A 55,360-nucleotide genomic window follows, 5' to 3' on the forward strand; every position below is an offset into this window, starting at 1 on the left:
AGCAGAAAGGAGCCATGGCGAAATGGGAAAAGATCGACAGGAAAAAAAGCTGAAGCAATCGCGGCGCGTCGAGTCAGATCGAGATCAGTCCCTCTCCTATAAAGGAGCGGCTCGGCTCGACACGCCGGAGGAAGCGCGGGAACGGAACGAGCACTAAAAATGGCGAAAGGCCTTTCTCTACAACCACTCTGTTCGTTTGATTCCAAAAAAACAGCGTTTCCATTGCCAATGATGAAAAGCTAGCCGCGCCAATAAGGACGGCTAGCTTTCGTTTACGGCGAAAAAACGATTTCGAACGAAAAAATGGTCTATTCTCCTCATGTGTCAAGGATCTTCTTTAAAGATTGAACATTCGTTTTCGGTGTAGTCTACCGCAACCTCCTCCCGATGCAAAACAAACAACTTCTGTTGATGGCAGGTTCAACTAGATAGAACGGGGCATCAACTTTTGGCCAAACAAAAAACCCCACCTTGATGGCGGCTGCCACCAAAATGGGGTTGCTTCACAGTTCGTCATTTCAATTTTTTCAGCTGCTCGCCAATCACTTCGCCGAGCTGGAAGCCGCGCGTTTCCGACGTTCTTGTGTATTGGCTGTAATCCTCGGCCGGCGCGGCCGCCTCTTCCTCAAGCAGCGCGCGGATGCTGAGGGAAAGGCGGTGATCCGCTTCGTTGACGTCGAGCACTTTCGCCTTCACCACGTCGCCTTCTTTCAGCACTTCATGCGGCGAGCCGATGCGGCGGTTGGCGATTTGCGACACATGCACCAATCCTTCGACGCCTGGGAAGACTTCCACAAACGCGCCGAACGAAGCGAGCCGTTTCACCGTCCCGGTGACGACATCACCCGGTTTCACTTTTTCACTGAGGCCTTCCCATGGGCCCGGCAGCGCTTCTTTGATCGACAGCGACAGGCGACCGTTCTCCGGATCGACGGCCAACACTTTCACTTTCACCGCATCTCCTTCTTTCACCACTTCCGACGGATGAGCGACGCGCGTATGGGAAAGCTGGGAAATATGTACGAGCCCATCAAACCCGCCGACATCGACAAAGACGCCGAAATCGGCAATGCGGCGGACGACGCCATCCAACACTTGCCCCGGCTCAAGGCGGGAGAGCAGTTCTTTTTGCTGCCGCGCTTGTTCTTCCTCAACGACCGCCCGATGCGACAAAATGACGCGGTTTTTCTCGCGGTCAAGCTCGACGACTTTCACGGAGAGCGTTTTTCCTTTATAATCGGAAAAATCTTCGACGTAATGCGGCTCGACAAGCGACGCCGGGATGAAGCCGCGCACTCCGACATCGGCGACAAGACCGCCTTTGACGATGTCTTTAATGACTGTTTCAAATGTTTCGCCGTTTGCAAATTTGCGCTCTAGATCTTCCCACGCCCGCTCGGCGTCCACCGCTCTTTTCGATAAAATGAGCAACCCTTCTTCCCCGTCTTTTCCTTCTTCCACTTTTTTGACTTTGGCCGTCACTTCATCGCCGACAGCGACGGCATCGCTCGGTTTTTCAATATGCAAGTTCGACAGCTCGCTGATCGGAATGATGCCGCTTTGCTTGCTGTTTTCCACCTCGACCAGCACTTGCTTGTCCTCAAGCTTCACCACTTTGCCGCGGACGATATCGCCCACTTCATACACATTGACTTGCACATTCATCTCTTCTGTCATCGCAAAAACCCTCCTTCATCGACTGACAACTGTCAAAAGCGCGCCTCGCGCCGAGGCCCCGGCCGGCTGTCGGCAAAATAAGGACGCTTTTCTAGTTAGTATACCATATTTTCTCAATCAACATGTACTATAATGCTCATTGAGGCGGCGGAAGGGATGCCTCGAACAGCCTGTTCCTTTCATGCCCGCTGATGCTCTTCCAGCAGCCGGCGGATATGATCCATAATGTAATCGGCCGCTTCTTCTGGGCTCGCTTTCCGCGCGCGCAGCGGCGCCATATCGATCGGCGCTCCGTACACAACCTTAAGCGGCGCAAACGGACGGTACGGGCCGACAATGGCGCACGGAACGACGGCGGCATCGGTGCGCAAAGCGAAAAAGCCAACGCCGGGCAGCGCCTTTTTCAGCCGGCCGTCTTTGCTGCGCGTCCCTTCCGGAAAAATGCCGAGCACTTCGCCTTGCTTCAGCACCTCAAGCCCCGTGCGCAGCGCTTGGCGGTCGTTCATGCCGCGCTTGACCGGAAAGGCATGCAAGCTTTTGACGAGCGTTTTCACGACCGGTGCGCGAAACAGCTCTTCTTTCGCCATAAACCGAATCGGCCGCGGCGCCGTAATGCCAACGACCGGCGGATCTAGGTTGCTGATATGGTTGGCGCAAAGAAGCACGCCGCCTTCCTTCGGAAATTGTTCAACCCCGATCGTTTGAATGCGGTACAAAGGAGTGAGCACTCCCTTGACGATCCCCTTGGCGAATGAATAAAAGTCCACCGTCATCCAATCCTTTCGTTGACAATCTCCATAATCCGCTCCACCACTTCCTCAATCGACAGCGATGTCGTATCGATTTCCACCGCATCCGGCGCCTTGCGAAGCGGCGCTGTCTCCCGTTCCGAATCGAGCCGGTCGCGGCGGGCGATCTCTTCTTTCAGCTTTTCAAGATCGGATGGAAAGCCGCGCGCAAGATTTTCCTCATGCCGGCGCCGCGCCCGCTCCTCGACCGACGCTTTCAGGAAAATTTTCACTTCGGCGTTCGGCAGCACATGCGTTCCGATATCGCGCCCGTCCATGACGACGCCGCCCCCTTCCGCCAAGGAGCGTTGGCGGGCGACCATCTCCTCGCGCACAAGCGGATGCTTCGCGACAAGCGACACCGCATTCGTCACCGCCTCACCGCGGATGATGTCGGTCACATCGTCGCCATTGACTAGGACGATCTGTCCATGCGGCGACGGTTTCAACTCAATCGATGTATCGCGAAGCAGCGACAGGAGCGCCTGCTCATCATGGATGTCGACGCCGCATGCAAGCGCCCGGTACGTCAGCGCGCGATACATGGCGCCGGTATCGATGTATACGTAGGAAAGCCGCCTAGCGATCCGTTTGGCGACCGTGCTTTTCCCCGCCGCGGCGGGTCCGTCGATCGCGATGCTGATTCGTCGTTTCATCATTTCCTCCTGCTTTACCGAAAATCGCTTGATGAGTGCACAAAGAAAAATGCAGGAAAACCCTGCATGTCTCCATGTTCATTGTACCATATCCGCCGTCAACGGTCGACGGCCGTTTCAACTGTTTTCGTTTTTTCCGGCTTGGCTACCCCTTCGTATTCGTACACCTTGCCGATATACAACGCCGCTGGCGTGTACAACACAAGCCATTGGGCGATCAACAGGCAAATCGTCTGGATGACGACAAGCTTCCACAACAGCTGTTCGATCCGTTTCATGGCGCAAGCCTCCTGCTTCCCATTTTTTCTAGCAGTATTCCACGCGCCCAGCTCATTTATTCTGTTCGTTCTCCCATTTTCTCTCCTCAAGCTGCCGTTCAAAGCTGTAGCGAATGAGCCGGACGCGGTCTTGGGGGGCAAGGTCTGTGAACTCCACCGACATTTTCGCCATGCCGCGCTCGTCATCAGCCATGCGCACAATCGACGCCTTCGTTTGCACGTAATGGTATTCGCCGGAGCGCATCGCCAACACGAGCCAAAGCTCGACCGCCATGCCGGGGCGAAGAAGCGGAGCGTGCGCCGGCGGCACAAGGAGGGCGGCGCCGCCGGCGCTGATATCCACCGTCATCGTCACAAACGGAGCGAACTCGCTGTCAGACGGATGGACGGCCGCATCGACATTCGCTTTCACCCGCACATAACGGCGGCGCTGGATGCGCACGACGTATTCCTCGCCCGGGTAAGCCAAGACGACCATCGGCAACGGATCGCGGATTTTCCCCTTCACTTCGGTATCAAACATGTATAAACCGCCGTCTTGCCCGACAAAAGTCGCTTTAAACTGCATCCCGTTCAACAAATAAACGGTTTTTCCACTCTGTTCATCGATCGGATAGCTGATATGAACCGCCCCGTCAGCAACGGCGAGCGCTTTGCTTCGGTATTGCCGCGCTGAGCCGTCCGACGGCTCAAGCCGGATCGAATCTCCGATTTTGATCATCATGTTTCCTTTTCCCCTTTTCAGTCAGCTGCCGAACCGGCGATCGTTTCGCTGACCCGCATGATGTCCCATGACGATTATACCATACCGCCCGACTGACTTTGACCAAAAAAAGAGGAAAAGCCGACAGCCCCAGCTTTTCCTCCCTTGTTTTCATCTGTAATTCGGCTCCACGCTTTCAAGCTTCTCGACTTTTTCTTCAAGGCCGGTTGCGGCGTTAATGAACAGTTGATACGTTTCATCGCCAAGCGTTCCTAAAAACTCATAGCAAAGCACCGGTTTTTGCAAATCGTTCATAATGACCGCCTGGCGCTCTTCCATCACTTTCAAATGTGGGTTTAACTTTTTCTTCGCCGCCTCGACGGTGAGCGTCGGTTTGGGCAACGGACGCGGAATGGACGATGACAAATAGTCGCGCGCCGTAAAGCCGACGACATGGCCGTTGTCAAGCGCCACTTTCATTTGGATCGCTTCCGGGTAAATGCGGACGCCGTTTTCGCTTTTGACAAACGTCAGCACGGCGACATTATCGTATTGCGTGCTGTCGTACAACTCAAAGCCGGTGAATTGATGCCGTCGCAAAAACGCCATCCCACGGTTGGCCGCCTCATGCAAGCTGATCTCCGGCTTGCCGATTGGCCGGCTGTTTAACGCCCAAATCGGATATCCGCCGTTTTTCGTCACATCCATATAAATGTCGCCCTTTGTTTTCGGAGCGTGAATCGTTAAACTGTAAAAACGCTCATCCGCCCCATTGCCGCTTTCCGTCACCTTGATTTTCTCTGTTCCTTTTAAGCCGAGAAACTCGCGGGCGATCCGTTTCGCCTCGTCTTTGGAAATCGGGCGCCCTTTCGCGCGGACAAAGCCTTTTTCCTCGTTGGCGAGGCCGATGAACGACGGGCCGAACTCGGACGAACTTGAGAATGTATCAACATTTTTCTCCACCGCTTTTAAGCCGTCAATAATGATGTTGTCGCCTTTCTCGTCGTTCGTCGCCAGCGCCAGTTCGACGTCCATCCAGCGCAAATTGTTTTCCAGCACTAAATGCTGCACGTTGCGCAATTCTTGGCGGATCGCGCCGGCGCTTTTGTACAGCGCCTCGAGCGTCTTGTGCTCTTCTTCGGTCAACGGCTCTTTTTCCAAATCGCGCACGGCCGTCCGGTAGCTGAACTCGCCGATTTTCGACAAAAACTCTTGCGTCTTGTTAAACGGCAAAAGCGACAGCGGCAGCTGGCCGACATCGGTATGGGCTTCGGATGCGATTTTCCACACTTCGGCGAGCGCCGGCGACAATGAGGCGTGCGAATTCATCGCCAGCGTCGCACCTAGCTTGTCATGCAGCAAATCGATCTGGTAGGCCAAATCGTGGAACGCACGCTGGTAATTGTTTTCCGCATGAATTAAGATCGCGTTTTTTTCCTGATGCTCGCGGTAGCCCCAGTAACCAGTGCCGACGACAGCGACGACAAGCGCCGCAATCAGTAAGTTTCGCACCATCTCGTCTCCCTCCTTTTATTTGCAAAAAATATGGTTTCCAATCCGTTTGATTTGCGGACGGCTCCAAATCCATGAGCTCGTCGCCGTGGCTGGGTTGAAGTAGTAAATCGCCCCGCCGGTCGGGTCCCAGCCGTTGATCGCATCAAGCACCGCTTTTTTCGCCGTTTCATTCGGCGTCAGCCAAATTTGCCCATCGGCGACCGCGGTAAATGCGCCTGGCTGAAAGATCACCCCGGCGACCGTATCCGGAAACGACGGATGCTCCAGCCGATTTAAAATAACGGCGGCAACCGCCACTTGTCCGATGTACGGCTCCCCGCGCGCTTCCCCGTAAACGGCGTTTGCCATCAGCCGAATATCGTTTTGCGAAAACCCTTTCGGCACGTTCGACGCCGTCGTTTTCGCCGCCCGCACTGAACCTGCTGAACCGCCGCCGCGTTTTTTCACCTGCTGGCTGAGCGGAATGCCGCCGTAATGGGTGAAATCGTTTCCTTGGCGGATTTGCTCTTTCACAAACTGCTCGTAATATTTTGAAGCGTTCACAAGCTTCCGTTTCGTCTCCGATCCGGCTAGTCCATCGACCGGCAAGCCGTATTCGTATTGGAAATTGCGCAGCGCCCAATACGTTCGCCAGCCAAACACGCCGTCAATTTTGCCGTTGTAAAACCCAAGGTATTGCAGCCGCGCCTGCAGTTCAATGACATCATCGCCAACTGCTCCACGCTGAATCACTTGCGGGGAAAACGCGAAAGCATGGCCTGATGGGTACATGCATGTCCAAACAGCCAATGCGATGAATAGAACCCATTTTCTTGCCATATGTGAACCTCCCGTCAACACTCACCGTTTTTACCCCTATTTTCCTTCCGTTTCCCTTTTTTATGCGAAAAAAAGAAAAAAGCCAAAGCTTTTACGCTTGGCTTTTCACAGGCGGCACCGCTTGAGGGCGGGCGTATCCTTTCGCTTGTTTTACTTTGCGCAACGCCGCCCACCATAAGGCGAGCATAAACAAACCCATGTAATAGCCCCATCGCTCTTTGGCGAGCAACAGCCAGTCATAGACGCCATGAAGGAAAAACGGCAACAAAAACGACGCCCATAAATAATAGCGGCGCTTTTTTACGGCAAACTTCGCCTTGCCGAAATAAAACCCCATGATGACGGAAAAGAGCGCATGACTGGACACCGGCAAAAGCGCCCGGGCAATGGCCGTCTCCACTCCGTTGGCCAACAAGTACAAAATGTTTTCCAGCGTCGCGAACCCAAGCGAGACGCTGGCGCTGTACACAATGCCGTCATACGGCTCGTCAAATTCGTCGTGGTCATACACAAAAAAATAAACGACAAACCATTTGACAAACTCCTCAAGGAGCGCAGCGGAAAGAAACGCCTCGGCGGCCGGCGACGCGACGATCCCTTCTGCCGCCAACACGTATTGGATGAACATGATCGGAAACACAAGCAAGACGCCGAATAAAAACATGCGCAACACAAACGAAAGCGGCTCAGCCTCATACTCGTCCTTTAAATAAAAATAACTAAGCAGCGCCACCCCGGGGGCGACGCCGGCGGAAATCAACGAAAACATCCTCGATCCCCGTTTCTTTGGCATTTTTAACTTCATCGTACCACGAAACAGGGGAGAAAAAAAGAGGAATTGCTGGGCCGCTTGTTGCCTAATAAGCGAACAAGCCATCAACGGCGGCGTCGGCCGCAAGAGCGACAGCGAGCTTGATGCGCGCCTTTTTCGCATCGTAGTCGCTGCCAAGAATAACCCCTTTCTTATGCAAATCGTAGGCGCTGCCGGGGTAATCGTACGTTGTATACACCGCCCCTTCCTCGGCGCTCGTCGTCACAACGACTTTGATCCCCGCTTCGATGGCTTTGACGATTTCATCGACCATTTTTGGCGCCACTTGCCCGCGGCCGACCCCTTCGAGCACAATGCCAGCGACGCCGCTTTCTCGAGCCGCTTTAATGAACTTGCCGTCCGCCTCCAAGTAGCATTTCACAATGTCCACCGGCGGAAGCGGGCGCACAAGCTTGTAATATTCGCGTCGGATCGGCTTTTGGTACACGTACACCTCATCGTTGTCAATGATGCCTAAATAGCCGAAGCCGAAAGCGTTGAATCCTTGAATGTTCGAGGCGTGTTCTTTTTTCACGTATTTCGCGGCAAAAATGCGTTCATTGAACACAACGACCGTCCCCGCCCCACGCAACGGCTCGGCGCACGCGGCGTAAATGGCATGGCGGATGTTGATGTACACATCGCTGCCCAAATCAGACGGCGCCCGCTGCGAACCGGTGACGACGATCGTCCGCGGGTCATCGATCGTCAAATCAAGGAAATAGGCCGTTTCTTCGAGCGCATCGGTTCCGTGAGTGACGACGATGCCATCAACGGATGGATCGGTGAAATGCGCCTCAATCCGTTTTTTCAGCTCAAGCCAATGCGAAAACGTCAAATGCATGCTTGGCAATTGAAATACGCTTTCCACGATGATTTCAATTTCTTTCGGCAAATGGCACATCGCCGCGAGTTCTTCACCGCTTAGCGCCCCAGCCCGCAGGCGGCCGGAACGTTCGTTTCGCTTGCTCGCAATCGTGCCGCCGGTTGTCAGGAGCACCACTTTCCGTTTCGTCACGCAAGCCACCCTCGCTTTCTCGCTTCAGCATCATTACACGAGTGTTGATTATCCATTATTTTACTAAAAAACAAAGAATGATATGGCTGAACACAAGCTTTTCTGCCTCTTCCCTCGAACAAGAACGCCGGCGGGCAAATGTCATTTGCCCGCAAAGCGTTCATTGTTCGAGGAGGGCATGCCGTCATATGCCCAGTCGATGTATTGGCCAAGAAGCGCTACTGCAGCTGCTTGGCTGCCCCCTCCCGTTCGCGCTTGGCGATGCAGGCGGCAATAGCGTCTCCATGGAAGCGGCCGTTTTCGATAAAAATTTCATTCGCATCGTTGCCAGCGGCGATCACCCCGGCGATAAACACCCCCGGCACGTTTGTTTCCATCGTCTCCGGATCATAATGCGGCCGGCCGCTTTCCGGGTCGATCTGCACCCCGATGTTCATCAAGAAGCGATGATCCGGACGGTAGCCGGTCATGGCAAACACAAAGTCGTTTTTGATTGTTTTCGTTTCCCCGTCCACTTCATACACGACCGCATCTTCGGTAATTGCTTTCACATGTGCGCGAAACTCCATGCGGATGACGCCTTTCTTCACAAGAGAGTCAAACTCCGGCAAAATCCACGGCTTAATGCTTTTCGAATACTCGTTGCCGCGATACAGCACTGTCACGCGCGCCCCAGCTTTCACAAGCTCCATCGCCGCGTCGACGCTCGAGTTTTTCCCGCCGATGACAACGCAGTCGGTGTTGAAGTACGGATGCGCTTCTTTAAAGTAATGCATCACTTTCGGCAGCTCTTCCCCCGGCACGTTCATATAGTTCGGATGGTCGTAATAGCCGGTGGCGATGACGACGTACTGCGCGCGGTACGTCCCTTTTGTCGTTTCAATAAGAAATGCTCCATCTTCCTGCGGCTTGACGGCTTTCACTTCTTCAAACGTATTGACGCGCACTTGCTTGCGAACCACGACTTCCCGGTAATAAGCGAGCGCTTGATTTCGCGTCGGCTTCTGGTTTTCCGTGATAAACGGCACGCCGCCGATCTCGAGCCGGTCGCTCGTGCTGAAAAACGTCTGATGCGTCGGAAAACGGTAAATCGAATGGACGATGTTTCCTTTCTCGATCACCAGCGGCGAAAATCCGGCGTCTTGCAAAGCAATCGCCGCCGCCAGCCCGCACGGACCGCCGCCGACAATAATGATTTTCTCCTCTTTCATCGTTTTTGCCACCTCGCATGAAGCAAAAAATCCCCTATCTTATGATAGGGGATTTCACCAAAGCTTGCAAACATCGGCGCTTGCTCGCCTCACACCCAGCCGCGGAACCGGCACGCTTCCGCCATTTTGCGGACGCCGACCATGTAGGCGGCAAGGCGCATGTCGACGCGGCGCGTCTGCGCCATTTCATACACGTTGTTGAACGCTTTGACCATCACTTTTTCAAGCCGCTGTTCCACTTCTTCTTCCGTCCAATAGTAACCTTGGTTGTTTTGCACCCATTCGAAGTACGACACAGTCACGCCCCCAGCGCTTGCAAGCACGTCCGGAACGAGCAAAATGCCGCGCTGCGTCAAAATTTCCGTCGCCTCAAGCGTCGTCGGCCCGTTCGCCGCCTCGACGACGATGCTCGCCTTAATGCGCGGAGCGTTTTCGGCCGTAATTTGGTTTTCGATGGCCGCCGGCACCAAAATATCGCAATCGAGCTCAAGCAGCTCTTGATTCGAAATCGTATTTTTAAACAGCTTCGTCACCGTGCCAAAGCTGTCGCGCCGTTCAAGCAAATAGTCGATGTCGAGCCCGTTCGGGTCGTACAGCGCGCCGTACACATCGGAAATGCCGACGACTTTCGCCCCGGCGTCGTGCATAAATTTGGCCAAATAGCTGCCGGCGTTGCCGAACCCTTGAACGACGACGCGCGCCCCCTTGAGCGACAAGCCGCGTTTTTTCGCCGCCTCGCGGATGCAAATGGTCACTCCTTTGGCCGTCGCCGTTTCCCGGCCGTGCGAACCGCCGAGGACAAGCGGCTTCCCGGTGATAAATCCTGGCGAATCGAACTCGCGGATTCGGCTGTACTCATCCATCATCCACGCCATAATTTGCGAGTTCGTAAACACATCCGGCGCCGGAATGTCTTTTGTCGGTCCGACGATTTGGCTGATGGCGCGCACATAACCGCGGCTTAGCCGCTCGAGCTCGCGGAACGACATCGTGCGCGGGTCGCAGACGATGCCGCCTTTGCCGCCGCCGTATGGCAAGTCAACGATGCCGCACTTTAAGCTCATCCAAATCGACAGCGCTTTCACTTCTCGTTCTGTCACATCAGGATGGAAACGCACGCCGCCTTTCGTCGGACCGACCGCATCGTTATGCTGCGCGCGGTAGCCGGTAAAAATTTTCACCGACCCGTCGTCCATGCGCACCGGAATGCGGACTGTCAACACGCGGATCGGCTCTTTTAACAGCTCATACACTTCTTCCGGGTAGCCGAGCTTTTCCAACGCTCTATGTATAACAATTTGTGTCGACGCCAGCACGTCGTATTGTTGTTCTTTCTCTTCCGTATGCTTATCGGCTGCCATACGTAAACCTCCTATAAGCTCGCTATAATAATTTGTCGCCTTTCATGTCATAGTATACACCTTCTGTGGCCGGATGCAAAGGAAAAATGGCGAAGCGGCGTCGAACAGTTGGCGCAAAAAAATAGACTCCTTGTCCATTTCAAGGAGTCTTTCTATGCCTTAGTTGGCGCGGAAATAACGAACGAGCTGTTCGATCGCGCGGCGCTCAATCAGCCGCTTCCCATATTCTTGCACACGATGTATCGTTATCGTAGCCGGGTTGCCAAACTCGGCCAGCAAGGCGACAAAGTTGTCGAGCGGAATTGGGGGCTCTTCGGGAACATGCAAGTAAAAGCGGCCTTGATAGGAATAAAGCGTGCCGTCGAGGCAGCCGACCGCATGCAGGCGATGAGCGAGCTGGATGACATCTTCAAACGTTTGGAATTCGTAAAATATGTCATCGCTCTCATCGAGCGTTACTTGCATTTCGATATAATCGTCGGCGAATTCTTCTTCCATGTCGTCGTAGTCGCCTTCGTTCGTAACGATAACGACCATGCCCTGCGCCGGTAAAGAGTACACTTCGACCGCGATCGATCCGTTCACTTCAAAACCGAGCTCTTCGCTTGCTTCCTCGATCATATCGCGGAACAGCTGATGGACTTTAAACGTATCTTTCCATAAATCGTCTTTCGTCAACCCGCGGTCCAGCAAATCGTCAAACGTCAGGAAAATTTTGATTTTGTTGTGGGTCAAGCGCTCAAGACGCATCGGCACCCCTCCTTACCTACAGAGCCATCTCTTACCGTTATTGTATGACGCAAGCGGCAATTGGTTCGTTTGTTGTTATTAATGAGTTTACATCGTTTTCCCCGTTTTAGACAAGCATTTTTTCTCGGTTGCTCCCCGATCAGCATACTTCCTCCTGTCATGGCCAGCGATGCGGCATCGTCTGGCGGCCTCTCAACGTCATCATACCATAAAAAAAGGAAAAAACGAAAAAAAGCGCCGCCAGCCGCCAATGGAACTGAAACGCCCAATAAAAATGGCCGAGCGCCGCCAAGCTGAGCAACCATTGGCCTAAGCGGAGCCGCCGGCCGGACAACAAACGCACCGTCCCGGTTACAGCGATGCTAAGAAGCGCCCCGTTGGCAGCGACGCCGAGCAAAAAACAGGCAAAAGCAAGCCATGTTCGAAACGGGGAAAACAACAGCTGCGTCAAAAACAAGGTTGGGGAAAATGGCTCAAGGGGCGGCAGCCAGCGAAAAAACAAGTAAGTGTACAAAACAGCAGCCATGGCTGTCATCGATAGGCGGCCCATTTTTTCCTCCTTAGTTTTATTCCTATAATTCGTCATGGCAAACAGGCATGAACGATACCGCTCTATCATACATATAGACTGAACTTTGCCAAAAAGGAGGGGTTTTATGTTTACGACGCGCAAACAATATGAACCATACATCAGCCCGTTTGACCCGTGCCCGCCGATCCGCGTCAAAACGTACGTCACGGCGCCGAACTTATACGTCGGCTTCCAGCCGCCAAACTTGCCGCAATTTCCGCTTCGCGAAGCGCTAATGAAAGGAACGCTTTGGCAAGTGTTTTACGATCCATATTACAGCCCTTACGAAACGAAGACAAAAGGTGATGGCTCATGAAACAAATGCCGAAAGAGTATTACGAGCAGCTTGAGGAGCTGCAAGCGGTCGACTTTGCCCTCGTTGAACTGACGCTCTATTTGGACACCCATCCAACCGACTACCAGGCAATTCAACAATTTAACCAACTCGCGCAAAAGCGAAAGCAGCTGAAAAAACAGTTTGAAGCCGCCTATGGTCCGCTTGAGCAGTTTGGCCATAGCTATTCCAATTACCCATGGAACTGGGACGACACGCCGTGGCCTTGGCAAGTATAGCCGATTCATCACGAACGCAAGGGGGGGGACGGATCATGTGGATTTATGAGAAAAAATTGCAATACCCAGTCCGCGTCAGCACGTGCAACCCGCGGCTGGCGAAATATTTAATTGAACAGTACGGCGGGGCAGACGGAGAACTGGCTGCTGCGCTCCGTTACTTAAACCAGCGTTATACGCTGCCGCCGAAAGTGATCGGGCTGCTGAACGACATCGGCACCGAAGAGCTCGCCCATCTCGAAATGATCGCGACGATGGTGTATAAACTGACGAAAGACGCAACGCCGGAGCAGCTGAAAGAAGCTGGGCTGGAGCCCCATTACGTCGACCATGAGCGCGCCCTCTTTTACCATAACGCTGCCGGCAACCCGTTTACGGCGACGTATATTCAAGCAAAAGGCGACCCGATCACCGACTTGTATGAAGACATCGCCGCCGAAGAAAAAGCGCGCGCCACTTACCAATGGATCATCAACATGAGCGATGACCCGGATTTAAACGACGGGCTCCGCTTTTTGCGCGAGCGGGAAATCATCCATGCCCAACGATTCCGGGAAGCGGTGGAAATTTTAAAAGAGGAACGCAGCCATAAAAAAGTGTTCTAGTCCGATGAGCCGGGCACTGTCTCCCGCTCAGCTTTGTTCATAATAAAGATTGATGTCGTATTCCCGTTTCATCCATTCAAAGAGCCGATGGCGCCGACTCCATTGTTCCTCATCCTTCCATAAATCGATGCTTTTTTGGATGATTTCGCAGCGAAGGGCTTGAAAGTCGTCTTCCGCCTTTTCGCTTTTTCCTTTGTAATAGACGGCTGCCCAATAAACGGTGCTTAAAAGAAGCAGAATCAACACATGGGCCGGCGCGGCGAAAAACCAGGCGACCCGCTCGCTCCATGTTTCAAAAGCCGCCGCCTTGGCCAAAAGATAAAGAAGGAAAACGGCCAAACCGGAAAACGCGGCCGCCTGCAAGAGCAGCACCCGCTTTTCAAGCCGCTCCCATTTTTTCTTTTTTTCAATAACCGCAAGCAGCATTTCTTTCGCCACTTCATCGATGGGAAACTCATCCGGGAAATGGACCATCTCCTCTCCCCCTTGTCCCGTTTCTATTGTCCATCATATGCCGCAGACGGTGGCGTTAGAACAAAAAGCTGAGGGCAACGGACAATATTGGTTCAAAAAAGCGTCCCGCTTACTGTTCGCCACGAAGCGGGATGCGCAGCGTTTGCCCCGGCTGAAGGCGGCCGGTCGATAGGCCGTTTTCCTTTTTAATGAGATCGATCGCATCAGGCGTGCCGTAATATTTCATGGCGATGCTGTAGAGCGTCTCATTGGCTGCGACGACATGGGTGATGATTTTTCCTTGTTCATCATCAGTCTTTCCCCATTGTTCAGTCTTTTCCCAACCGCCGACGCTTCCTCGGTCGGCGGCGCCCTTCTGCTTCGGTTTGGCCGCCTGTTCTGTCCCCTTGACTTCGTCGTCTCGAATAATGCGCACCGTCTCGCCCCCTCTTTCTTCATGACGGACGACCGTCACAGAGCCCGACTTCGATTGGACATGATGGATCGCCAACACAGCCGCCGGCAAGATCAAAAACAAGAACAGAAGCAGACGAGACGGAACGTATTTCCGTTTTTGCTCTTCTTTTTTTCGCCGCCGTTTGATGCGCGATGACGGTGCGCTCTCGTCCAACCTCAGGCTCCGCCGCGTCCGGCTCTCCTCTGTCCTTCCCATGGCTTCACTCCTCTCCCGACCGAATATGCAACGCAAGCACGAAATCGATCAAAAAGTGCGCGGTGATGGTCACCCATAAGCTTCCGGTTTGCTCATACAACATGCCGAGAAACAAACTGACAAGCATCACCATGAGAAACAAAAACCATTTTTCCAAATATCGAACATGCAACAAGGCAAACACGACGCTTGCCGCCCCAAGCCCCCAATGCGTCTGCACAACGCCGCGAAACAGCCATTCTTCCGTCACAGCGATGAGCGCACATAAAAAAAAGAGATGCGGAATCGAGCGGCCGCGGAATATTTTTTCGTTCACCCCGCCGTCGTCATGCCAATCATCCGGCAAATAGCGCATGGCCAAAAAATCGACCGCCAGCACGAGCGCCGCCCCGCCCGCTCCGTATAGCAGCACATCGGTGAGATCGAACCGCCAAAGCCGGCGCCACTCCGCCCAATCGAACAAAAAGAGCGAACAGCCGCCGGCGGCAAGAAGCAGCAACCCTTGCGTTACATAAAGATGAAAAAGCACTTCGCGGTCCGTCATATGTTGAATTTGTTCACTTTGCCGCCTCATCTTGCCGCCCCTCCGCTGAAAAACATCCGCCATAGCTCTTCGCGCCAGTGGCCGATCGGCGCCGCAGCCGGATGGCGGGCAGCGCGCATATAGACATCAAGCCGCAGCCCGCAGCGATCGCAGCAGACATTCCGCTGATCCGTCAGCTCCTCGCCAAACGCGCGGACAAGCGCTTGACGCCGGCACGAAGACAAGTGCACCCATTCATCCATTTCCTGCAGTTTTTTCCGCTTCCAGCGCCGCCGCGCCTCGATGGCGGCTGCCATCCTGCCGTACAGCCGCTCTTTCGCCTCCGCTGTCAGCCAACCAGGCATCGCCCGTTGTTCCCGTTCTAAAAAATACGCCAACAGCCGCTTTTGTACGTCGGTGAATCCGGCAGCCTCGAGCGTCGCCATCGCCGCTTCCCATCCGGCTCCTTCCGGCAGCCGCCGACACCACTCACGCAGCTCGCGCGGACTTAACAGCTCGGCCTCCGCCACCGCCTGGGCCATGGTCCGATCGCCGTCCGCATAAAATAACACAGCAAGGCTTGGGGCTCCGTCACGCCCCGCGCGCCCGATTTCCTGCACATACGCCTCAAGCTGGGCCGGCATATGAAAATGAAGCACAAATCGGACGTTTTCTTTGTTCACGCCCATGCCGAATGCGCTTGTACAACATACGATGTCAAGCTGACCGTAGACAAATTGCTGCTGCACGAGCAACCGTTGCTCCCCGTCCATGCCGGCATGGTAATAGGCGACCCGCCCCGCGCCGCACTGTTCGAGCCGGCGCGCCATCTCTTCCGCCCATTGACGGCTCGAAAAATAAATGATTCCCGGGCCTTCGAGACGCTTGGCATAATCGGCCAAGCGCGCCGCTTTGTCCTCCGTTGATGAACAATGCTCCACGCACAAGGCGATGTTCGGACGATCGACGGAATGAATATGGCGGCGGGCGCCATCCATCCCGAGCGTGCGAATAATATCCTCCTGCACCTCGGGCGGCGCCGTCGCCGTCAACGCCAAACACGGCGGGGCCCCGAGCGCGCGCCGGATCTCCCCAAGCTTTAAAAAGTCCGGGCGAAAGTCATATCCCCATTGAGAAATGCAGTGCGCTTCATCGACGACAAAAAGCGAAATGCATACGCGCCGAAGCGCCGTTAAAAATTTTGCCGACTGCAGCATCTCCGGCGACGCGTAAATAAAGCGAAACTCCGCAAGCGAAGCGAGCGCCTGCCATTTTTCTTCGGCATCAAGCAGGCTGTGAAAAGCAATCACTCGCTTTTCCCCGCGCCGGCGCAACTGCTCGACTTGGTCCTCCATGAGCGACACAAGCGGCGAAACGATCAGCACACTGCCTTGAAGCAAATACGCTGGCAGCTGATAGCAAAGCGACTTGCCGCTTCCGGTCGGCAGCATCGCCAGCACGTCGCGCCCTGCAAGCACATCTTCCGCCACTTCCCGCTGACCCGGGCGGAATGAAGCATGTCCGAACTTCATGCGCAGCGTTTTCGTCAACTCGTCCAACGTCCCACTTCCTTTGCCAACACGAGCCGAATTTCAAAATAGCTGACTTTGCCGTCAAGCGCCTCGCGAATCTCTTTCAATTTCCTCGTCCTAAGCGCCTGCGCCGCCGCTCGAATGGCCGCCTCCTTTTCATCGTCGACAAACGGAGCGATCGAAAAACCGGACACATTGGCAGCGATTTCGACAACGTGATCCTCAATCGTGCTTCGCTTCAAGCGGCGAAGCTTGGAAATATCTTCTATCGTTTTTCCTTTCCGCAGCCATTCGTACGTTTTTTGCGCCGATTGTGTCAGCACCGCCGGCGCCAGTCCGCTCATCAATTCGGCCATCATCGGAGCGCGTCCAGCCTCAGCTTCCGCCATGATGTAATGAAGCACATTGCGGAATTGAAACTGCACGTAGAGCGCGTCCTTTTGCAAATGGGCCGCGATTTGCTCCATCGTCCAGCCGATGCGGACCGCGCTCGTCAAACGCAGCGTAAAGATCACCGCCGCCTCTTCCGAAACCGCTTCAAGCAGCCGGATGAGCTCTTGATACAGCGTCTCGGCCAACATCTGGCGCGATCCTTTTGCAAGCAAATATTGCTTCACCCATTGAAGCGTCCGCTCGTCGCGGCAAATCGGTGCAAAACGCCGCCCATAGACGAGGTTTGACAATGTCTGCCCGATCAAGGAAAGACGCTGCCAAAACAGCGGTTCCGCCTCATGATAGCGCCAGCCGTTCAGATGGCGGGGGAAAAGCGCCGCTTGCTCGGCAAGCCATTCTTCCCCTGCCGCGGTCAACGTGTATGTCCGCTGTTTCGCGGATAAAGCGAGTCGCTGTTCGACAAGCGCCATTGCCGCCTCCTCGAGCGCCGCCATCGTCACATTCTTCCATGTGCCAAACAGCGGCTCAAGCTGAAACCATTTGCTGTCTTGGAGCGTCTGCGCCGATTTTTTTCCCGAAAATAAATGATACACCGCCGCCAGCGTCCGTTCGCCGTTGAAGCGGCGCAAGCAATGGGCGAGCAAAAATGAGGCATAGCCATGCCGCATCCTGCGTTCCTCCCTCGCCTCTATTGTAGCAAAAATCGCCCAACCGGTCGGCAGAAAAAATCGATCGGTTGACCGTTCCGCCATATGATAACAAAACTAAATAAGATGCATATGTGTAAAAATACAAGAGAGCGATTTTTTTGTTGAAAAGCCGGCCGTACGGTCTTATTATTAAAAGTGAAAAGTTCATTTCCGAGCAGGCAACACGGAGATGGCCCGTCCGTTTCCAATAAACTTGGGGAGGTTCGATTTTTATGCCAAAGTATACGATTGTTGATAAAGAGACTTGCATCGCCTGCGGAGCTTGCGGCGCCGCCGCTCCCGACATTTACGACTACGACGAGGACGGCATTGCCTACGTCACCCTTGATGACAACCAAGGCATCGTCGAAGTGCCGGAGATTTTGATTGACGATATGATGGACGCCTTCGAAGGCTGTCCGACTGAATCGATCAAAGTTGCTGACGAGCCGTTTGACGGCGATCCGAATAAATTCGACTGACATTCCCCCTCTTGCCTTGTCGGCAAGAGGGTTTTTTGATGCAAGCGTGAAATCACAAGTGGCGCATCTTGAACGAACGTGCTACAATAAAATTGGCTTGTCCGCCGCGCCTGCTGGGTGGACAAGTTTTCATGTATACATAACCAACAAAGGAGGAACGGGTTATGGCATTCGAAAATAAAATTGTCGAAGCGTTTATCGAAATTCCAACCGGAAGCCAAAACAAATACGAATTCGACAAAGAACGGGGCATTTTCAAGCTCGACCGCGTCTTATATTCACCGATGTTTTATCCGGCTGAATACGGCTACTTGCAAAATACGTTGGCGCTGGATGGCGACCCGCTCGACATTTTGGTCATCACGACAAACCCGACGTTCCCGGGCTGCGTCATCGACACGCGCGTCATCGGCTATTTGAACATGGTCGACAGCGGCGAAGAAGATGCGAAATTGATCGGCGTTCCGGTCGAAGATCCGCGCTTTGACGAAGTGAGATCGATTGAAGACCTCCCGCAGCACAAACTGAAAGAAATCGCCCACTTCTTTGAACGCTACAAAGACTTGCAAGGGAAACGGACGGAAATCGGCACATGGGAGGGGCCGGAAGCAGCCGCCAAATTGATCGACGAATGCATCGCCCGCTACAACGAACAGAAAAACAAGTAATCCGTCCAACATCTCATTTCACTAGACGCCGTTTTTCTATTTCCGAACAATTTTGCCCATGTCGTTTGATATGGGCGCTTTTCTTTTTCAAACCCCGAACATTCCTGCTCAAAAAAACGTTTTCATTGGTATGACTTCTTTTTCCCCCATTGACAGAAACCGCTTTCGCATGTTAAATTATCAGAAATTTAACATCCTTGAAACAGAAAGGGGCACCCACTGTGTTTCGCGTACTCGTTTCCGACGCCATCAGTGAAGAAGGTTTGGCGCCGCTCTGCGCATCGGCGCAGATCGACATCGTGCAAAAGAAAACAACCGAAGCGGAAGAGGAATTGCACACCTTTGACGCTTTGCTCGTGCGCAGCGCCACCAAAGTGACGGAAGAACTATTGGAAAAAATGCCGAACTTAAAAATTATCGGCCGCGCCGGGGTGGGCGTCGACAACATTGATGTCGATGCAGCGACGAAACGCGGCATCGTCGTCATTAACGCGCCAAACGGCAATACGATTTCGGCCGCTGAGCATACCTTTGCCATGATGGCCGCCCTCGTCCGACGCATCCCGCAGGCGCACATTTCCGTCAAATCGAGGGAGTGGAACCGCTCGGCGTTTGTCGGCAACGAGCTGTTTGGCAAAAAATTGGGCATCATCGGCTTCGGCCGCATCGGTTCGGAAGTCGCCAAACGGGCGCGCGCCTTTGGCATGAGCGTGCACGTGTACGACCCATTTTTAACGAAAGAACGCGCCGAAAAACTCGGCGTCTCGATTCACTCGCTTGACGAAGTGCTGGCCGTGGCTGACATCATCACCGTTCATACGCCGCTCACGAAAGAAACGCGCGGGTTGCTTGGCACGGAAAACTTGGCGAAAACGAAAAAGGGCGTCTATTTGATCAACTGCGCCCGCGGCGGCATCATCGACGAACAGGCGCTCATCCCGTTCTTGGAAAGCGGGCATGTCGCCGGCGTCGCCCTCGACGTCTTTGAACAAGAGCCGCCAGGGGATCATCCGCTTTTAGCGTTTGACAATGTGATCGTCACGCCGCATTTAGGGGCGTCGACCGTCGAAGCGCAGCTGAACGTCGCCACCCAAGTCGCGGAAGAGCTGCTCCACTTTTTTGAAGGGCGGCCAGTCACCTCATCGATCAACTTGCCGGCGTTGTCGAAAGACGTCTATGAAAAAATTCAAGCATTCTATCATTTAGGCCGGAAGCTCGGCTTGATTGCATCGCAGTTTATGAACATCCCGGTGCAAGAGCTGTCGGTCACCTACGCCGGCACGGTCGCTGATCTGGAGACGACGTACATCACCCGCAGCCTGCTCGCCGGCTTCCTGCGGCCGCGCGTCGCCTCAACCGTCAACGAGGTGAACGCCGCCATGGTCGCCAAAGAGCGCGGCATCACATACGGTGAAAAATTTTCCGATGAAACGCACGGCTATGCGAACTGCATTTCGCTCACCGTCCATGGCGAAAACAAAACGTTCACGATCAAAGGAACGCACGTGCCGAACTACGGCGACCGCATCGTCCATTTTGACGGCGTCGCCATCGACTTTGCCCCGGAAGGCCATCTCCTGTATATCCAGCACCAAGACCGGCCGGGGATGATCGGCAAAGTCGGGAACGTGCTTGGGGCGCACGATGTCAACATCGCCACCATGCAAGTCGGCCGCCAAGAAGCGGGGGGCAAGGCGATGATGATCTTATCGCTTGACAAACCGGTCGATGATGAGGTATTGCAGGCGTTGGCGCAAATTGATGACATCGAAACGGTGAAGCGGCTCGAAGCGTAACCACCCGCTTCTGCGGGCAGATCATACAAAAAACGCAGGCCTTCCCAGAAAGGAGCCTGCGTTTTTCGTTCGAGCAAGCCCCACAGCAGCCATTCGCATCGTATAGTTCCCTCTTGCGAAAAGGCGATGATCATGACCCAAAAGGTTGTTTTTCCTTAAACCAAACACAATGCATCGTTTCTTAATGATTGTTTTACGCCTACATACTAAGAAAGGGTGTCCCGATCCTTTTGGGACACCCTCGTGTTTTGTCAGTTCCGTTCAGCCGAGCGGCACCGCCTTCCGCTCGCCTTTCGAGAACGTCATCAGCTCGGTGTAGCCGACACTGCGGGCGAGTTCCACCGCCTTGTCAAAGTCGGCGCCGACATGCTCAGGCACGTGCGCGTCGGACGACAACACAATCGGAATGCCTTTGTCATAGCACATTTTCAATAGGCGCGGATCCGGATACAGTTCGCCGACCGGCTTGCGCAGCCCGGCGGTGCTGATTTCGACGCACGTTTTCGAATTGGCGAGCGCTGTTGTCGCCCGGTCGTATTGTTCAAGCAAAAATTCCTCATCTTCCGGGACGTATTGAAAAATTTTCACCAAATCGAGGTGGCCGATAATGTCAAACAAATTCGACTCGGCGAGCGTCACGACTTGATCGAAATATTTGCGGTATGTATCGTACAAATCGCGCCGTTCCCACTCGTGGCGATATTCGGCTAAGTCGATGCCGAAATCGTCGACCCAATGGATCGAACCGATGACATAGTCAAACTCGTATGAGCGGATAAAGGCGGCCATTTCCTCGTGTTTGCCCGGCGTATAATCCATTTCGATCGACATTTTCACATCGAGGCCCGCATCCCACGCTTCGTGGAACAGCCGGACATAATCGTCCATATCGTAGCAGCGGCGCGCGTCGACCCACGGATTGGACAAAATGTTTCTCGTTTGGTAAAAATGGTACGCGTGCTCGGAAATGCCGAAATGCTGGATGCCTTTTTTGACCGCTGCATCCGTGAACTGGCGCAAATAATCAAGCGTCAACGTCCCTCGTTCCAAATGGTTATGATAATCGGTCAACATCGGCGTTTCTCCTCTCCTGCTGTTTTTCTCATTATAACGCATTACCGCAAGAAAGGACAACCGTTTTGCGAATATTCATCCAATCATCCGTTGGCGCCGACAAGAAACAACAGTCCGACGCATACCGCCACGCCAGCCACCGCCAAGAGGCGTCTCATCACATCGCCCATTTCCATCCCTCCTTGCCTATGTCGCACCATATATGTCTTATGCCAAAACGAACGCCGATAGAACGGCCTCGCGTCGACATTAACAAAAAAAACCGCTAAGAGCTCACGCTGGCGGCTACGGGCCGGTTGCCAGCAACGCGGCGTTCGGTCCGACCGGCACGTTGATCGGCTTCCCAAGCGGATACGGGCCAAGAGTCGATAACCCGCTCGACTCGAATGTGACGTCAAGCAGCCCAAACTCTTTCGCCGTCAGCAGCACGGCCTCCGCCATGCTCGCCGCTTCTTCCGCGCTTGGCCGAGCGGACAAATGAAGCCGGACCGTAGCATGGCGCGCATCGACATCGACCGAATCAACTTCCACCCCTGGTGGAATGGCCGGCTCAAGCCCGTGGATCGTCGATTTTTTCATCTGCTTGAGCGCCTCAGGAAACGAGCGGGCGCTGCCTGGCGCCGGGATGAGCACCGTATAGCCGAAGGAGGAGGAGCGGTTTTGATAATACATTCGCTTCTGCTGGTTGATTTTTGTCGTTTTTAGACGACCCAACACTGGCAAATCGAGCCCTTCTTCCTCCCCAGTGAAAAAACGGATGCTTCGCCCGCCCATCTGCCGCACTGTTTCCATGACCGCGTCGAAAAAGAGGCGTTGTTCCTCATGGCTGGCGGCAAACACGCGATGGCTCGCTGGAACGCGAACAACCCATACGCGCCCATCGCCTGCCGCCGGGGCCATCTTCACACCGTCGAGCCACGCGGACGCCTCACGCAACGGGGAACGGGCAAGCTCACCGAGCGCCGCGGACAGCCGTTCTGCCGAGGCAAAACGGCCAGGAAGGGGAACAACCACTGGCACCACTTGGCCGATTCGCTCATCGGGCAAGGCAATCACCACTGCATTCGCCGGTTCGCTGGCGGCCATCATCGCTTTTGGGTGAGAGGAAGCGCCATCCGCCTCTAGCGTCTGAACAGGGGATGAGGAAGCCTCGTTTTTGTCCGAACGTGTTGGAACGATGAAATGCGGACCGGCATAAACCGCCGATGCAAGCACGGCCGCCGATGCAACCGCTGGGAGCCAACGCCGCTTCCAGCGCGCCATCCGCTGAGCGCGCACCAGCCGGACATACACTTCTTCTTTCGTGCGCCGGTCTTTGATAACGGGCAACTGTTCAAGCCCATGTTCAATGCATCGCTCATTCCAATTGAGCTTTTTCACACCGCCACCCCTCCTGTTTTGCCTCTTCCTCCATATATTGCTTGAGCGCCTTTAGTGCGCGGTGCTGCGTCGTTTTCACTTTGCTTTCCGTCCAGCCGAGCGCTTCCGCCGTTTCCGCGATCGACAGCGACTGGATGAATCGAAGGACGAGCACAAGCCGTTGATCAACCGTGCAGCGCGCCAAACCACGGTACATAAGCTGAATCTCCTCGTTTTGAATCGCCATTTCCTCAGGAATCGGCTCGTCGGCGCCGATTTGTTCCTCGCTCCATTCCGCCGAACCAGCCCATTGGCGCCGGCGTTTTTGCTTGCGGAAAAAATCAATGGCCACATGGCGCGCAATGGACAGCAGCCACGTTTTTTCGCTGCACTGCCCTTTAAACCGTTTGTATGAGCGCAGCACTCTGACGTACACTTCCTGAACCAAATCTTCGGCCTGCTCTCGATTCCGCACCATGTAAAACAAAAAATTAAACAAGTCATCGTGATATTTTTCATACAACTGCTCAAAGACGGGGTCCATCGCCTCTCTCCCCCTCTTCCATGGACCGCAGCCAACTCAAAAAAATCCCATTATCTTCATGATAACGGGTCCGAGCGAAAAAGGAAATGATTTTTTGCCAAAAGCAGCCGGCTTTTACCACTCGACGTGCAGTGGAAAAAAGAGAGAGCCGGCTTGCTTTTTGATTTCACGTTCGCCATCCGGATCATAACTGACAAGCACCGACGTCGCCGGGCCGCCGGAGGAAAAGAGCGGAAGCGGGCATGCGCAGGCCCGCCCTTGGCGGCCGTTAGCGGCTAACAGCTGTGTCCATTCGTAATAAATACCTTTCGAGCCGATGGGAATCAATTCGTAAATGTATGGTGTGCGAAGAAGCGCGGCAAACAGCGGAAGCGGCGCAACCCATTCCGGATGCGAAAGCACGGCCGAGCCGACGAGAGGACGGCCGATGACGGCAAACTTCGCCTCTTCGGGCGTGATGCCGATTCGTTTCCGTTCGTTGGCCACCGTCCCGATGGCCGTCACGCCAAGCGCCGACTGCACGGTGGGAAAATTCGATTCCGTGCTGCCGGTGATCGGGAGATCGATCCCCAGCTCGCGGCACGTTCTCCTGACGCCGCGGCAAAGAGCTTCCCACCGGTCATCGGCGATGAAGTTTTGCAGCACGACGGCTTTCGCTTCCGCTCCGACGCTTACTAATTCCATTAAAGCGACGCGAGCGGCAAAATAAGCGACCACATCAGCCGGAGCAGATACCACGTCGCCCGGCTTGTCCCCGACCGCCGCCGAACCGTCGGCCGCAACGGCGAGCTCCATGCCGTCGGCAAACGGAAGGAAAAGCACATCACGCATGCGGCGCCTCCACCCCCGCTTTCGCCGCCAACCGGACGACGACCGGCATGATGGCCACCGCGATCAACACGTTGACCGCCGCGGCTGCCGAAAGCGGCGGAATGACGGCAAAAACAAACGGCCAGCTGAACGAAACGGCAAGCGGCAGCGGCGCCAAAAACGCATTGCCGATGAAAAAGACGACAGCGCTGCCGATCTTCCATCCCCGCTGATACAAAACGGAAAACAGCGCGCCAAGCCCAGCCATCTCCAACCCGACAAGCCAATGGAACGGGCCGAGCGGCCAACCGCCGACCAACGCCGAAACCAAGTGCCCCAACCCAGCGACCGCCGCTCCGGCGCGCGGACCAAGAACCCCGGCGGCGACAAGCGCCGGTGCGCTGTCCAAAGCGATGCTGCCGACAAACGTCGGCAGCTTGATGAACGATCCGATCGCCGAAAGCGCCAAACAAACGGCCGTCCAAGCCAAGCGGCGAGTCATTGTTTCTCCTCCTTGTCGCGGAACACAATCGCGCTCCGTTCATACTCGATGTCCTTCACCCCTAAACGCGCATTCACGACCCGGGCAGCGGCGAACAAATAATCGGACAGGCGGTTCATATATTTGAGCACAACATCGTTGATCGGCTCCGCTTTTTGCAAGGAAACGATGCACCGCTCCGCCCGTCTTGCCACCGTACGCGCCATATGGAGCGCCGCAGCCGCCTTGGAGCCGCCCGGCAAAATGAATTTTTGCAATGGCGGCGCTTCTTGCACGTGCGCATCAATGCGCTCTTCTAAAAATGTGACCATCGCCTCAGTCACCTTATACGGAAGCTTGCCGTTGACGATGGCCAGGTCGCCGCCGCAGTCAAACAGCTCGTGCTGGATTTTTTGCAGCTCAGCGCAAAGGTCGCGAAACCGTTCATCGCCGGCCAATAACGCAAGCGCCCATCCGATGAACGAATTCGCCTCGTCAATCGTTCCGTACGCCTCGACGCGCAAATGGTCTTTGTCCACGCGCCCGCCGACTAAACTCGTTTTTCCTTGGTCTCCTGTTCGCGTATACAATTTCACTTTTCCTCTCCCCCTTATTTCAATCGTTCCGCCAGTCCGCACCAAATGCGGTCGACGCGGCAGCACAAGGAAGCTAGTCGCTGGTAGCACATTCCCACGGCGTCGCGCCAGCGCCGCTCTTGTGGATCAACCGGAACAACGCCTTGCGTCACATCGGTGCCGATCCAGACGACTGTGCGGCCAGACACTGCCGCTTCCCACCGCTGCCAAGCGCGGAAATAGGATTCCCACTCGTCTGGGTCCGGACAAGGGCGGATGGCGGCTTCCAATCCGTCAAAGACGACCGTTTTTGCCGTTTCGATGCCATCCGGCGGCCTATACGGCTCCAAATAACCGTTATGCCATACAATATGAACCCCATCATTTATTCCATACCGTTCCCTCACCCATTTTCGTTTTCCTTGAAACGCACCGCCGATAACGAAATGCACCGCTCTCCCCCTTTCCAACGCTCGATCGTCGATTCCAACGTATATCCGCCGGCAAATGGCACCTCCCATTCCCAGAACGAACGGGCATCGGGCGCATACTGCTCGAGCAGGAGGCGAATCGGGCCGCCATGGGTGATGACAGCCACATGACGGGCGCCCGCCCGCTCAGCGAAAGCAATCGTCTCCGCAAGCGCCTGTTTGATGCGCGCTTGAAAGTCGGCATAACGCTCCCCGCCGGGCGGCGCCGCAGAAAAGGGCGACGCAAGCCATTGGCGGTAGGCGGGCTCCGCTTCCAGCTCAGCAAACGTTTTTCCTTCCCAAGCGCCAAAGTGAAGCTCGCGCCAGCGGCTGGTGCACCAATCTGCCCCGCGTCCGCCAAACAGCAAGGCGGCCGTTTCTCGACAGCGGTGAAGGTCGCTTGTGACCATGCAGTCGACCGGATACGGCCGTTCAAGCTGCAAACGGCACAACCGATTGCGCTCCGCGGCCGCAAGCGGCGCGTCCGTCCAGCCGATATACGCCCGACGTCGGTTTTGTTCCGTCATCCCATGACGGATGAGTGTAAGAGCCAAATGACGCCCCATAGCACCGTCTCTCCTCCTTCGATCAGCGCGCCGAGCACATCACCGGTGATGCCGCCAAACTGTTTTTCTGCCCACGGCTTTGCCGCCGCCGCCAAAACGACAGCCGCTGCAGCCAGCGCCGCCCCTGTTTGCACGGAAATGGCGGTGGATGCACAAAGAAGCGAAAGCAATACAAAAGCGAGTCCAAGCGCCCAAATGGCATCACGCCATGAACTATATTCGCGAAGCGATGCAGCCATTCCTGTCGGCTTTGCCAGCTTGCCGACGGAAAGAAGCCAGGCAGCCCCGGCCCGCGACAACAGCGGAACGGCGGCGAACAGCGCCGGCGGAACGCCTGTCTGGAGCGATTCGTACAGAAACAGCCAACGAAATGACAACAAACAAATAAGCGACAACACCGCAAACGCGCCGACGCGCGAATCGGACATGATCTCTTGCCGCCGCTTGACGTCGCGGTACGAAAAAAACGCGTCGCTCACATCCATAAAGCCGTCAGCGTGCATCCCCCCGGCCATCCAAATGCCAAGCCAAAGAAGAAGAAGCGCCCAAACAAGCGGCGAGCTGAATGAAAACGAGGAAAAGAGTGCATACACTCCGGCCGAAAGCGCCCCGATCAGCGCCCCCGCAAGCGGCATACAGCGCACGAGCCAGCGGACATGGGCGGCGTTCCATTCGATCGAGCGCCGAATCGGGATCGTGGTAAACAGCTGCAGCGCCAACAGCCATCCGTTCCATGCTTGCTTCATCCCGGCCACCGCCCTTTTTTCACGCGGAGAAGGCCGCATTCAACGACCGCGGCGGCCGCCGCTTCCGCGACCAACTGTTGGTGAAGCGAGCCAAGCGTTTTCATGTAGCGAAATGTGCCAGGATCATCCGGAACACCTCCGGCAAACAGCTCGTTCGATACAATCACGACCGCGCGGCAGGCGGCATCCCACGCCCGCACTCCGTCAAGCAAGCGGCGTGCGGTGGCCCGGTCGTCCTCTTCTGTTTTCCAATGTTCCCCGGAAAACAGTTCGTAAGCCAGCCAGGCCGTCAAGCAATCAAGCAGGACGACATCATCTGGGCGCAGGGAAGCGGCAATCTCCTGAGAAGAGAACGGGGCTTCCCACACTGTCCAATGCGCGGCCTGCGCCGCGCGCCGCTCTTGATGACGGCGGATGCGCGCTTCCATTTCTTCATCCATTGCCTGCGCGGTGGCGATATAGTGAAGCCGACCGCCGCGAGAAAGCCGGATGGCGCATGCTTCCGCCGCTTCACTTTTTCCGCTGCGCGCGGCGCCGCTGATAAACACCATCATCCGCTCCACCTCGCAAGCGCTTCAAGCAGCCGATCGTTTTCCACCTGCGTTTTGACCGCAAGCCGCACGTAACGTCCGTCCAGTCCAGGAAAATTCATTGTATGCCGCGGGACGATTCCTTGCTGCAATAAATAGAAAAACAAATCCTCTGTCCGTCCGGAGAGCGGACGCAGCAAGTAAAAATTGACCACCGACGGCGAGACGGCATACCGGCCGGCCGGCAGCGACCGAAACACGCGCTCCCGCTCGGCGGCGATCCGTTCTTTCGTCCACTTGACAAACGATTCCATCGCCATGAAACGAAGCGCCAATTGTTGGGCGATGCAGTTTGTGCTCCATGGCGGCTGATGCGTTTTCAGCGAAGCGATCACCGCCTCGTCGGCAGCGACATAACCAAGGCGCGCGCCGGCCAGATGATGGATTTTCGTCAACGATCGAAGCACAATGAGGCGCGGATAGCGATCCAGCCACCGCATGGCTGTAAATCCGCCGCGCCAAAACGGATAGAACGCCTCATCCACCACGATATACGTCCCCGCTTGGTCCGCTGCAGCGACGAGCGAGCGGAGATCACGCTCCGGCATCACGGTTCCGGTCGGATTGTTCGGATGACAGAAAAAAACCGCGTCGCATTCCGCTGCCCATACCGCCGCTTGGTCAATGTCGTACGAAAAACCGCGGTTTTCCTCTGCCAGCAAAGACTTGACTTCGCATCCGTAAGCAAGGCAGGCGCGCCGATACTCGGAAAACGTCGGCTCCAAGATGCCGACGCGCCGGCCGGCAAGCAGCGCGGCCAACAAATAAATCGCCTCCGCTGCCCCGTTCGTCACCAGCACTTGTCCGGGTCGAATCTGCTCCTGCTTGGCAACGAGCTCCCTGAGCGCCTTCGCTTCCGAATCCGGATACTCACCGGCCCAGCGAATCCATTCCTCGCCGCTCGGCCAAGCCGACGGCGGCAGTCGATATGGGTTCGTATTGACGCTGAAATCAATGTATTCGTTCGGAGGGGCCAATCCGCATTGCTCATACAACGCGCGCGGATTCGCCCCATGCGCCGGCCAACGCAACGATCATCCCCCCGATCCATAGCAGCAATAACGTAAAGGCGAGCACCGTTCTGATCATGATGCCGACCGCCTGGCGAATATGAACCGAGCGCAGCGGAACATCGGGATCGCCGAGTGTCGGCCGCTCAGAGACGACGCCGCCATATGTATTCGTCCCGCCCAGCTGCACCCCAAGCAATCCAGCCATCGCCGCCTCGGGCCAGCCGCTGTTCGGGCTTGGGTGGCGGCGGGCATCGCGAAACAATATCGACAGCGCCAAACGAAGGCGGCGGCCGCCGCAGACCAACACCATCACGAGCGCCGTCATCCGCGCCGGAATGTAGTTGAGCGCATCGTCCAGCCGGGCGGCCGCCCAGCCAAATTCGCGATACGTTTCATTTTTATAGCCGAGCATCGAATCGCACGTGTTCACTGCCCGGTACAGCATGGCAAGCGGCGCGCCGCCCAAGGCTGCGTAAAAGAGCGGAGCCGTGATGCCGTCGCTCGTATTTTCCGCCACCGTTTCGACGCAGGCGCGGGTGATGCCGGCCTCATCGAGCCGCTCGGTGTCGCGGCCAACGATCATCGACAGCGCCCGCCGCGCCTCGGGAAGATCTCCCGCTTCAAGCGGCCGGCGCACATCCTCAGCCGCTTCAGCGAGGCTTTTGGTCGCAATGGTGGTGAAAATGAGCGCCGCCTCGATCGCCACCCCCACGTATACGGACAGCGCGTAGCCCACATAAACGACCAACGCCGATACCCCGTAAACAGCGGCCAACACGACCGCCACGGCCGCCGCCCCTTTCGCCCGCCGCTTTGTTCCTTGATTCCAGCGGCGGTCAAGCCACGCAATCAGCGTTCCCATCCCGCGTACAGGGTGCGGCAGCCAGCGCGGGTCGCCAAGCAGCGCATCCAACAGCAAAGCCAACGTCATTGCCAGCAAATGCGTCATCGCCGCCCCCTCCGCCGCTTGTAGCGGTCAAGCGCCTCGATCGTCGCTTCATACACGAGCCGACCGATCGCGCGCCCGAGTTCCGTCGCCGTTCCGGCATAGGCAAACGTCCGCCCGGTTTGCGTCGCCGCCACGGCGAGCGAATCGGTCGACGTGCCGGTGGCAAGCGTCCTTGTTTCCGGGTCGCAAACGGAACGATCGGCGAGCGCTTTTACCTTCGCTTCCGTCGCCGTCATCATCGCCTGGACAAACGCCGCTTCCGTCAGCACTCCGTCAATGACAATCACCATATTGATCGTTCCCGGCCTTGCCGCAAGCGGCTTATGCTGCCACGCCCGAGCGGCATCAACCGCATTGCCGACGCCAGCGGTCGCCATGACCGCCACCGAAAACGCTTCCCCTTCTTTCTGAAGCCAAACGGCATCACGGACATCAACCGCCGTCATCATGCCGATCGTTCGTTCCGGCGAAAACCCGTGCTGCTCCAAATAGCGGCGCATGTCTCCTTCCGCATCGCCGCAATCGTAATCCAACCCGACTTGGCGGTTGACAAAATGGGTCGCCCATTGAAACCCAGCGCCGATCAATGCCGAGGACAGGACGCGAAGCGGCTGGCAGGAGGCCAGAACAGCGGCGTCATCAAGAAAGGACAAACGCAGCCCGCCGGCCGACGATTCTTCTTGTTTCCCTTTCGGCACGAACGAAAACATCGGCTTTGCCGCCGCCGGATGAGCCAGACGCACAATCGGCGCGGCAAACACTTCCTCAAGCAGCGCCGGCGTCATCACATCTGTCGGCGTTCCAAGCGCCGCTGTTTTTCCTTCTTTTAACACAAGCACCCGGTCGCAATATAAGCTAGCGACGTTCATATCGTGAAAGACGGCGACGACCGTCAAATCGCGGGAGCGGGCAGCTTCCGCGAGCCGGTCCAAAAGCCGGACTTGGCCGCTCACATCCATATGGTTCGTCGGCTCATCCAGCAAGAGCAACTGCGGCTTTTGGGCAAGCGCCCGCGCCAAATAGGCGCGCTGCCGCTCGCCGCCGCTTAGCCGCTCAAGCGGCTCATCGATTTTGTCAGCCAAGCCGACCGCACGAAGCGCTTCTTGAACCGCCGCTTCATCCTCTTTTGTCCACGTCGGAAACAAGCCGCGCTGATGGGCGTAGCGGCCGAGCGCCACCGTTTCTCTCACCGTATAGCCGGCCGCCGCCTCCGCTGTCTGCGGCAGGACGGCGGCAAACCGCGCCCATTGCTTCGCAGACAGCGCCAAAAGCGGCTGGCCATGAATCTTGATCTCACCGCTGGCAAGCGGAAGCTCTTTGCAAATGAGTTTCAGCAGCGTCGTTTTTCCGCTGCCGTTCGGCCCGACGATGCCAAAAAGCTCCCCTTTTTCCACGGAAAACGTCACACGATCAAGCACTTGCTTTGGTCCATACCGATGCGATACGGCCCGCACCTCGAGCATCATCATCCCATCTTTCGCTTCATTTTTCGGAAAAACAAGACGGCAAATAGCGGGGCGCCGATCAGCGCAGTGATGACGCCGATCGGCAGTTCGCGCGGTTCGATGATCGTCCGCGCCGCCACATCGGCAAGCACAAGAAACGCCCCGCCATACAAGAGCGACAGCGGCAAAAGCCCCCGGTAGTTTGGCCCGCACACAAGCCGAACCATATGCGGAACAACGAGCCCAACAAAACCGATCGTCCCGGACACCGACACCGCCGCGCCGGTGAGCAGCGCCGCCGCCGTCAAAATGATGACTTTTCGGCGCGTAACATCAACGCCGACATGAAGCGCCGCCGCCTCGCCAAAAGCAAACGCGTTCAACTCGCGGCCGTTGGCGAGAAGCACCGCCGCGCCGATGAGAAAAAACGGCAACAAAAGCCCGCTGTATTTCCAGCCGCGCATCGCGACGCTTCCCATCAGCCATGAGATGATTTGCCGCAATTCTTCCCCGGTCAAAGCGATCATCAGTGAAATGAACGCGCTGAAAAACGCGCCGAAGATAATGCCGGCTAAAATGATCGTCTCAACCGACAGCTGCGGCTCAACCGCGCGAGTGAACGCCAAAACGGCGACAAGCGTCGCCATGCCGCATAAAATGCTCACGATCGGCAGCGTGAACGTGCCAAAGAGCGGCCATTGCCAGCCGAGAAAGATGACGAGCACCGCCCCGACCGAGGCGCCGGACGAGACGCCGAGCGTGTACGGATCGGCGAGCGCATTTTTCAGCAACCCTTGGAACGCCGCGCCAGCCAGTGCCAATGACGCCCCGACCAAAAAAGCGAGCACGACGCGCGGCAAGCGGATCGCCATCACGATCGGCACCCAATCGGCCGGAATGTCAGACGGAAGCGGCATACCAAACCATTCGGACGCAAGAATGCGAACAATAGAAGAAAAGGGAATCGACAGCGATCCTGTCGATATCCCTACGAGCAACGATAACATGGCCGCCGTGACGGCCAATATATACATCCACGTTTTACTTGAACACATCCGGGTAAATGGCTTTGGCAAGTTCCTCGACCCCTTCGACAAGGCGCGGACCCGGGCGGCTTACTAAGTCGGTGTTGACGTCATACACCCGCTTGTTTTTCACCGCCGGCACGTCTTTCCAAGCGGCGCGCGCAAACACTTGCTTCGCTCCGCCGTATGTCGTGATGATAACGTCCGGCTTATAGGCCACTGCTTTTTCTTCCGTCACCATCGGCCAGCCTTCCAAGCTGCCGGCGACGTTTTTCGCTGAAATCACTTGAAGCATCTCATCCATAAACGTCCCTTTGCCGGCCGTATACAGCTGCGGCGGCGGCGACACTTCAATCCAGACGTTCGCTTGTTTGTCCGCCGGGATTTGTTTCGCTTTTTCTTGAATTTGCGCAAGCTTCTCTTTCATATCCTTAATCACTTGCTTCGCTTTGTCTGTCGTCCCGGTCGCTTTGCCGATCAATTCGATGGACGCATACACATCGTCGAACGACTTCGCGTCATTCACGACAAGCACGGTGATGCCGGCGTCTTTCAATTGCTTGAGGCCATCGCGCGAGTTATGGGCGCTTGACGCGTGGGCCAAGACAAGATCCGGTTTGAGCGAAATGATTTTCTCGACGTTGAATTCCATGCCGCCGATTTTCGTTTTCGTTTTGACGTCTTCCGGATAATTGTCAAAATCGCTGACGCCGACGATCTTATCGCCCAACCCCAACGCATAGGCGATTTCCGTATTGCTTGGGATGAGCGAGACGATCTTTTTCGGTTCCGCTTTGATCGTGACATCCTCGCCAAGCCCGTCTTTCACCGTCACCGGAAACGCCGCTTGTTCCGTTTTCGGTTCTTCTTTTTTCGCAGGCTCGGTGCTGCCATTCGCCCCGCCGCAGCCGACGAGCACGGCGGCCAAAAGGAAGAACACCGCCACCACCGCCGGCCATGTCCAACGTTTCATCCGTCATTCCCCCTTCAGTGATGTATGTACAATAAAAAACGCCCATTCCGCCTAAATCTGGGAATGAGCGCGAAACAGACCGCCAATGGGCACAACAATGCCCTGTACGACTGTTTCCGCGTCTCACCCCCCGAAGATTCGGAAACTGCGGCAAGCAAGGCAGGTCTACTGGCTCATGCTTCATCCTACTCTGAAGCCTTCCCGTACGGAAAACAGCGCAAGCCATCTGTCCGTACAGTGGCGATTTCATTTCGTCCGCATTGACAGTTGCGGGGACAGCTCCGGATTCCCACCGGATTCCCTATTAAGCCTTTTCGGCACCTTGCTGCGAATTGATGAATTTGTCGGATATGGACATTTTTATAATAATGCAGCGTTTAGCATTTGACAACTATGAATTTACAGCAGGTTGGAGGGAAGTCGTCACCTTCCCACTCTTGCAGACAATCGAGATGGATTCATAACCCATGTTTCATACGGAACAGAGCATTCCCTTTTCATCGCATCGAGCACCCGCGATTTCAAATGCGGCCATGTCACATATTCATCAATATTCGACTCATCGATCAACACAAACTTCGCCTTTTGAATTTCCTCAGGCTGGGGAGAAACGTTTCCTTTCACATATGTCGCTTTAAATACAATGTTTATGATATTTTTAGTTTCATTGTAATACACGCCGCTGACCCCGATGAGACGGATGTCAACGCCAGTCTCTTCATACACCTCGCGATGAACGGCCCGATCGAGCGGCTCGCCTGGTTCAACTTGTCCGCCCGGCATTTCCCACGTATCGGAGCGGTCATAGCTTTTAACAAGCAAAACCTCTCCCGTGTCATTCGTAATATAGGCTGAAACGGTGATAATGGCTTGTTGGTGTTTATCCATCAAGCTCTCCTCCTACATCGCGGAATGATCCTAGCCCTCTCCTGCAGAAAAAAAGCGGCTGCCCCATCTATACTGCCATCTTGAAAAAAATAAGGAAAGATACCTCGCCTCTGGCACGGCGTCTTTCCCCGATACAACCTTCATCTCGTCACTGTTGAATATATTTGTCAAACACAAAGCCGAAATCCTTCACCGTATAGTTCTTTTTCGCTTCCGTCAGCCAGCGAAAAGCGTATTCATTCACGGCCTGAAAATCCGCCGACACATTGGCGCCGTCGCCGCGCATGTTGGCAAACACCTTCGTTGCCAGTTCCAGACTCCGCTCAGCATAGTGGAATTTCATTTCGTTTTCATGGCAAATCTCCGCGATCGCCAGCAGCGATTTATACAAATCTTTCAATTCCTCAATATGCTTTTTATGCACATCAATGGAGTAGGAATGCGGTCCAATTTTAAATTTAATTTCCGCATCCAAATCGACCGTCCCGGCCGTTTCGAGCGATACGTCGGAAATCGGATGCTTGTAGTAATCGTAGCGGCGCAGCGTCCGTTTTTTGCTCGCGGCGCTCGTGCCGTCCAGATGAATGAGCGCGCGGTTTGTGAAGCAATATTCATCGGATTTCGACTTGATGAGAAAATAGATTTTTTCTCCATCCTCGTGCATCACATAATCATCGGCATCCACTTTGTCGTAGTCTTTCGGCTGAATGACCGAGCCGATGTCGCTTAGCCCAAGCACATCGGCGGCGACTTTTCCAAACATGCTCATGTTCCTCCGGCTCCTTCCACGTTTTATCGGCGCCCACCTATTGGCGGATGAACGGCGTTTTGCCTTAACAAGGCGCCGTACCCTCATTCTGTAATACGTCGCGATCGAAAAAATGTTTCATCGTCGGCAAAAAACGAAAGACCCAACGCCTTTTATGACGGCGTCAGGCCTTACAAGCAACTACAGTTCCCCGCTTAGACGGGAGTCTTTGTTCGTGAGTCGCAAAAAGACCAGATAAACGAGTCCAATCGCGATCCAAATCAATCCTAGCTTTTTGCTGAGCGGGTCCAGGTTCATCCATACATAGCCGATGATAACAAAACCGATGAGCGGAAACAAGAGATGATTGATATAATCGTTACTCTTTTGTTTGCGCAAGAAATAGTTCATCACTGATACATGCAAAAAGAGGAAAGCCGTCAGGGCGCCAAAGTTGACAAGCGAAGCGAGTTTATCAATTTGTGAGGCGAACACCGTCGTGACAATGAGCGAAATCACAGCGACAAGCAATGTGCTGACGTATGGCGTTTGAAATTTCGGATGCACTTTAGCCAGCACACTGGGCAGTTTACGGTCGCGACCCATGCTGTACAAAATGCGGGAGATGGCTGCCTGGGCGACGAGCGCGTTCGCGATCCCCCATGAAAGCGCAGTGGCGATGATCGTTGTCCATTTCAGCCATGGTCCTCCTGCCAGCTCCGCAATCTGATAAAACGCCACATCTGCGTTTTTAAACGTCGTATAATCAGGCCAAATGAGAGCGGCGACCCATGTTTGCACGATGAAAAGCGCACCGACAACGAGCAAAGCGAAAATGATCGCTTTGCCGATCGATGATTTCCCGTCCCTTGTTTCCTCAGCCAGCGTCGACACCGCATCAAAACCAAGGAAGCTCAAGACGGCCACCGACACCGCCCCCATCACCGTCTCCGCGCTGAAATGATTAGGATCGTACAGCGGTTTGAACGTAAACTGCGCTCCATTGACACCTTTTATAATCGCAATAATTCCTGTGATCACAAACACTGCAAGGACGATGAGCTCTAAAACAACAATCACTTTGTTCGCTTTGGCCGTCATCTCGATTCCGAGAATATTAATGATCGTATTCATGGCAATAAACAGAACGAGCCACACGTAAATCGGCACTTGCGGCACAATATCGGCTAAGGCAGCAGCGCTGACCAAATAGAGAAGAGCCGGAACGAAAATGTAATCAAGCAAAATGACCCAGCCTGCCATAAAACCGACATATTCATTCATTCCCCGCTGGGCGTAAGAATACACGGAACCAGCGATTGGAAACGCTTCGGCCATTCTGGCGTAGCTCAAGGCGGTGAAAATCATCCCCACCATTCCGATTAAGTATGCTAAGGCGACCATCCCTTTTGACCCTTGCGCTACATACCCGTAAATGCCGAAAGGAGCGATCGGCACCATGAACACCATTCCGTAAATCAACAAATCAACAAATGTGAGCGACCGTTTTAATTCCTGTTTATAACCAAGCGACTCGACCGATGTGTTCGTTTCAAGTTGCGCCATCGCCGTTCCCTCCTCAATCCTCAAACAGGCGGATGCCATACGCTTCAAGCACAAATCGCGGTACAAAGAAACGCGCCGTGACGAGCGGGTCAACGACTTGGCTGATTTGTGTCTGACCGACAGCGCTAAGCACCATCGTCAAATGGTTCAGCGTCAACGGAGTGTGCGGCAACAGCAAATTAACCATTTCCTCAACCGACTGTTTGACCGCCTCATCCAACGTTTTGGCCGAGACGATCGTCGCAATGCCATCATCGTTTTGCAACAGTGGATGGTTGAGCGAATATCCTTTCATCACCCGGACGGTGACCGTCACTTCCCCCGAAATTTCGATACCAGACACGCCGATTTCGCCGTCCCCCATCGCCGCATGCAAATCGCCTAATGCGAACAACGCCCCTTTGACAAAAACCGGGAAGTAAACGGTTGCCCCTGTTGTAATGAGCTTTGTATCCATATTGCCGCCATGCGGCCCGGGCGTCCCGCACGACACATCCTCACCGCTCGGCGCTACCCCGATGACGCCAATCATTGGATTTAATGGAATAGAAAGATGCTCGTCAAATACGGCCCGGTTTTCTTCTACTGGAATCATTTTTGCCTCAAACTGCGGAATCCGGTCTCCAAGCACCCCGAGCCCTGGGCCGACAGCCATGACCCCCTGTCCTTTGAGGCGAATCTGTTCAATTTTTACCGCTAAAATGTCACCGGGTTCCGCCCCTTCAATATAGATCGGTCCGGTCGCCGGATTGATATGATTCCAATCGATCGAGTCAAACGGCGTTTCGCTTGAAGTAATTTGATTTTGGAAACAGTCATACGTTTCGATGACAAACGTTTCCCCTGACTGGACTGTTCGAACCGGTTGGTGGTTTTTGCTAAATGCATAAATGGCCGTTGTGCATGGAACAAATGACATGTCCGCTTTCCTCCCTTTCGTTTTTGTCTCATTATAACAGGGAGCAAACAAACTGTTTTGCATTTTTTTGATTCATTTTTGTTACTTCTTTATTTTTTGAATTAATTGATAAATCTGAGTAAACAAGAAACCGCCAATCCCATTCCATGCTATGGCCTCCAGCACATTATGGCGCATTCCCCATCGCCAGGCGATAGCAAACAAACATACCCATCCGATCATGCCTATAACCCCCATCGGTTTCTCTCCTGTCCGTAAAGCAGCCAACCCAAAACACGAGGAGGCAAGCAAGGCGGTCGAAAACATGACCATCCGCATCGGAAGAAGAGGAGCAATAAAAAAGAGGGCTAGTACAAGCAAAAAAGAGATGACATATGTCCATGAGAGATGCCTGCTCCACCTGTGCCAAAAAATTTGCACAACGGAATGCAAGGAAAGGGATAAGCTGAGTGACAACGCCGCCAGCAAGGCAATAGTAAGCGGCCAAGCAATCAAGACAGAAGAATGAAGCAGCCACCGTTTCAGTATGGCGGCAGTCGAAGCGGCCGCCGCATACGGGACGCATAAGGCTGCGACGGCCAACGGAAGCGGAGCAAGGCAAAACGCGGCCATAGAAAACGTCAGCGCAACGCGTTCTTTTTTCAATATTGATGCAATATCCCATACATACTCGTCGGCCAACCATTGTCCGGCAGCCGCCGCCAGCACAGCCCAAAACAACACGAACAACGAAACCATGTTCACATCGAGGGAAGCTGGGACAGTGCGTACAATCATCTCATATTGCCGCGCCACACCACCCGTTAGATAATAGGCAAACGGAACCATTCCCATCACTATATAAACAATGTATAGCAGAACCGTTCCGATTTTCCGCATCCCCAACCAACCGGCGAGCACGGTAAACACGTACACATAGACGAACCAAATGAATAAAAAAGTCGGAGAAAAACGAAAGAGTTGCTGCAACAAATAGGCACATAACACGACAACGGTAAGCAGCCGGCCGATCGAAAGAAGGCGAACAAAAAACCGAAAGAAAAACAAAGCCCGCGCCGTAAAACAGCAGTCCGGCCAGCGATCCCCTTCCTCTGTTAGGGAACGATAGCGTACGGCCGCTGCTGAACGCCAAAGCACAAAAACGGCGGCCCACACCGCCATAGCCGTCACCACCCCCGCCGCCACCCCACCATGAATAAAAGCATAACATCCAAACAACAGCAGCTCACCGGATGCGAAACGCAGTAACAGGGCATTGACCCCCTTGCTTAATCCAAGCGCCTCCGCTCCGATAAAACTGCAGCGACCAATATGCGGCACAGCAGCAAGCAGCAGTACGCATGCCATGAATAAAAGCATATACCAGTCCATTATCCATTGGTCTCCTTATACTTCGTAGGCGGGATGCCGACATATTTTCGAAACAAATGACTGAAATGATGTTGACTAGAAAATCCTGTCTCCTCAGCAATGCGTGCCATGGACCAATCCGGCTTTTTGGTCAACAGCTCTTTCGCCTTTTCAATCCGATATCGATTGACGTAATCCTTAAAATGGATGCCGATCTCCTCAACAAACAGCCTGCTCAAATAGGCTGGATGTACATGCACGGCAGCGGCTACCTCGGTTAAGCTGATTTTTTGTGCATAATGACAGTGCACATATTCGAGCGCCGCGCGGATGAGCGGGGACGAGACAAGCGCTTCCGGATGCTTTTGTTCAAATTTCGACAACGCTTGATCAAACTCGCTCTCGATGAGCGGCTTCACCAAGTAGTCGAGCACTTCAAGCTGAATCGCCCGTTTGGCATAAGCAAAATCTTGGTAGGCTGTGATAATGATCAAGGCAAGATCGGGCTGTTTTTGTTTGAGCTCATAGGCCAAATCCAACCCGGACTGTCCAGGAAGGTGGATATCGATCAGCGCCAGCCGGAAGCGATGGGATGCGGCCAACCGTTTCGCCTCTGCGGCATCCTCCGCCGGCCATACTTCCCAATGCGGATATTTCCGCTTCACCAAATACGTGAGTTGTTCCAATTCCAAATATTCATCATCGACAATCAGCACCTTCATCGTTTATCCCTCATCCCCTGGAACATACGGCCAAACGACAAGCGCCTCTGTCCACCCGCGCTCATCTTTTTGCAACACAAGCTGAGTTGGCAAATCAAACAAAAGAGCAAACCGCTTGCGCAAATTATCCAAGCCGACACCTCCATTCGCGATGGATAACTCCTTCCCTTCATTGCCATTATCGCAGACGCGCAAATATACCCAGTTGCCTTGGCGTCGAAAATCGATCGCCAAACATTTTTCACCCGCTTTTTTCTCAAGGCCATGTTTGAATGCGTTTTCCACCAGCGTTTGCAACGTATAAGAAGGAATGAGCGCACGCTCTCCATCCGGATCCATTTGCACCGACACCGACAGCCGTGAACCGAAGCGAAGCTGCTGCACCGCTAGATAGTTGCTTGTATGCGCCCATTCTTGTTTGAACGGAATAAGCGGCTGTTTCGTCTCATAGCTATCACGCAAAAACAGCGCAAAATGCTCCATTCCCCGAATCATTTCTTCATTTTTTCCTAAGCGCGCCAAGGATAAGAAAGCGTTCAACGCATTGAAAAAGAAATGCGGTCGGATTTGTTGATGGAGTTGCATATACTTGCTTTCTTGAAGTTCTTTTTCCAATCGAAGGCGCGCATGTTCCAACTGCCAATAATCCACTTCTTTTTCCGCTACTCCCAACAGCGCCAACACTGTCAACGATACAAGCGGCAACAATACGCTGAAAATGAGAATGAGATGAAATAATGGCTCGGCAATCATCATATTCTCCCCGCCACTCGCAATGCTTTCCCATTTGTTTTTTCATTTTATCACAAATTTGTTCTTTCATTTGATCACAAAATAAACAGTGGCGGCGGTACAAGGCAACCGTTTCCCACATCCGCAAACTTATTTTTCCATCATCTTGGCTCCCATCCTATCCTCCCCCGGCAAAAAAACGCCCCAAAAGCGAATGCTTTTGGGACCGACTGATCATATTCCACTTTATCTCAACGGCGATCTTGCCATGCGAATATACGTATGGCGTCTGCCGCGAATGGTGATCGAATACGCCATAATATTCTCTGGAACAGCGATGCCATGATAGCCAGCGTCGCCGATATGATGTAGATCCGCCCCAGCCATTTTGCTTGCAAGCGCGATTTGACGAATCGTACTCTCGTCAGCTCCTTCTTGGCTTGTGCCGATCGTCAGCATCGCAAGCGCCCCATGTTCATGCGCCACCTGAACAAGCTTCTCTGTCTTGTCTAATGTCACCCCCGGCACCGTTCCAGGAGCCGGCATCAAAACGACATCCGCACCAGCGTGAATGAAACGCACCACCACTTCTTCCGATACGATCCCGCTTCCCGCTTCATCGGCAACGCCTGCCGCGTGCATTTTCCCAGCCATCACGAGAGCGTCCTCGCCTAAAATGGACCGCGCCGTTTCGATGGCTTTCACAATCTCATCATTCGTCACGCCTGTTTTCGGGTTTCCGGTTAGGCAAACAAAATCAAATCCTAGCTGTTTTGCTTGTTGCAGCGACTCGGCCGTTGCCATTCTCCCTTTTGGCAGCGCCGCAAGCTCCTCAAGCTGCTTTGCATTTGGGTCAACCGGCTCCAAATTGACGCCAACCGGGCGCCCTGTCAACTGCTTTAACCGTTCCACCATTTGATTCGGTTCGTTCGTGTCCAACCCGTTCACAACCGGCCGGAACACATCGAACCAATTCAACAACAGCAAATCCGCCCCAAACGCCGTGGCCAGTTCGGCGTTGGTGACCGCCGGATACAGCGGCGCGAATTCCCCGACGACTTCCGCGACGATCACCCTGCCTTCTGACGCTTGAATCGATTGTTTTAACTGTTTTCCTGTCATCCGACGAAAATCGGAGGCGTTGCAATCCAACAGCCGCTTCACCGGAGCTCCCCCTTTCTGGCGTCCCTTAAAAGAACGGCTTCGTTGTTCCTTATTTTCTCATAGCGTTGGCCAGAAATTCGACATCCGTGCCAACGACCACTTGCAAATCCGTTTGGTTGAGGCGAAGCACACCTTTCGCTCCCAAACGTTTCAATTCTGCTTCGTTGACTTTTGACATGTCTTTCACTTTTAGGCGCAAGCGTGTGACACAATTGTCAATTTGTGCGAGATTATCTTTTCCTCCCAACGCCTCGATATATTTTGCAGCAAGGTCCTCGTATTTGACGCCCGACTGCGCCGCACCGCTGTCGGTAAACTCGCCCTCTACCTCCTCTTCACGCCCCGGCGTTTTCAAATCGAGCTTCGTAATGAGGAAATAGAAGACGACGAAATAGACGACAGCATATACAAGACCTTGAACAATCAACAAATACGGTTTTTTCGCAATGCCGTAGTTTAAGAAAAAGTCAATCGCCCCGGCCGAGAACGTAAACCCGTGGTGGATGTCAAGCATTGTCGCCACTGCGAGCGACAAGCCGGTCAACACGGCATGGACAACGTAGAGCAATGGCGATAAAAACATGAATAGAAACTCAATTGGCTCCGTAATCCCGGTTAAAAACGACGTCAACGCCACGCCAAGGAGCGCGCCGGCGACCGCTTTGCGACGCTCTTTTTTCGCCGCCGCGATCATCGCCAGCGCTGCCGCGGGCAGGCCAAACATCATGATCGGGAAGAAGCCGGCCATAAAAATGCCCGCATCCGGGTCGCCGGCGAAAAAGCGACTTAAATCGCCCGTTTTTCCGTTATACTCGCCAAACACAAACCAGACGAAGCTGTTTAACACATGGTGCAATCCGACTGGAATGAGCAACCGGTTGAGGAACCCGAAAATGCCGACGCCAACCGCCCCGGCGCCAACGATCCAATGGCCGACCGCGTTGATGCCATCTTGAATCGGCGGCCATACATAGCCAAAAATCAAGGCAAGCACGAGCATGACAAGCGATGTCACGATCGGCACAAACCGCCGTCCGCCGAAGAAGCCTAGCCAGTCGGGCAACTTGATATCATGGTAACGGTTGTATAAAAGCCCGGCGATCACTCCGGAGATGATGCCGCCTAATACGGACATATTGATGTCCTTATCAATCGCGGCGGCCCCTTTTGTCAAGACAAAGTAGCCGATCGCCCCAGCAAGCGCCGCCGCGCCGTTGCCGTCTTTCGAAAAACCGATGGCCACGCCGATGGCGAAAATGAGCGCTAAATTGGAAAACACTGCATCGCCTGCGGCGGCGATAAACGGAATATTCAATAAATCAGGCTGACCGAGCCGAAGCAACAATCCTGCCGCCGGCAAAACGGCAATCGGCAGCATTAATGCTTTTCCAAGCCGCTGTAAAAAGCCTAACATCATGATCCTCCCCTTTTCATCTCAATCATAAATTTGTACCGGTCGCCGCGGTACACCGATTTGACGACTTCCATCGGCCGGCCGTCATCAAGGTATGTGCGGCGCTCAAGCAGCAACACCGGAGCCCCTTCTTTCATCTTCAGATGCTCCGCCTCCACCTTGCGGGCGACAGATGCTTCCAATGTTTGAACAGCGGAGCCGATGATCATCCCTTTTTCTTTTTCGATAAATTCATAGACGGAACCGCTTACAACATCACGCGTCAGTCCGGGGACGAGATTGACCGGAATGTACAGCGTCTCCAACGCCATCGGCAAGCCGTCGGCCAACCGAAGGCGGCGGACTTCGTAAAGGTCATCGCCTTCCGTGACGCCAAGCCCTTCAGCGAGCTTCTGAGAAGCCGGAACCGTCTCAAAGCCAAGGACGATCGTGCCGGGCTCCATGCCGCGCGCCCGCATATCTTCGGAAAAGCTCGTCAGCCCTTTGAGCGGCTGCTCGATTTTTTGGGCGGCGACAAATGTTCCTTTCCCGCGCCGGCGGATGAGATAGCCATCGTTCACTAAATTGTTGACCGCCTGCCGAACGGTCATCCGGCTGATGTCATACATTTCCGCCAACTCGCGCTCAGACGGGATCATTTCGCCCGGCTGCCACTCCCCTTTTTCGATCTTTTCTTTCATATATTGCTCGAGCTGATAGTAAATCGGAATCGGCGACTGTTTATCGATCATGGCGCATCCACCCACCGCTTTTCCTTTGGGATGAGCGAGAGCGCCTCTCGGTCGGCGATGATCGTCACGTCCGGATGAAGGTGAAGCGCTGAAGCCGGCAAGTCCGGTGTGACAACGCCTTCGAGAAGCCGGGCCATGGCCTCCGCTTTTTCCTCCCCTGACGCCAACAGCACGATGCGGCGGCTGCGCAAAATGGTCGCAATCCCCATCGTAATGGCATAGCGCGGCACGTCATCAAGCGATGGGAAAAAGCGGGCGTTCGCTTCCCGTGTCAGCTCGGTCAGCTCGACGACGTGGGTGGCTGTCGAAAACGGCGTCCCTGGCTCGTTGAACCCGATATGGCCGTTGCGGCCGATGCCCAAGAGTTGCAAATCGATGCCGCCCAATTCATCGATGAGCCGCTCGTAACGGCGGCATTCTTCGTCAAGATCAGCGGCCAAGCCATCCGGCACATGCGTCTGATGAAGCGGGATGTCCAATTGGGCAAACAAATGCTGATTCATATAATAGCGATAGCTGTTCGGATGATCCGGGCCAAGGCCTACGTATTCATCCAAATTGACCGTGCGCACGAGCCGATACGATGTCCCATGCTGCCGATGATCGGCGGCCAATTCGCGGTACACACCGAGCACGGTCGAGCCGGTCGCCAAGCCGAGAACGGCGTTCGGCTTTTCCTTGACTTGTTTGATGATGATGTCCGCCGCCTGACGGCTCATCTCTGCGTAGTCAGCAGCTTTCAAAAGCTTCATGGCCATCGCTCTCCACTCCTTTCATCCGGCTTGCGATAGGCAAGGGCGCCGCGGCAAAACGTCATCATGACTTCATATCGTTCATTCAAAACGACGACATCGGCGTCTTTGCCGGGCCGCAAGCTGCCTTTCCGATCAAGCAAGCCAAGCTGTTTCGCCGGATTCCAGCTCGCCATGCGGATCACCTCTTCAAGCGTGCAGCCAGTATAATCGAGCACACGGCGGATGGCCTCGCCAAGCTTGAGCACGCTTCCCGCCAGCGTGCCGTCGGCAAGCCGCGCCTCTTGGCCCCGAACAGTCACCTCTTGGCCGCCAAGTTCATACCGCCCATCACCTAGACATTTCGCCCGCATGGCATCGGTGATTAATATGAGCCCATCGCTTCCTTTATTCCGGTAAGCGAAGCGGACCATCGGCGGCGCAACGTGCAACCCGTCGGCGATCAGCTCGCACATCACTTCTTCAAACATAAGCACAGCACCGGCGACACCCGGTTCACGGTGATGGATGCCGCGCATCCCATTGAACAGGTGGGTCGCATGCGTCACCCCTGCATGGACCGCCGCTTTTACTTCGTCGTAAACGGCATCGGAATGGCCGATCGAAGCGATCACACCCGTCTGTTTCAAGTAGGCGGCAAGTTCCAGCCCCCCGTTCCGCTCTGGGGCAAGCGTGACAAGGCGGATATGGCCGCCCGCCGCCTTTTGCCAGTGCTGGAACAGTGAGATGTCCGGATCGGCGAGATGGCGCGGGTGCTGCGCTCCGGCGCGCTTCGGCGACAAAAACGGTCCTTCCAGATGAACACCGAGCACTTCGGCGGCTCCCGGCCTGTTCGCCTCCGCCATATAGCGAGCGACGTTGCGAAGCGCGGCTTCGATTTGTTCGCTTGGCGCTGTCATCGTCGTCGCCAAAAAGCTCGTCGTCCCTTCCGCCGGCAAGGCGTTGGCCATCTTGTAAAGCGCCTCCGGGGTCGCATCCATGACATCCGCCCCAGCCGCCCCATGAATATGGACGTCGATGAATCCCGGCACGATGGAAAACCGTGAGGAAAGATCGATCACTTCCGCCCCTGCATCAGTTGGGCACGACGACATCGGCCCGATCGCGGCCACTTTTTCCCCTTCGATCAGCACATACCCTTGTTCAATGTTTCCTGTTTCTGCATACACCGCGGCATTTTTCAATATCCACCGCTTCATCGCGATTCCCCACTTTCTGTCTCTCATTATAACATTATATATTCTAGTTGTCTATACCACTAAAACAAATCCGTCAACCAGTTCGCTTCAGCATGAAAGAAGCAGGGAAGCCGTGGCTTCCCCGCTCTTCCAAACGGCGCTACGCTCCTTTCGGTCCGCGGGCCGGCAAATAAAACGAAAACGTCGTTCCTTCGTTCAGTTTGCTGTGAACGGTAATGAGCCCTTTATGCGCTTCGACGATGTTTTTGGCGATGGCAAGGCCTAACCCGGTGCCGGAACGGCTGCGCGTGCGCGCTTTATCGGCTTTGTAAAACCGTTCAAACACAAACGGCAAATCCTCTTCGGGAATGCCGGAGCCAGAGTCTTGGACATGGATCGTCACGCCGTCGCCGCTTGGTTCGATGATGAGGCGAACTGTGCCGCCCGATTCCGTATGGCGGATGGCGTTGTCAATTAAGTTCGTCAGCACTTGTTCGATCCGATCCGGATCGAGAGCGATTTCAATGTCCCGATCGCGAAACTCGGCTGTCAGCTCAATCTGCTTTTCTTTCGCCAGCCCGTAAAACTTGCGGATCACCCGCTCGATGTAAGGAACAAGCTTGACTTGTTCGTACTCTAGCTCGATATGGCCAGCTTCCATGCGCGCCAAGTCAAGCAAATCGTTAACAAGGCGGCCCATGCGCAGCGACTCGTCATAAATGACTTTCGCCATCTCTTTCTTCTCTTCTTCGCTCGCCGCGATATCGTCGATGATCGCCTCGCTGTAGCCTTGGAGCATGGCAATCGGCGTGCGCAATTCGTGCGAAACGTTGGCGATAAAGTCTTTGCGCAGCTTGTCAAGCCGCCGCTCTTCGGTCATGTCGCGCAAAACAGCCACCGCGCCGCGCACCATCGTTTTGCCGTACAGCGGCGTCATTAAAATGACCCACGTCCGCCCCTGCAGCGTCACTTCGGTCGATTGCTCCTTCTCCTCGCGAACGACGCGGGCGAACAGCTCTTTCACTTGCGGCGGCAACGGCGCCATCGCTTCCGCGTCGTTCCCTTGCTCAAAATACCACGCCTGCAAAAACCGCTCAGCCGGCGGGTTCGTAATCAAAATTTCCCCGTCGCGGTTAAACGTAATGACGCCATCGGCCATGCTGCTTAAAATGCTGGCGAGCTGTTCCTTTTCCTGGTTTAAGGCGTTGATGTTAAACTGCAGACGCCGTCCCATTTGGTTGAACGCCATCGCCAGCCCACCGATCTCATCGTTCGTTAAAATCGGCACTTTCATATCGAAATGGCCCCGCGCCATTTCGAACGCGGCTTGCCGCATTTTCCGGAGCGGAGCGGTGATGCGCGTCGACAAGAAAAAGGCAAAAAACGTCGTCATGACAATGGCGATAAACGCGGCGAGAAAAATTAACTCTTTCGTCCGCTCCGTCGCGTCGGCGATCGCCTCGAGCGACTGATAGACAAACACAGCTCCTCGGCTGCCATCCGGCATCGACATCGGCACGCCGACAATGATCATATCACGGGGCAGCTTTTCTTTTGGATGCCGCTCCGGCATATACAAACGCTTTTTCACCGTTTTCCCATCTGTCAGCACACGCCGCAAGTCCCGATCTTGGCGGATCGACGACAGCGGCATATTGTCCAAACCAGCATCGCCAGGCGAATACCAATAGTGCGACTCATCGGCGACGATGACGGCTTTCGTTCGATTGTCCACAAGCGTCCAAGCGATCGAGCGGGCAAGCTGCTCGTCGCGGTGATCGTGCATCACCTCGGCCACTTTTGTCGCCAGGCGGGTCAAGTCGTTTTCCGCTTCCTGCACATAATAATCTTCCAAAAATTTAATAAGCAAAATGCTTAAAATAAACAGCACGCACGAAACGAGCAACAAAATCGTAAACCATAGCTTGCCGACGACGCTGCGAAACAGCCACATCAGTCGTTCACTGCCTCAAACTTGTAGCCGACGCCCCAGACGGTGACGATCATTTTTCCCGCCTGCGGCGACGCTTTATTCAACTTTTCGCGCAACCGTTTAATGTGGGTGTCGACCGTGCGCAAGTCGCCGAAAAACTCGTAATGCCATACTTCCTTCAACAGCTGTTCGCGGTCGAACACTTTGTCGGGCGAGCGGGCCAAAAAGAGAAGCAGCTCATATTCTTTCGGCGTTAAGCTGACTTCCTTGCCGTCGACCGTCACCCGGTGGGCATCGTTGTCAATCGTCAAATGCGGAAACACAAGCACGTCTTTCGCCGTCGTCTCCACCGGCGCGTAGGCGGCGTTCGCCGCGCGGCGCAACAGCGCTTTTACGCGCAGCACGACTTCGCGCGGACTGAACGGCTTGACGATGTAATCATCCGTGCCGACTTCAAACCCTTGCACGCGGTTGGATTCTTCGCCTTTTGCCGTCAACATCATAATCGGCGTCGTTTTTTGCGCGCGGATTTCTTTGCACACCTCAATTCCATCTTTGCCCGGCAGCATCAGATCGAGCAAAATGACGTCATAATCATTCGTCAACGCCTTCTCCAACGCTTCATTGCCGTCGCCGGCCTCATCGATCACATAGTTTTCCCGCTCCAAATACATTTTCAAGAGCCGCCGGATGCGCTCTTCATCGTCAACCACTAAAATACGGATGGTTTTTTCTTGTTTTTCCAATGCTTTGCACCCTCCCATCATCAATGGAAACACTCCCTATTTTCTAGTTTACCGAAAAACCGGATGCTCGCCAACAGAGCATCCGGTTGTTTTCCATTATGTTCCGGCGTACGAGTGCAATCCCGCAATGACGAGGTTGACCGCCACTAAGTTAAACATAATAATGGCAAAGCCGATGACGGCGAGCCATGCCGACTTTTCACCATGCCAGCCTTTTGACAAACGAAGGTGCAAAAAGGCAGCGTAAAACAGCCAAGTGATAAGCGCCCATACTTCTTTCGGGTCCCAGCCCCAAAAACGCGTCCAGGCGATTTGCGCCCAAATCATCGCGAAAATGAGCGCCCCGAGCGTAAACACCGGAAAGCCGATCGCCACCGCCCGATAGCTGATCTCATCGGTCAAATCCAAGTTAACGTTCTTCACGAGCGGCTTGAGCGCGGCGGCAACGCGCTTGCGCAAGAGAAGCCGAAGCATGATGTACAGCGCCGTTCCGGCTATGAGCGACCAGATGACCGTATTTAGCTTTTTTGCATTGATGATCGCCGGCATCTCAACAAGCGGCTCCATGCGGCCGGCGCTTTCTTTCATAAGCTCCCCTTTGTGCGGCCCAACGAGCGCCGGCATATCGTAGATGACCTCAACCGTCTGCTTGTTTTTGTCGACCCACGTGAACTTCGCTTCATACCCAGAAAGACCGAACGCTGTCGAAACGATGACAAAGCCGAGCGTGGTAATTAAGCAAAACATCACCACTTCGAGCCAAAACGTCCGTTTCGACGGCTTCGATTGATCGACGACGCGGATCAAATAGATGAGCCCAGCGACAAAGCTGATGGCCAAAATCGCTTCACCAGCCGCCGCCGTCGTCACATGGATGTGCAGCCAATCGCTTTGCAAGGCGGGAATGAGCGGCGAAATTTCCCGCGGAAACATGCTTGCGTAAGCAATCACAAGCAACGCGACCGGCAGCGCAAACAAGCCGAGCACACTCAGCCGGTAAATGAAATAAATAATAATGAAAGCAGCAACCAGCATCATGCCGAAAAAGGTCGTAAACTCGAACAAGTTGCTCACGGGCGCGTGCCCGGCGGCGATCCAGCGCGTCACAAAATAGCCGACTTGGGCGAGAAAGCCGATGATCGTCACGGAGATGCCAAGCTGCGACCAACGATCCTTCTCTTGCCGTTCTTTTCGCTTGTCGCGAATGGCGCCGCCAAAAAAGAACGTGCCGATTAAATATAGAACGAACGCGATATATAGCAACGTGCTGCTAAGCTGTACCATGTCCATGGACTTGTCCCCCTTGTCCGGCTTTTTTGTCGTTTTCGAGCTGATCAGCCGGCATCATGACGCCGGTGCCGTCAAGCAAACGGCGCAGCTCGTTTTTCAAGCCGAACCAGTTTTTATTCGTGTGCGCGGCGATCCATAGCTCTCCGTTTACCCGCTGCACCCAAATGCGGCGGTGGTTCCAATACATCCCTTGGATGAGCCCGATCATGAAAATCGCGCCGCCTACCCCTAAAATCCAAAGCGTAAAGTCGCGGCGGACGGTCAAACCGGAGACATTGCGGGTTTGAAGCCCCGCGAACGCCATTTTGTATTTGTTGTTGCCAAACGGTTCGATCGTCTGCTGGATGGCGACAAAGCTTACTTCCCCTTTCGGACGGTCCGGCGCGTACATTTTGAACACGAACGCCGGATTGTTCGGCACACGCGACTTCGTTGACGGATTGCCGTCTTCATCAAACTCAAAATCAGGAAAATAGCTTAATAGCTCAACGCGATACCCATGTCCGAGATTGTACGACTCTTTCGGATCATACAAGTCGACCGTCACCGTGCCGAACGTTTTCCCCGACTGCTTGTCCGCCAACTGAAATGACATCGCTTTCGGCTCATTCAAGCGGAAATCGACTTGGTAGAGCGCATAATGGTCGAACTCCAGCGGCTCGTTGACGCGAATCGGATACTCCTTCACTTTTTCAAGCTTCGGCTTGGCGCCGGGGATCACAGGACCGACGCGCTTATACAACACGACGTTTGTTTGATAGTTTTTGGCGATCATCCCGTTGCCGACGCGGTCGATGGCAGCGTTGAACACTTCGTTGTCTTTGCCTTTCTCATATGTTTCAAAAATAAATTTTTCACTCTTTAAAAAGTAGCGGCCGTTCGTCCCAGGAATTTCTTTCGTCTCCCCTTCCGGAATCCACATCACCCGATCGATGTACATGCCGGGAACGGAACGAAGCATCGCCCCGATCAAGAAAATGATGAGGCCGATATGATTGACGTACGGCCCCCAGCGGGAAAAACGCCCTTTTTCAGCGAGCAAATGCCCGTCTTCCTCGCGGACATGGTAGCGCCGCGCAGCCAGCCGTTCTTTCAACACAGCCATCGTCTTGTCGAGATCGCTCACATGCGAGACGCCAAACAACCGCTGCCGCTCTAAAAAGCGCGGATGGCGCTTCACCCCTTGCCGCTTCAAGGCGCGGTAAAGCGGAACGACCCGGTCCAAGCTGCAAATGACAAGCGAAACGCCGATTAAGGCGATGAGCAAAATGTACCACCATGAGCCGTACAAGTTGTTAAAGCCGAGCTCATAATACAGCTTCCCTGCCCAGCCGTACTGCTGCTTATAATACTCCGCCGGATCGACGTTCGGCGGAATATACATTTGCTGAGGGAAAATCGTGCCGATCGCCGAAGCGATGAGCGTGATGACGATGAGCGCCACCCCGACTTTGACCGACGAGAAAAACGCCCAAATTTGGTCGATCATCGTTTTTTTGTACGTTTGCGATCGGCGCGCGCTTCCTTCGTAGCGCATGTCCAAAATCAGTTTTTCTCCCAAATCGGCAAGCGGCTTGCCGCACGACTCACAAAACGCCGTGCCGTGCGGATTGACATGGCCGCATTCGCATTTGACGTGTTCCATGGCGCAAAACTCCTTACGGTTTGATGCTTTCTAGATGCCGTTCGATGTCTTCTTTCGTCATCGTTCCGGTAATGATTTGTTTTACTTCGCCTTTTTTGTCAATCAAAAACGTTGTCGGCAGCGGCCCGACGTTATAGGCGTTCAATACTTGATCTTGACGGTCGATCACAATCGGAAATGTCAGGCCGAACCGTTCCGCGAATTTTTCAACGCTCAACTTCGGTTCACCGACATTGACAGCCAAAATTTCAACCCCTTTTTTTTTGTAAATCGGGTACAGCTCGTTCATATACGGCATCTCCCGCTCGCACGGCTTGCACCACGTTCCCCAAAAGTTCAAAAAAACGCCTTTGCCGCGATAGTCTGAAAGACGATGTTCATGCCCTTTCAAATCGGTCAGCACAAAATCAGGCGCCGTCGAACCAACAGCGACAGCCGTTTTCTCCGTGAAAAAATTCGTGTAAATCGTATAGCCGATCGCCGCGAGCAACACGAGCAAGATCGCTGTCCTCATCACTAAGCGCTGTTGTTTTTTCATCGTTCAAACCCCTTTACGTTTCTCCTCCCCCACAGCCAACGCTAGAGGGGGAGGCAAGCGGTTCACAATCTCCCATTTTCCATTATAGCAAAGTCCCTCGCTCGTTTATGCGCAAGGATATGAACGTTATGTGACAATCTTCGTCATTTTCTTCCCCCGGATTGGGCAAGGACGCGCAGCAACTTCACCTCATGCGGCGTCAGCTCGCGGTATTCGCCGGGGCGCAGCCCTTTCAAATCGAGAAACGCGTACCGCTCCCGCTTCAGCTTCAGCACCTCGCAGCCGATCGCCTCAAACATGCGGCGCACTTGCCGGTTTCGTCCTTCGTGGATACGGATTTCCACAATGGCTGTCCCCTTCTTCCGGTCGGCGGAGAGCAGCTTCACTTTGGCTGGCGCCGTCATGCCATCTTCCAACTGCACTCCTTGTTCGAGCCGTTTCAGCTGCTCGTGCGTTGGAATGCCTTTCACTTTGGCAATGTACACTTTTTCAATTTCATACCGCGGGTGCATAAGCAGGTTGGCAAAGTCGCCGTCATTCGTCAACAAAAGCAGTCCAGACGTATCGTAGTCAAGCCGCCCGATCGGATAAATGCGTTTGTCCAGATCTTTGAAAAAATCGGTCACCACTTTGCGGCCTCTGTCATCTTTGACGCTGGAAATCACCCCGCGCGGCTTGTACAGCAAATAATACACCGGCTCTTCGCGCTCGATCGGGATGCCGTCGACTTCGACATCATCGCGCGGCCCGACCTTGACGCCAAGCTCCTTGACGACGCGGCCGTTCACTTTCACCCGCCCTTGCAAAATGAGTTCTTCCGCCTTGCGCCTTGACGCGATGCCGGCGCGGGCGATCACTTTTTGCAACCGTTCCATTCTCTCTCACCTCTTTCATCATCTTACCCTTTCCGTCTAACAGATACAAGTGCGGCACTTTTATTTTTCACCTTTCCCGTTCCCTTTGCAAACAAAAAACCCGCCGGACGGGGGGAACGAAAAAAGGCGCCGCTAGCGCCCGAATACAAACAAAACGATGAAAACAGAAACAATAAAGCTGAGAATGTCGGCCAAAATGCCGACTTTTAACGCATCGCCCATTTTTTTGACGCCGACGGCGCCAAAATAGACGGTGAGCACGTAAAGCGTCGTCTCCGTACTGCCTTGGATCGTAGAAGCAAGGCGCCCGATGAACGAATCCGGGCCGTAAGTAGCGATCAAATCGGTCGTCATGCCGAGCGCCGCCGTGCCGGAAAGCGTGCGGAGAGCCGCAAGCGGAACGACTTCGGCCGGCAGTCCAATGGCATCAGCCAGCGGTTTGATCACTTCCATCATGGCATCAAGCGCCCCTGAGGCTCGGAAAATGGCGACCGACACCAACATGCCGACCAAATACGGGATGAGCGAAAACGCGATCTCGATCCCTTCCTTGCCGCCTTCCACAAACGCTTCATACGTCGGCACTTTCTTTGCTGTACCGTAAAGCAAAATAAAAGCGATGAGCGCAGGGATCAGCCAAACAGAAAGAAGTTGGACGATGGCCATTATGGCTTCCTGCCTTTCCGCATCCGTTTCCAATAATAGTACCGGTCAATCAATACCGCCCCAATCGTCGAAATCGTCGAGGCGACGATCGTCGTCCCAATGATCTCGCCAGGCGCCGCTGAACCGTACGTCATTCGGATCGAGATGACGGTCGCCGGAATGAGCGTAATGCCTGATGTGTTCATGGCCAAAAATGTCACCATCGACCGGCTAGCCTCGTCGCGGCCGCCGTTGAGCTTTTTTAGCTGCTCCATCGCCTTTATGCCCATCGGCGTCGCCGCATTGCCAAGGCCGAACATGTTGGCGACCATATTCGAGACGATATAGCCGAGCGCGGGATGGCCGGGCGGCACCTCTGGAAACAAGCGGCGTACGAGCGGCATAAACAGGCGCGCCGCTTTGTCAAGCAAGCCGGCGCGTTCAGCGATCGCCATCAGCCCGAGCCAAAACACTAAAATGCTGACCATGCCGATGCTGATCGTCACCGCTTCTTTGGCGCTTTCAAACACCGCTTTGTTCACTTCGTCCATCGTGCCGTTGGCCGCCGCAAAGACGATGCCAATGACCGCCATCATCACCCAAATGAGGTTAACCATCGCTTCTCACACCTAAAAAGCGAAATGCTTGCCATAAAAACCCTCGGCCGCTTCCTTCCTTTCCCGGTTCATACAGCAGCGGCACCGAATCAACCGCCTTTTGATGCAAATAAAGCACCGCCTTTCCGACCTCTGTCGGCGCCCGTTCTGGGTATTTTTTCCATTCTTTGCGCGGCTTCAGCAAATACACTTTCACCTGCAGCCCGCTCTCCTCTTTATCGGTCACCGGATATCGCAAATCGCGGACCGCCTGCAACCGCCCGCGGTAAAACGGATCAGAAATTTTGTCGACCACCCGCTCGCTGCTCACTTTGGCGATGTGATAATGAGAAAATCCATATTCGTACATAGCGATATGGTCATTCCAATCGTCCGGTGCATCCAACGTCACAGCGATCAAATCGATGCCGCCTTTGGACGCCGTCGTCACGAGCGTGCGATGGGCCCGTTTCGTATAGCCGGTTTTGCCGCCGGTGCAATATTCGTAAAGACTTGTCAACAACTTGTTTTTATTTCGCCACACACGCGCGCCGTCTTCGCCGGGCGGAGCGGGGGCGCGGTACACCTTCGTCCCCGAGATGCGCCGAAACTCTTTGTTTTTCATCGCATATTGCATGAGCAGCGCCATATCGTACGCGGTTGAGTAGTGGTTTTCCGCGTCATCCAACCCGTGCGGATTGGCAAACTCGGTATCACGCATCCCGATTTCAGCCGCTTTTTGGTTCATTAAAAAAACAAATCCTTCGACGCTGCCGCCGACATGTTCAGCGATGGCCACCGCCGCGTCGTTGCCGGAACGAAGCATCAGCCCATATACCAAATCGCGCAGTTTGATTTTCTCCCCTTGGCGCAAGTAAATTGACGACCCTTCGGTCCGGACAGCGCGGGCGCTGACCGTCACCGTGTCGTCCATCTTCCCCGATTCAATCGCCAAAATGGCGGTCATAATTTTCGTAATGCTGGCGATGCGCCGTTTTGTATAGGCATCCTTGGCAAACAAAACCCGCCCGGAATGCTGCTCTATCAAAATCGCGCTTTTTGCGCTCACCCCATCCATAGCGCGCATCCGCTCTGGAACAAATGCCATAATCCCCGCAGCGAGTGCAAGAATGAGCGCAATGAGCTGCTTCTGCTTATTCATCTCATATCGGCGAGGATCCCCCTCCTTTAAGGAGCGGGGAGGAATCGCCTGCTCCTCCTTTCCGATTAGGCTGAACGGGCCGCAGCCGAAGAAACGTCGCGGCGGAAACAGGCTGAACCCCAAAGCCGCGTTTTGTACAAGTGTATGCGTCGATGGGACAAATATGATGAAAAAATGCCGTTGCAAGGGGAGACAGCCCTGAACGATCCGCTCCGGCGCTTGCGCTGGGCGCATTGATGACATTTCCCTGCAAAGAGAAAGCCGCTCCCCGAAAAGACGGACAGGTGTCCTGATGGATCGCAGCGCCTGCTCTCCCAAAAAAACGGGCAGGGGGTTCCCCTCCGCCCGTTTAAAACGGCTGCCAACGAAGCTTCCGCGCCTCATGAAAGCGCTCTTCAACGTTGCGCCAGTTGACGACGTTCCACCAATGTTCGATGTACGCCGCCCGATCATTTTTGTATTGCAAATAGTAGGCATGCTCCCACACATCAAGCACAAGAAGCGGGATCACATCCCATTGCGCCATGAGCTGGTGTTTTTCCGCCTGCAAAATTTCCAGCCGGTGCGCTCGCGGCGCCCAAACGAGCAACGCCCAGCCGAC

Annotated in this window: 62 protein-coding genes and 1 riboswitch (1 of these 63 cut by a window edge); of the genes, 7 read left to right on the top strand and 55 right to left on the bottom strand. The window is 54.5% G+C overall.

The annotated features are described in order from the left end of the window. The first annotated feature begins 22 nt into the window (after window positions 1-22). Window positions 23-157, top strand: a complete 135-nt coding sequence (locus GYMC52_RS18195; protein ID WP_013524139.1) for a YpzI family protein — start codon at window positions 23-25, stop codon at window positions 155-157. A 356-nt stretch (window positions 158-513) separates the two neighbouring features. On the opposite strand, the gene rpsA is transcribed toward GYMC52_RS18195, so the two are convergent. From rpsA to GYMC52_RS11250, 13 genes are all read right to left on the bottom strand, one after another. Beyond that, window positions 514-1,677 (bottom strand): 30S ribosomal protein S1, encoded by a 1,164-nt coding sequence (gene rpsA / locus GYMC52_RS11190; RefSeq protein WP_013524140.1) that lies wholly within the window; start codon window positions 1,675-1,677, stop codon window positions 514-516. A 179-nt stretch (window positions 1,678-1,856) separates the two neighbouring features. Then, window positions 1,857-2,450 carry a lysophospholipid acyltransferase family protein gene (locus GYMC52_RS11195; RefSeq protein ID WP_015731607.1) on the bottom strand — a complete coding sequence of 198 codons (594 nt, stop codon included), beginning with the start codon at window positions 2,448-2,450 and terminating at the stop codon, window positions 1,857-1,859. Beyond that, window positions 2,447-3,121 (bottom strand): (d)CMP kinase, encoded by a 675-nt coding sequence (gene cmk, locus GYMC52_RS11200; RefSeq protein WP_013524142.1) that lies wholly within the window; start codon window positions 3,119-3,121, stop codon window positions 2,447-2,449. The genes GYMC52_RS11195 and cmk overlap by 4 nt, the downstream gene beginning before the upstream one ends. A gap of 98 nt (window positions 3,122-3,219) precedes the next feature. Continuing rightward, entirely contained in the window at window positions 3,220-3,399 is a 180-nt protein-coding gene (locus tag GYMC52_RS11205) for a YpfB family protein (RefSeq protein ID WP_011231712.1), read from the bottom strand. Window positions 3,400-3,451: 52 nt separating this feature from the next. Continuing rightward, a complete protein-coding gene (locus tag GYMC52_RS11210; RefSeq protein WP_013144878.1) occupies window positions 3,452-4,120 on the bottom strand; it encodes a flagellar brake protein in 669 nt (222 codons plus the stop codon). Window positions 4,121-4,273: 153 nt separating this feature from the next. Further along, a complete protein-coding gene (gene ypeB, locus GYMC52_RS11215; RefSeq protein ID WP_013524143.1) occupies window positions 4,274-5,617 on the bottom strand; it encodes a germination protein YpeB in 1,344 nt (447 codons plus the stop codon). A gap of 15 nt (window positions 5,618-5,632) precedes the next feature. Next, entirely contained in the window at window positions 5,633-6,436 is an 804-nt protein-coding gene (sleB, locus tag GYMC52_RS11220) for a spore cortex-lytic enzyme (protein ID WP_012820745.1), read from the bottom strand. 91 nt (window positions 6,437-6,527) lie between these two features. After that, window positions 6,528-7,205, bottom strand: a complete 678-nt coding sequence (gene prsW, locus GYMC52_RS11225; protein WP_012820744.1) for a glutamic-type intramembrane protease PrsW — start codon at window positions 7,203-7,205, stop codon at window positions 6,528-6,530. Window positions 7,206-7,293: 88 nt separating this feature from the next. Beyond that, entirely contained in the window at window positions 7,294-8,265 is a 972-nt protein-coding gene (locus GYMC52_RS11230; protein WP_012820743.1) for an asparaginase, read from the bottom strand. 218 nt (window positions 8,266-8,483) lie between these two features. Further along, a complete protein-coding gene (locus GYMC52_RS11235; protein WP_012820742.1) occupies window positions 8,484-9,476 on the bottom strand; it encodes a YpdA family putative bacillithiol disulfide reductase in 993 nt (330 codons plus the stop codon). Between the two features lie 89 nt (window positions 9,477-9,565). Then, a complete protein-coding gene (locus GYMC52_RS11240; RefSeq protein ID WP_011231719.1) occupies window positions 9,566-10,837 on the bottom strand; it encodes a Glu/Leu/Phe/Val family dehydrogenase in 1,272 nt (423 codons plus the stop codon). 159 nt (window positions 10,838-10,996) lie between these two features. After that, the gene (locus GYMC52_RS11245) at window positions 10,997-11,587 is read right to left on the bottom strand and encodes a genetic competence negative regulator (RefSeq protein ID WP_011231720.1); all 591 of its coding nucleotides are present in this window, start codon (window positions 11,585-11,587) and stop codon (window positions 10,997-10,999) included. 157 nt (window positions 11,588-11,744) lie between these two features. Continuing rightward, window positions 11,745-12,137 carry a hypothetical protein gene (locus GYMC52_RS11250; protein WP_012820741.1) on the bottom strand — a complete coding sequence of 131 codons (393 nt, stop codon included), beginning with the start codon at window positions 12,135-12,137 and terminating at the stop codon, window positions 11,745-11,747. Window positions 12,138-12,243: 106 nt separating this feature from the next. Here GYMC52_RS11250 and GYMC52_RS11255 point away from each other — a divergent pair, with 106 nt between their 5' ends. From GYMC52_RS11255 to GYMC52_RS11265, 3 genes are read left to right on the top strand one after another with little or no spacing between them, the layout of a single operon-like run. Further along, a complete protein-coding gene (locus GYMC52_RS11255) occupies window positions 12,244-12,474 on the top strand; it encodes a spore coat associated protein CotJA (protein WP_012820740.1) in 231 nt (76 codons plus the stop codon). Continuing rightward, window positions 12,471-12,731 (top strand): spore coat protein CotJB, encoded by a 261-nt coding sequence (locus GYMC52_RS11260; RefSeq protein WP_012820739.1) that lies wholly within the window; start codon window positions 12,471-12,473, stop codon window positions 12,729-12,731. Before GYMC52_RS11255 ends, GYMC52_RS11260 begins: the two co-directional genes overlap by 4 nt. A gap of 35 nt (window positions 12,732-12,766) precedes the next feature. Beyond that, the gene (locus GYMC52_RS11265; protein WP_012820738.1) at window positions 12,767-13,336 is read left to right on the top strand and encodes a manganese catalase family protein; all 570 of its coding nucleotides are present in this window, start codon (window positions 12,767-12,769) and stop codon (window positions 13,334-13,336) included. A 27-nt stretch (window positions 13,337-13,363) separates the two neighbouring features. Here the strand turns inward: GYMC52_RS11265 and GYMC52_RS11270 are convergent, their stop codons facing one another. The 5 genes from GYMC52_RS11270 to GYMC52_RS11290 form a co-directional block, all read right to left on the bottom strand. Then, window positions 13,364-13,810 (bottom strand): YpbF family protein, encoded by a 447-nt coding sequence (locus GYMC52_RS11270; protein WP_012820737.1) that lies wholly within the window; start codon window positions 13,808-13,810, stop codon window positions 13,364-13,366. 109 nt (window positions 13,811-13,919) lie between these two features. After that, complete coding sequence (locus GYMC52_RS11275) at window positions 13,920-14,462, bottom strand: LysM peptidoglycan-binding domain-containing protein (RefSeq protein ID WP_012820736.1); 543 nt, start codon at window positions 14,460-14,462, stop codon at window positions 13,920-13,922. A 4-nt stretch (window positions 14,463-14,466) separates the two neighbouring features. Further along, complete coding sequence (locus tag GYMC52_RS11280) at window positions 14,467-15,036, bottom strand: CPBP family intramembrane glutamic endopeptidase (protein ID WP_012820735.1); 570 nt, start codon at window positions 15,034-15,036, stop codon at window positions 14,467-14,469. Then, entirely contained in the window at window positions 15,033-16,544 is a 1,512-nt protein-coding gene (locus GYMC52_RS11285) for a RecQ family ATP-dependent DNA helicase (protein ID WP_012820734.1), read from the bottom strand. Before GYMC52_RS11285 ends, GYMC52_RS11280 begins: the two co-directional genes overlap by 4 nt. Further along, a complete protein-coding gene (locus GYMC52_RS11290; RefSeq protein ID WP_012820733.1) occupies window positions 16,532-17,578 on the bottom strand; it encodes a helix-turn-helix domain-containing protein in 1,047 nt (348 codons plus the stop codon). Before GYMC52_RS11290 ends, GYMC52_RS11285 begins: the two co-directional genes overlap by 13 nt. A 254-nt stretch (window positions 17,579-17,832) precedes the next feature. Here GYMC52_RS11290 and GYMC52_RS11295 point away from each other — a divergent pair, with 254 nt between their 5' ends. From GYMC52_RS11295 to serA, 3 genes are all read left to right on the top strand, one after another. Further along, window positions 17,833-18,081 carry a ferredoxin gene (locus GYMC52_RS11295; RefSeq protein ID WP_011231729.1) on the top strand — a complete coding sequence of 83 codons (249 nt, stop codon included), beginning with the start codon at window positions 17,833-17,835 and terminating at the stop codon, window positions 18,079-18,081. A 164-nt stretch (window positions 18,082-18,245) separates the two neighbouring features. Continuing rightward, window positions 18,246-18,749 carry an inorganic diphosphatase gene (locus GYMC52_RS11300; protein ID WP_011231730.1) on the top strand — a complete coding sequence of 168 codons (504 nt, stop codon included), beginning with the start codon at window positions 18,246-18,248 and terminating at the stop codon, window positions 18,747-18,749. Window positions 18,750-18,970: 221 nt separating this feature from the next. Then, window positions 18,971-20,545 (top strand): phosphoglycerate dehydrogenase, encoded by a 1,575-nt coding sequence (gene serA / locus GYMC52_RS11305; protein WP_012820732.1) that lies wholly within the window; start codon window positions 18,971-18,973, stop codon window positions 20,543-20,545. Between the two features lie 261 nt (window positions 20,546-20,806). On the opposite strand, the gene GYMC52_RS11310 is transcribed toward serA, so the two are convergent. The 37 genes from GYMC52_RS11310 to GYMC52_RS11490 form a co-directional block, all read right to left on the bottom strand. Then, a complete protein-coding gene (locus GYMC52_RS11310) occupies window positions 20,807-21,619 on the bottom strand; it encodes a histidinol-phosphatase (RefSeq protein WP_012820731.1) in 813 nt (270 codons plus the stop codon). A gap of 285 nt (window positions 21,620-21,904) precedes the next feature. Continuing rightward, window positions 21,905-22,999, bottom strand: coding sequence for a GerMN domain-containing protein (locus tag GYMC52_RS11315; RefSeq protein WP_012820729.1), 1,095 nt, complete (start codon window positions 22,997-22,999; stop codon window positions 21,905-21,907). Next, window positions 22,977-23,522: an RNA polymerase sigma factor SigX gene (gene sigX / locus GYMC52_RS11320; protein ID WP_012820728.1), complete on the bottom strand. Its 546-nt coding sequence runs from the start codon at window positions 23,520-23,522 to the stop codon at window positions 22,977-22,979. Before sigX ends, GYMC52_RS11315 begins: the two co-directional genes overlap by 23 nt. A gap of 114 nt (window positions 23,523-23,636) precedes the next feature. After that, window positions 23,637-24,353, bottom strand: a complete 717-nt coding sequence (locus GYMC52_RS11325) for an AIR synthase related protein (protein WP_012820727.1) — start codon at window positions 24,351-24,353, stop codon at window positions 23,637-23,639. Next, on the bottom strand, window positions 24,346-24,834 hold the full coding sequence (locus GYMC52_RS11330; RefSeq protein ID WP_012820726.1) for an ECF transporter S component: 489 nt from the start codon (window positions 24,832-24,834) through the stop codon (window positions 24,346-24,348). Before GYMC52_RS11330 ends, GYMC52_RS11325 begins: the two co-directional genes overlap by 8 nt. Further along, entirely contained in the window at window positions 24,831-25,409 is a 579-nt protein-coding gene (locus tag GYMC52_RS11335; protein ID WP_011231740.1) for a cob(I)yrinic acid a,c-diamide adenosyltransferase, read from the bottom strand. Before GYMC52_RS11335 ends, GYMC52_RS11330 begins: the two co-directional genes overlap by 4 nt. 14 nt (window positions 25,410-25,423) lie before the next feature. Further along, the gene (locus GYMC52_RS11340) at window positions 25,424-25,840 is read right to left on the bottom strand and encodes a bifunctional adenosylcobinamide kinase/adenosylcobinamide-phosphate guanylyltransferase (protein WP_012820725.1); all 417 of its coding nucleotides are present in this window, start codon (window positions 25,838-25,840) and stop codon (window positions 25,424-25,426) included. Then, window positions 25,792-26,424 (bottom strand): histidine phosphatase family protein, encoded by a 633-nt coding sequence (locus GYMC52_RS11345; RefSeq protein ID WP_012820724.1) that lies wholly within the window; start codon window positions 26,422-26,424, stop codon window positions 25,792-25,794. Before GYMC52_RS11345 ends, GYMC52_RS11340 begins: the two co-directional genes overlap by 49 nt. After that, complete coding sequence (locus tag GYMC52_RS11350) at window positions 26,382-27,170, bottom strand: adenosylcobinamide-GDP ribazoletransferase (RefSeq protein WP_012820723.1); 789 nt, start codon at window positions 27,168-27,170, stop codon at window positions 26,382-26,384. The genes GYMC52_RS11345 and GYMC52_RS11350 overlap by 43 nt, the downstream gene beginning before the upstream one ends. Further along, window positions 27,167-27,724, bottom strand: coding sequence for a bifunctional adenosylcobinamide kinase/adenosylcobinamide-phosphate guanylyltransferase (locus tag GYMC52_RS11355; RefSeq protein WP_012820722.1), 558 nt, complete (start codon window positions 27,722-27,724; stop codon window positions 27,167-27,169). Before GYMC52_RS11355 ends, GYMC52_RS11350 begins: the two co-directional genes overlap by 4 nt. After that, on the bottom strand, window positions 27,721-28,791 hold the full coding sequence (gene cobD / locus GYMC52_RS11360; protein ID WP_012820721.1) for a threonine-phosphate decarboxylase CobD: 1,071 nt from the start codon (window positions 28,789-28,791) through the stop codon (window positions 27,721-27,723). The genes GYMC52_RS11355 and cobD overlap by 4 nt, the downstream gene beginning before the upstream one ends. Further along, window positions 28,748-29,722: an adenosylcobinamide-phosphate synthase CbiB gene (gene cbiB, locus GYMC52_RS11365; RefSeq protein WP_012820720.1), complete on the bottom strand. Its 975-nt coding sequence runs from the start codon at window positions 29,720-29,722 to the stop codon at window positions 28,748-28,750. Before cbiB ends, cobD begins: the two co-directional genes overlap by 44 nt. Then, on the bottom strand, window positions 29,719-31,191 hold the full coding sequence (locus GYMC52_RS11370; protein WP_012820719.1) for an adenosylcobinamide amidohydrolase: 1,473 nt from the start codon (window positions 31,189-31,191) through the stop codon (window positions 29,719-29,721). The genes cbiB and GYMC52_RS11370 overlap by 4 nt, the downstream gene beginning before the upstream one ends. After that, a complete protein-coding gene (locus tag GYMC52_RS11375; RefSeq protein ID WP_012820718.1) occupies window positions 31,188-32,222 on the bottom strand; it encodes a FecCD family ABC transporter permease in 1,035 nt (344 codons plus the stop codon). The genes GYMC52_RS11370 and GYMC52_RS11375 overlap by 4 nt, the downstream gene beginning before the upstream one ends. Continuing rightward, the gene (locus tag GYMC52_RS11380; RefSeq protein WP_012820717.1) at window positions 32,209-33,165 is read right to left on the bottom strand and encodes an ABC transporter substrate-binding protein; all 957 of its coding nucleotides are present in this window, start codon (window positions 33,163-33,165) and stop codon (window positions 32,209-32,211) included. Before GYMC52_RS11380 ends, GYMC52_RS11375 begins: the two co-directional genes overlap by 14 nt. Window positions 33,166-33,306: 141 nt before the next feature. Further along, a riboswitch (cobalamin riboswitch) is annotated at window positions 33,307-33,505 on the bottom strand. Between the two features lie 83 nt (window positions 33,506-33,588). Then, the gene (locus GYMC52_RS11385; protein WP_369769992.1) at window positions 33,589-34,056 is read right to left on the bottom strand and encodes an NUDIX hydrolase; all 468 of its coding nucleotides are present in this window, start codon (window positions 34,054-34,056) and stop codon (window positions 33,589-33,591) included. Between the two features lie 145 nt (window positions 34,057-34,201). Beyond that, window positions 34,202-34,816: a PH domain-containing protein gene (locus GYMC52_RS11390; RefSeq protein ID WP_012820715.1), complete on the bottom strand. Its 615-nt coding sequence runs from the start codon at window positions 34,814-34,816 to the stop codon at window positions 34,202-34,204. Window positions 34,817-35,002: 186 nt separating this feature from the next. Then, entirely contained in the window at window positions 35,003-36,367 is a 1,365-nt protein-coding gene (locus GYMC52_RS11395) for an APC family permease (RefSeq protein ID WP_012820714.1), read from the bottom strand. 13 nt (window positions 36,368-36,380) lie between these two features. Next, the gene (locus GYMC52_RS11400; protein WP_012820713.1) at window positions 36,381-37,286 is read right to left on the bottom strand and encodes an acetamidase/formamidase family protein; all 906 of its coding nucleotides are present in this window, start codon (window positions 37,284-37,286) and stop codon (window positions 36,381-36,383) included. 81 nt (window positions 37,287-37,367) lie between these two features. Then, the gene (locus GYMC52_RS11405) at window positions 37,368-38,657 is read right to left on the bottom strand and encodes a hypothetical protein (protein WP_012820712.1); all 1,290 of its coding nucleotides are present in this window, start codon (window positions 38,655-38,657) and stop codon (window positions 37,368-37,370) included. Continuing rightward, complete coding sequence (locus tag GYMC52_RS11410) at window positions 38,657-39,358, bottom strand: response regulator transcription factor (RefSeq protein WP_011231754.1); 702 nt, start codon at window positions 39,356-39,358, stop codon at window positions 38,657-38,659. The genes GYMC52_RS11405 and GYMC52_RS11410 overlap by 1 nt, the downstream gene beginning before the upstream one ends. Window positions 39,359-39,361: 3 nt before the next feature. Then, window positions 39,362-40,114: a sensor histidine kinase gene (locus tag GYMC52_RS11415; RefSeq protein WP_011231755.1), complete on the bottom strand. Its 753-nt coding sequence runs from the start codon at window positions 40,112-40,114 to the stop codon at window positions 39,362-39,364. A gap of 222 nt (window positions 40,115-40,336) precedes the next feature. Further along, window positions 40,337-41,254: a PEP phosphonomutase gene (locus tag GYMC52_RS11420; RefSeq protein ID WP_012820710.1), complete on the bottom strand. Its 918-nt coding sequence runs from the start codon at window positions 41,252-41,254 to the stop codon at window positions 40,337-40,339. Window positions 41,255-41,303: 49 nt separating this feature from the next. Next, entirely contained in the window at window positions 41,304-42,668 is a 1,365-nt protein-coding gene (gene nagE, locus GYMC52_RS11425; RefSeq protein WP_012820709.1) for an N-acetylglucosamine-specific PTS transporter subunit IIBC, read from the bottom strand. Beyond that, a complete protein-coding gene (locus GYMC52_RS11430) occupies window positions 42,668-43,399 on the bottom strand; it encodes a GntR family transcriptional regulator (protein WP_012820708.1) in 732 nt (243 codons plus the stop codon). Before GYMC52_RS11430 ends, nagE begins: the two co-directional genes overlap by 1 nt. Further along, window positions 43,396-44,157, bottom strand: coding sequence for a glucosamine-6-phosphate deaminase (nagB, locus tag GYMC52_RS11435; RefSeq protein ID WP_012820707.1), 762 nt, complete (start codon window positions 44,155-44,157; stop codon window positions 43,396-43,398). The genes GYMC52_RS11430 and nagB overlap by 4 nt, the downstream gene beginning before the upstream one ends. Then, the gene (gene nagA, locus GYMC52_RS11440) at window positions 44,148-45,350 is read right to left on the bottom strand and encodes an N-acetylglucosamine-6-phosphate deacetylase (protein WP_012820706.1); all 1,203 of its coding nucleotides are present in this window, start codon (window positions 45,348-45,350) and stop codon (window positions 44,148-44,150) included. The genes nagB and nagA overlap by 10 nt, the downstream gene beginning before the upstream one ends. A 139-nt stretch (window positions 45,351-45,489) precedes the next feature. Continuing rightward, entirely contained in the window at window positions 45,490-47,283 is a 1,794-nt protein-coding gene (locus GYMC52_RS11445; protein WP_012820705.1) for an ATP-binding protein, read from the bottom strand. Beyond that, window positions 47,283-48,029, bottom strand: a complete 747-nt coding sequence (locus GYMC52_RS11450) for a response regulator transcription factor (protein ID WP_041469231.1) — start codon at window positions 48,027-48,029, stop codon at window positions 47,283-47,285. The genes GYMC52_RS11445 and GYMC52_RS11450 overlap by 1 nt, the downstream gene beginning before the upstream one ends. Window positions 48,030-48,104: 75 nt before the next feature. Continuing rightward, window positions 48,105-49,292: a c-type cytochrome biogenesis protein CcsB gene (ccsB, locus tag GYMC52_RS11455; protein ID WP_041469521.1), complete on the bottom strand. Its 1,188-nt coding sequence runs from the start codon at window positions 49,290-49,292 to the stop codon at window positions 48,105-48,107. Beyond that, entirely contained in the window at window positions 49,279-50,943 is a 1,665-nt protein-coding gene (locus GYMC52_RS11460; RefSeq protein WP_012820702.1) for a cytochrome c biogenesis protein ResB, read from the bottom strand. The genes ccsB and GYMC52_RS11460 overlap by 14 nt, the downstream gene beginning before the upstream one ends. 13 nt (window positions 50,944-50,956) lie before the next feature. After that, window positions 50,957-51,481, bottom strand: coding sequence for a thiol-disulfide oxidoreductase ResA (gene resA / locus GYMC52_RS11465; protein ID WP_012820701.1), 525 nt, complete (start codon window positions 51,479-51,481; stop codon window positions 50,957-50,959). 143 nt (window positions 51,482-51,624) lie between these two features. Continuing rightward, window positions 51,625-52,356 carry a pseudouridine synthase gene (locus tag GYMC52_RS11470; protein WP_011231765.1) on the bottom strand — a complete coding sequence of 244 codons (732 nt, stop codon included), beginning with the start codon at window positions 52,354-52,356 and terminating at the stop codon, window positions 51,625-51,627. 132 nt (window positions 52,357-52,488) lie between these two features. Next, window positions 52,489-53,022, bottom strand: coding sequence for a spore maturation protein (locus GYMC52_RS11475; protein ID WP_011231766.1), 534 nt, complete (start codon window positions 53,020-53,022; stop codon window positions 52,489-52,491). Next, window positions 53,022-53,618, bottom strand: coding sequence for a nucleoside recognition domain-containing protein (locus tag GYMC52_RS11480; protein WP_012820700.1), 597 nt, complete (start codon window positions 53,616-53,618; stop codon window positions 53,022-53,024). The genes GYMC52_RS11475 and GYMC52_RS11480 overlap by 1 nt, the downstream gene beginning before the upstream one ends. After that, window positions 53,611-54,759, bottom strand: a complete 1,149-nt coding sequence (locus GYMC52_RS11485; RefSeq protein ID WP_012820699.1) for a D-alanyl-D-alanine carboxypeptidase family protein — start codon at window positions 54,757-54,759, stop codon at window positions 53,611-53,613. Before GYMC52_RS11485 ends, GYMC52_RS11480 begins: the two co-directional genes overlap by 8 nt. Before the next feature lie 349 nt (window positions 54,760-55,108). Then, window positions 55,109-55,360, bottom strand: the final stretch of a protein-coding gene (locus tag GYMC52_RS11490; RefSeq protein WP_012820698.1) for a superoxide dismutase. The gene runs 1,062 nt beyond the window's last position; only the last 252 of its 1,314 coding nucleotides appear in the window; its start codon lies beyond the right edge, outside the window; it ends in the stop codon at window positions 55,109-55,111.

The organism is Geobacillus sp. Y412MC52 (assembly GCF_000174795.2).
GTDB lineage: Bacteria > Bacillota > Bacilli > Bacillales > Anoxybacillaceae > Geobacillus > Geobacillus thermoleovorans.

What these genes read in the sequence shown, in the direction of transcription:
- GYMC52_RS11485 (WP_012820699.1), bottom strand. Translation starts at nt 54,759, where the DNA reads ATGAATAAGCAGAAGCAGCTCATTGCGCTCATTCTTGCACTCGCTGCG.
- GYMC52_RS11395 (WP_012820714.1), bottom strand. Translation starts at nt 36,367, where the DNA reads ATGGCGCAACTTGAAACGAACACATCGGTCGAGTCGCTTGGTTATAAA.
- GYMC52_RS18195 (WP_013524139.1), top strand. Translation starts at nt 23, where the DNA reads ATGGGAAAAGATCGACAGGAAAAAAAGCTGAAGCAATCGCGGCGCGTC.
- GYMC52_RS11195 (WP_015731607.1), bottom strand. Translation starts at nt 2,450, where the DNA reads ATGACGGTGGACTTTTATTCATTCGCCAAGGGGATCGTCAAGGGAGTG.
- rpsA (WP_013524140.1), bottom strand. Translation starts at nt 1,677, where the DNA reads ATGACAGAAGAGATGAATGTGCAAGTCAATGTGTATGAAGTGGGCGAT.
- GYMC52_RS11270 (WP_012820737.1), bottom strand. Translation starts at nt 13,810, where the DNA reads ATGGTCCATTTCCCGGATGAGTTTCCCATCGATGAAGTGGCGAAAGAA.
- GYMC52_RS11450 (WP_041469231.1), bottom strand. Translation starts at nt 48,029, where the DNA reads ATGATGGGAGGGTGCAAAGCATTGGAAAAACAAGAAAAAACCATCCGT.
- nagE (WP_012820709.1), bottom strand. Translation starts at nt 42,668, where the DNA reads ATGTTAGGCTTTTTACAGCGGCTTGGAAAAGCATTAATGCTGCCGATT.
- GYMC52_RS11255 (WP_012820740.1), top strand. Translation starts at nt 12,244, where the DNA reads ATGTTTACGACGCGCAAACAATATGAACCATACATCAGCCCGTTTGAC.
- GYMC52_RS11250 (WP_012820741.1), bottom strand. Translation starts at nt 12,137, where the DNA reads ATGGGCCGCCTATCGATGACAGCCATGGCTGCTGTTTTGTACACTTAC.
- GYMC52_RS11355 (WP_012820722.1), bottom strand. Translation starts at nt 27,724, where the DNA reads ATGATGGTGTTTATCAGCGGCGCCGCGCGCAGCGGAAAAAGTGAAGCG.
- ypeB (WP_013524143.1), bottom strand. Translation starts at nt 5,617, where the DNA reads ATGGTGCGAAACTTACTGATTGCGGCGCTTGTCGTCGCTGTCGTCGGC.
- GYMC52_RS11430 (WP_012820708.1), bottom strand. Translation starts at nt 43,399, where the DNA reads ATGATCGATAAACAGTCGCCGATTCCGATTTACTATCAGCTCGAGCAA.
- GYMC52_RS11445 (WP_012820705.1), bottom strand. Translation starts at nt 47,283, where the DNA reads ATGTGGCTGTTTCGCAGCGTCGTCGGCAAGCTATGGTTTACGATTTTG.
- GYMC52_RS11345 (WP_012820724.1), bottom strand. Translation starts at nt 26,424, where the DNA reads ATGGGGCGTCATTTGGCTCTTACACTCATCCGTCATGGGATGACGGAA.
- GYMC52_RS11240 (WP_011231719.1), bottom strand. Translation starts at nt 10,837, where the DNA reads ATGGCAGCCGATAAGCATACGGAAGAGAAAGAACAACAATACGACGTG.
- GYMC52_RS11390 (WP_012820715.1), bottom strand. Translation starts at nt 34,816, where the DNA reads ATGTTTGGAAAAGTCGCCGCCGATGTGCTTGGGCTAAGCGACATCGGC.
- GYMC52_RS11375 (WP_012820718.1), bottom strand. Translation starts at nt 32,222, where the DNA reads ATGTGTTCAAGTAAAACGTGGATGTATATATTGGCCGTCACGGCGGCC.
- nagB (WP_012820707.1), bottom strand. Translation starts at nt 44,157, where the DNA reads ATGGCCATGAAGCTTTTGAAAGCTGCTGACTACGCAGAGATGAGCCGT.
- resA (WP_012820701.1), bottom strand. Translation starts at nt 51,481, where the DNA reads ATGAAAAAACAACAGCGCTTAGTGATGAGGACAGCGATCTTGCTCGTG.
- GYMC52_RS11470 (WP_011231765.1), bottom strand. Translation starts at nt 52,356, where the DNA reads ATGGAACGGTTGCAAAAAGTGATCGCCCGCGCCGGCATCGCGTCAAGG.
- GYMC52_RS11370 (WP_012820719.1), bottom strand. Translation starts at nt 31,191, where the DNA reads ATGATGATGCTCGAGGTGCGGGCCGTATCGCATCGGTATGGACCAAAG.
- cmk (WP_013524142.1), bottom strand. Translation starts at nt 3,121, where the DNA reads ATGAAACGACGAATCAGCATCGCGATCGACGGACCCGCCGCGGCGGGG.
- GYMC52_RS11205 (WP_011231712.1), bottom strand. Translation starts at nt 3,399, where the DNA reads ATGAAACGGATCGAACAGCTGTTGTGGAAGCTTGTCGTCATCCAGACG.
- ccsB (WP_041469521.1), bottom strand. Translation starts at nt 49,292, where the DNA reads ATGGTACAGCTTAGCAGCACGTTGCTATATATCGCGTTCGTTCTATAT.
- GYMC52_RS11235 (WP_012820742.1), bottom strand. Translation starts at nt 9,476, where the DNA reads ATGAAAGAGGAGAAAATCATTATTGTCGGCGGCGGTCCGTGCGGGCTG.
- GYMC52_RS11350 (WP_012820723.1), bottom strand. Translation starts at nt 27,170, where the DNA reads ATGAAGCAAGCATGGAACGGATGGCTGTTGGCGCTGCAGCTGTTTACC.
- GYMC52_RS11475 (WP_011231766.1), bottom strand. Translation starts at nt 53,022, where the DNA reads ATGGCCATCGTCCAACTTCTTTCTGTTTGGCTGATCCCTGCGCTCATC.
- GYMC52_RS11310 (WP_012820731.1), bottom strand. Translation starts at nt 21,619, where the DNA reads ATGTTGACCGATTATCATAACCATTTGGAACGAGGGACGTTGACGCTT.
- GYMC52_RS11415 (WP_011231755.1), bottom strand. Translation starts at nt 40,114, where the DNA reads ATGATGATTGCCGAGCCATTATTTCATCTCATTCTCATTTTCAGCGTA.
- GYMC52_RS11275 (WP_012820736.1), bottom strand. Translation starts at nt 14,462, where the DNA reads ATGGGAAGGACAGAGGAGAGCCGGACGCGGCGGAGCCTGAGGTTGGAC.
- sigX (WP_012820728.1), bottom strand. Translation starts at nt 23,522, where the DNA reads ATGGACCCCGTCTTTGAGCAGTTGTATGAAAAATATCACGATGACTTG.
- GYMC52_RS11260 (WP_012820739.1), top strand. Translation starts at nt 12,471, where the DNA reads ATGAAACAAATGCCGAAAGAGTATTACGAGCAGCTTGAGGAGCTGCAA.
- prsW (WP_012820744.1), bottom strand. Translation starts at nt 7,205, where the DNA reads ATGTTTTCGTTGATTTCCGCCGGCGTCGCCCCCGGGGTGGCGCTGCTT.
- GYMC52_RS11410 (WP_011231754.1), bottom strand. Translation starts at nt 39,358, where the DNA reads ATGAAGGTGCTGATTGTCGATGATGAATATTTGGAATTGGAACAACTC.
- GYMC52_RS11280 (WP_012820735.1), bottom strand. Translation starts at nt 15,036, where the DNA reads ATGAGGCGGCAAAGTGAACAAATTCAACATATGACGGACCGCGAAGTG.
- GYMC52_RS11300 (WP_011231730.1), top strand. Translation starts at nt 18,246, where the DNA reads ATGGCATTCGAAAATAAAATTGTCGAAGCGTTTATCGAAATTCCAACC.
- GYMC52_RS11400 (WP_012820713.1), bottom strand. Translation starts at nt 37,286, where the DNA reads ATGTCATTTGTTCCATGCACAACGGCCATTTATGCATTTAGCAAAAAC.
- GYMC52_RS11380 (WP_012820717.1), bottom strand. Translation starts at nt 33,165, where the DNA reads ATGAAACGTTGGACATGGCCGGCGGTGGTGGCGGTGTTCTTCCTTTTG.
- nagA (WP_012820706.1), bottom strand. Translation starts at nt 45,350, where the DNA reads ATGAAGCGGTGGATATTGAAAAATGCCGCGGTGTATGCAGAAACAGGA.
- GYMC52_RS11325 (WP_012820727.1), bottom strand. Translation starts at nt 24,353, where the DNA reads ATGCGTGATGTGCTTTTCCTTCCGTTTGCCGACGGCATGGAGCTCGCC.
- GYMC52_RS11295 (WP_011231729.1), top strand. Translation starts at nt 17,833, where the DNA reads ATGCCAAAGTATACGATTGTTGATAAAGAGACTTGCATCGCCTGCGGA.
- GYMC52_RS11210 (WP_013144878.1), bottom strand. Translation starts at nt 4,120, where the DNA reads ATGATCAAAATCGGAGATTCGATCCGGCTTGAGCCGTCGGACGGCTCA.
- GYMC52_RS11290 (WP_012820733.1), bottom strand. Translation starts at nt 17,578, where the DNA reads ATGCGGCATGGCTATGCCTCATTTTTGCTCGCCCATTGCTTGCGCCGC.
- GYMC52_RS11480 (WP_012820700.1), bottom strand. Translation starts at nt 53,618, where the DNA reads ATGGTTAACCTCATTTGGGTGATGATGGCGGTCATTGGCATCGTCTTT.
- sleB (WP_012820745.1), bottom strand. Translation starts at nt 6,436, where the DNA reads ATGGCAAGAAAATGGGTTCTATTCATCGCATTGGCTGTTTGGACATGC.
- GYMC52_RS11405 (WP_012820712.1), bottom strand. Translation starts at nt 38,657, where the DNA reads ATGGACTGGTATATGCTTTTATTCATGGCATGCGTACTGCTGCTTGCT.
- GYMC52_RS11245 (WP_011231720.1), bottom strand. Translation starts at nt 11,587, where the DNA reads ATGCGTCTTGAGCGCTTGACCCACAACAAAATCAAAATTTTCCTGACG.
- GYMC52_RS11265 (WP_012820738.1), top strand. Translation starts at nt 12,767, where the DNA reads ATGTGGATTTATGAGAAAAAATTGCAATACCCAGTCCGCGTCAGCACG.
- cbiB (WP_012820720.1), bottom strand. Translation starts at nt 29,722, where the DNA reads ATGACGCATTTGCTGGCAATGACGTTGGCTTTGCTGTTGGATGCGCTG.
- GYMC52_RS11460 (WP_012820702.1), bottom strand. Translation starts at nt 50,943, where the DNA reads ATGGAACACGTCAAATGCGAATGCGGCCATGTCAATCCGCACGGCACG.
- GYMC52_RS11330 (WP_012820726.1), bottom strand. Translation starts at nt 24,834, where the DNA reads ATGACTCGCCGCTTGGCTTGGACGGCCGTTTGTTTGGCGCTTTCGGCG.